The following is a 55,613-nucleotide window of genomic DNA, read 5'->3' on the forward strand; positions in this document are numbered from 1 at the left end:
ATGAAAAAGCTGGGAAAAGAGTACAGTAATATGGTCATGGTGGCATGACCATATTACTGGGGATCCCTCAGCCCTGTGGGAGAGGGCCGGGTGAAGGCATCAGGCATTAGCCGTAATCAAGGCGCGCTCATTCACCCCGCGCCTCATCACTCGCTCCAGCACCTCCGCTTCCAGCTCTGCCAGTCTGGCCGATCCCACACGGCGAGGGCGTGGAATATCCACCGTCAGATCCAGACCAATTTTTCCCTCTTCTATTAACAGCACCCGGTCGGCCATGGCGACGGCTTCGCTCACGTCGTGCGTCACCAGCAGGACCGTAAAACCGTGCTCCTGCCAGAGCGAGGCAATTAAATCCTGCATCTCAATCCGCGTCAGGGCATCAAGTGCCCCGAGCGGCTCATCGAGCAGCAGCAGGCCTGGACGATGTATCAACGCCCGCGCCAGCGCTACGCGCTGTTTTTGCCCGCCTGAGAGGGCAGCAGGCCATTCACCAGCGCGATCCTCTAGCCCGACGGCGGCCAGCGCCTGACGCGCCTCCTCCCGCCAGTGACCTTTCAGCCCCAGCCCGACGTTATCCATCACCGTTTTCCAGGGCAGCAGGCGCGCATCCTGAAACATCATGCGGGTATCATCCTGAATATTGGCCAGCGGCGTTGTCCCTGCCAGAATCTCCCCTCCATTTGGCGCTTCCAGTCCGGCTAACAGGCGCAGCAGCGTACTCTTGCCGCCGCCGCTGCGGCCGACAACGGCCACAAATTGTCCGGCGGGGATATGCAGATCCAGGGCGTTAAGAATGGTTTTGTCGCCGTAGCGTTTCGTGACGCCGTTAAGTAACAGCGGTGTCCCCTGAGTGAGTCGGGCGGTATTCATGCTTTCGCCTCCTGAGAGAAATAGGCCGGGTTCCAGCGCAGCCAGCTGCGTTCCAGCCACTGGGCGCTGACGTCAGCAAGTTTGCCCAGCAGGGCATAAAGGATAATGGCGACTACCACCACGTCCGTTTGCAGGAATTCGCGGGCGTTCATTGCCAGATAGCCAATGCCGGAGTTGGCTGAAATGGTCTCCGCGACGATCAGCGTCAGCCACATCAGGCCGAGCGCAAAGCGAACGCCAACCATAATGGAGGGCAGGGCGCCCGGCAGCAGCACGTTGATAAACAGGGCAAATCCTGATAATCCGTAGCTGCGTGCCATCTCAACCAGCCCGCGATCGATATTGCGGATCCCATGCCAGGTATTGATGTAAATCGGGAACAGCGTGCCCAGCGCCACGAGGAAAATTTTGGCGCTCTCATCGATACCAAACCACAGAATGACCAGGGGGATCAGCGCCAGATGCGGTACGTTGCGCAGCATCTGAATGGAGGTATCCAGCAACCGTTCCCCCCAGCGGGACAGGCCGCTGATCAACCCCAGCGTCAGGCCGATGCTCCCGCCGATGGCAAACCCAATCACCGCGCGCCAGGAGCTAATGGCCAGGTGCTGCCACAGCTCGCCGCTGGCACTCAGCGACCAGAAGGCTTCGATTACGCCCTCCGGAGAGGGCAGGATACGGCTCGACAGCCAGCCGGTGGAGGAGGCCAGTTGCCAGATAAGGACGATGCCGACAGGTAAAAACCACGGGGCGGCGCGCAACAGCCATTTTTGTGAGGTGAGAGACATAGCCACTCCTTAGCTTTGCGCGACTTTACGCGGAATAAACTCGTTGGCCACGGCTTCGCCCTGAAGCTGCAGCTGGCGGGGCTGCGGAATGTCCGGGATAGCGACATCCAGATGCGGGAACAGCAGTTCACCCACTTTGTATGCCTCCTCAAGATGCGGATAGCCCGAGAGGATAAAGCTGTCGATACCCAGCTCAGCATATTCATTGATACGCGCCGCCACGGTCGGGCCGTCACCCACCAGCGCAGTACCCGCACCACCACGTACCAGGCCGACACCCGCCCAGAGATTGGGGCTGATCTCCAGATTCTCGCGTTTGCCGTTATGTAACGAAGCCATCCGGTGCTGTCCTACGGAGTCGGTTTTCGCAAATGCCGCCTGCGCTTTGGCGATGGTCTCATCGTCCAGATGCGAGATCAGCCGGTCAGCGGCCTGCCAGGCCTCTTCGTTGGTTTCACGCACAATCACGTGCAGGCGAATGCCAAAGCGCACCTTTCGGCCGTGGGCGGCGGCTTTGGCCCGCACCTGGGCAATTTTATCTTTCACCAGTTCAGGTGGCTCCCCCCAGGTCAGATAGAGATCGACCTGTTCTGCCGCCAGATCCTGTGCCACATCCGACGATCCGCCGAAGTAGAGCGGTGGACGCGGCTGCTGTACCGGAGGAAAGTAGAGTTTCGCGTCGCGAACATGAATATGCTTGCCATCGAAGGTGACCGTTTCCCCCTCAAGCAGACGTCGCCAGACGCGGGTAAACTCGGCGGAGGCCTCATAGCGTTCCGTATGATCGAGGAACACGCCGTCACCGGCCAGTTCCTGCGGATCGCTGCCGGTGACCAGGTTAAACAGCGCGCGTCCGTTGGAGAGCCTGTCGAGCGTTGCCGCCTGACGTGCGGCAACGGTCGGGGAAACCACGCTCGGACGCAATGCCACCAGGAATTTCAGGCGCTGGGTGACCGGGATCATCGACGCGGCGACCAGCCAGGCGTCTTCGCACGAGCGTCCGGTGGGGATCAGCACGCCGGTGAAACCGATTCGGTCTGCCGCCTGCGCAATCTGCTGCAGATAGCCGTGGTCAACCGGGCGCGACCCCTCTTCGGTACCAAGATAGTGTCCATCACCGTGGGTGGGTAAAAACCAGAAAAGATTCAGACTCATGATTTGGCTCCTTCTTTGGCTGCGGGTTGCCAGATGCGTTCGCGAATGTTCACCTGTTTTGGGACTAAGCGGTTTTGATAAAAGAGGTCGGCAGTCTGTTGTTGCAGGGCTGCAACATGCGCGTCCACCGGGATAATGGTGGTGGGTGGACGGTGGTTGAGGTAGCTCGCGATCACCGCCTCCGGTAAGCCCATGGTTTTCGCCAGCAGGGTGATGCTCTCCGGGCGCTGGCTTTGCGTCAGGGTATCGGCTTCGGTAAAGGTATTCAGGACCTCCTGAACAAAGGCACCGTTTTTCTCTGCATACGGACGGGCTGCAAGGTAGAACGAACCGGTCTGTTTCAGGGTTGTGCCATCTTTCAATACCCGTACGCCGCCCTGAAGTAATGCCGCGGAGTAGTAAGGATCCCAGATAGCCCACGCGTCGACATTGCCTTGCTGGAAGGCGGCGCGGGCATCAGCAGGGGTCAGATAGACGGGCTGAATATCGGTGAACTTTAGCCCGGCCTCCTGCAGAGCGCGGAGTAGCAGGTTGTGCGAGCTGGAACCTTTCTGGAATGCGACTTTGTGACCTTTGAGTTCGGCGACATTTTTAATGGCGCTATTTTCCGGCACCAGAATCACCTCGGCTTTAGGTTTTGGTGGCTCAACGCCAACGTAGACCAGATCGGCTCCGGCCGCCTGCGCAAAGATCGGTGGAATATCGCCAGTACTGCCTAAATCGATGCTTCCAACGTTCAGCGCCTCCAGCATTTGTGGCCCGGCAGGAAACTCCACCCAGGAGAATTTGGTCTGTGGGAAGCGTTTTTCCAAAAGCTGGTGGCTTTTTGCCAGCACCATACTGACGCTGCCTTTCTGGTAACCAATGCGCAAACTGTCAGGTGCCGTCTCTGCTGCATGGGTCAGGGACGAGAGTGTGAGCAGACCAGCCAGGCTGATACGGGTAAGTGTTTTAAACATGTGCGACTCCTTGTGGCTGTCCAAACGCAGGTGCCTGAATATCGCGACGGTGCAGGGCATGCCAGAATGTCTCCAGCGCAGTGTCGAGCCGGGTTTGCAGATTCGGTGTGAAATGCGGCTTGTGCTGGTAATCGATAACCTGCGAGTCATCGGCAAAAACGCCGTGCAGGATCTCCTGCGCCTTCAACGCGTTCAGTACCGGCTTCAGGGCGTAATCCACGGCCAGTAAATGGGCAACCGTGCCGCCCGTAGCCAGCGGCAACACCACTTTTCCATCAAGTGCACGTTCAGGCAGCAGATCGAGCAAGGTTTTCAGTGCGCCGGAAAATGAGGCTTTATAAATCGGGGTCGCGACGATAAGCCCGTCAGCACTTTTTAGCTGTTCAATCAGGGTTTTCAATGCCGGACTGTCAAAGCGCGCGTAGAGCAGATCCTCAGGTTCAAAGTTGTGCAGATTCCAGTGGCACACTTCCACATCCAGCGCATTAAGCCTTTCGCGGGCATATTCCAGCAGGGCGCTGGAACGAGAAGGGAAACGTGGACTTCCGGCCAGGGTGATGACGCGCATGTGTGCTCCTTATAACTAATTGTTTGCTTTTATCTAACATTCATAACAATTTTCAGGAGTGTGACACTGCGTGGTTATTCCACTAAATGATTTATCTGCAATTAAAATGCGAAAAAGCGCATAAGAAGTGTACGGGGAAGTAAACGTTTGCGTTTTACGCTGATTTTTTTGCCGCAGGTCAATTCCCTTTCCGGGCAGGATCGCACATAATCCCCTCCCGGTTTGCACACCGGGAATCCAGGAGAGTTCATGTACTACCCCTTCGTTCGTAAAGCCCTTTTCCAGCTCGACCCTGAGCGCGCTCATGAATTTACATTCCAGCAATTACGCCGTATTACGGGAACGCCGCTGGCCGCGCTGGTGCGTCAGAACGTGCCGGAAAAACCTGTGCAGTGCATGGGTCTGACCTTTAAAAACCCGCTGGGTCTGGCGGCAGGTCTGGATAAAAATGGCGAGTGCATTGATGCCCTGGGCGCGATGGGCTTTGGTTCCATCGAAATCGGTACCGTCACACCGCGTCCACAGCCGGGTAATGATAAGCCGCGTTTGTTCCGCCTGGTCGAAGCCGAGGGGCTGATCAACCGCATGGGCTTTAATAATCTCGGCGTGGATCATCTCGTAGAAAACGTTAAAAAAGCCCATTTTGATGGTGTATTAGGCATCAATATTGGCAAAAATAAAGACACGCCGGTTGAGCAGGGTAAAGATGACTACCTGATTTGTATGGAAAAAGTCTATGCCTATGCCGGTTATATCGCCGTGAATATTTCATCGCCGAATACCCCGGGGCTACGTTCTCTGCAATATGGTGAAGCGCTGGACGATCTTCTCAGCGCCATTAAAAATAAACAAAATGAGCTGCAGGCGATCCATCATAAATATGTTCCGGTGGCGGTTAAGATCGCACCGGATCTTTCTGCTGAAGAATTGATCCAGGTTGCCGACAGCTTAGTTCGCCATAATATTGATGGTGTGATTGCGACCAATACGACGCTCGATCGCTCCCTCGTCCAGGGAATGAAAAACTGTGACGAAGCGGGTGGGTTAAGTGGACGTCCGGTACAATTAAAAAGTACGGAAATTATTCGGGCGCTCTCCGCCGAATTAAAAGGTCGCCTGCCAATAATCGGTGTCGGTGGTATCGATTCGGTGATTGCTGCGCGCGAGAAGATGGCTGCGGGCGCCTCACTGGTGCAAATCTATTCCGGCTTTATTTTTAAAGGCCCGCCGCTCATAAAAGAAATCGTTACTCATATCTAATCTTTTCTCTTAATCAGACAACCAGGGCTTTATTTCCAGCCCTGGTTGTTTTATATTCCGTCACTGTTGCTTATTTAGACATTATAGTCTTTTATTAATGGTGTTATAAACGAAGCGGCGAATGGGACATTTTTAGTACAGGACGTTTGGGTACGGGAGAGACACATGCGAATTAAACCTGACGATAACTGGCGCTGGTATTTTTGTGAAGAGCATGACCGAATGATGCTCGATTTAGCCAATGGCATGTTGTTCCGTTCTCGTTTTGCGCGTCGAATGTTAACCCCGGACGCTTTCTCCCCGTCTGGCTTTTGTGTAGACGATGCTGCGCTTTATTTTTCCTTTGAAGAGAAATGCCGTGACCTGCTGCTCTCAAAAGAACAGCGTGCCGAACTGATATTAAACGCGCTGGTGGCGATTCGTTTTCTGAAACCGCAAATGCCGAAAAGCTGGCATTTTCTGCCGCATGATATGAACTGGACGCCGGCCACGGGCGATGCGGCCAGCGTCAACCTGAGCGATACCGCACAAGAGGTGAGTTTACTGGTGGTGGAACCTGGCGAAAATGCCGCGCTTTGTCTGCTGGCCCAGCCCAGCGTGACCATTGCCGGGCGGACGATGCAGCTCGGGGATGCCATTAAGGTCATGAATGACAGGCTGAAACCGCAGCTGCGCGTGGATTCATTCAGCCTGGAACAGGCGGTTTAAGCTTCCAGCTGTATCGACGTTTTTGGAATACAGCTACAGCACAGGATCGTCCCGTCATCACCGATTGCGGATTTCTTCAGCGCACTGACGTCGCCCCCGACCAGCTTGATTCGACAGCAACCACAGATACCCGCCCGACAGGAATACGGGATACGGATCCCGGCTTGCTCCAACTGCTCAAGTATCACCTGCTGATTGTTACCCCGTATAACGCGGCCCTGCCAGTGAATATCCACTGCCGAACTGGCTTGCGTCTCAACCTCTACCGTTTCTTCTTCCTGACCCGCACCGTACACGCGCGCAGGCCCACGGGTGAGAATTTCCACCTCGTCACCCACGCGGATCACTCCGCTTGAGCGCGGAATAAGATTCTGGCCGAAATCCACGTCGCCATTATCCTGCGCGGTACGGAATGTTTGCAGGGTTTTCAGCGGCTCGCCGGAAGGATGCTTCAGGCCTTTCACCGGACTTACGGTGGTGAAAATGCAGCGGCTGCACGGCTTAACGACATCAAAAATGACGCTGCCGATGCGGATGACTTTCCAGGTATCTTCCTCCCAGGCTTCCGTACCGGTCACCACCAGATTCGGGCGAAATTGCTCCATCTGCACGCTGGCCTTACAGCGACGCTGCAGGTCACGCAACGAGGCTTCGCTGGTTAACAGGAACGGGAAACCATCGGCAAACGAGAGGGGAACCGCGTCGTGGCGCTTGACGCGTCGCGTCAGCGCCGGACCCACCCAGCGCAGCTGTACCTCGCGGGAGAAGAAGCCGCTCAGCCAGCGGTTAATTTCGTCCGGAGCGATGCGAGCGGTAAAATGATTGCCCCACACTTCCGTTGGCGCATCGACAGGCGCAAAATCAGCAAAGCGAATCACCACGCTTGAGCCATCCGGGGCGGTGAGGTGGAGGCCGTCATGCAGCGGCGAAGGCGTAAAACGCACCATCTGCGGGAACTGGCGTGCGGTAATGAACGTACCGTCAGGCTCGGTGACCATAAAAATACGATCGAAGGCAAATCCACTGATGTCAGCCAGGGCGTGAGAAACGCCGATACCGCGCATGGATTTCACCGGATGAATAAAAAGCCTGGATAACGTCGCCACTGTGCACAGTCCCTCGAATGAAAATAAGCCTTCAACTTTATGACATACACGTCATATTAGCTATAATGCGCGACAATTTTCTTAGAGTAAAAGTGACGATATGAATTCTCTGTTTGCCAGTACGGCCCGTGGGCTGGAAGAGCTGTTAAAAACTGAACTGGAAGCCCTGGGCGCGCAAGAGTGCCAGGTGGTTCAGGGTGGTGTCCATTTTGAGGGCGACACACGGCTTATTTACCAGAGCCTGATGTGGAGCCGCCTGGCGTCGCGCATCATGCTGCCGATGAAAGAGTGCAAGGTCTACAGCGATCTTGATCTCTATACCGGCGTACAGATGATCGACTGGACAGAGATCTTCACGCCAGACGCGACCTTCGCGGTGCATTTTAACGGTGTAAACGATGAGATCCGCAACAGCCAGTACGGCGCGCTGCGCGTGAAAGATGCCATCGTGGACTGCTTTACCCGTAAAAACAAAGAACGACCAAACGTCGATCGTGAAAACCCGGATCTGCGCATTAACGTCTGGCTCAATGGCGATACCGCCAGCATCTCTCTGGATCTGAGCGGGGCAGGTCTGCATCTGCGTGGCTACCGCGATCGCACCGGTATGGCGCCCATCAAAGAAACGCTGGCCGCCGCCATCGTGATGCGCTCCGGCTGGCTGCCGGACACGCCGCTGCTCGACCCAATGTGTGGTTCCGGTACGCTGCTGATTGAAGCCGCGATGCTGGCCACCGACCGCGCTCCCGGCCTGCATCGCGGCCACTGGGGCTTTAGCGGCTGGGCGCAGCACGATGAAGCACTCTGGAAAGAGGTCAAAGCCGAAGCGCAGGCCCGTGCGCGTAAAGGCCTGGCGGAGTACACCTCCCATTTCTATGGATCTGACAGCGACCCGCGCGTCATTGAACGCGCGCGCAGCAATGCCCGTCGCGCAGGTATCGGTGAGCTGGTGACCTTTGAAGTGAAAGATGTCGCGAACCTGACCAACCCGCTGCCGAAAGGCCCCTACGGTACCGTTATCAGCAACCCGCCATACGGCGAGCGTCTGGATAGCGAACCGGCGCTGATTGCCCTGCACAGCCTGCTGGGCCGCAATATGAAAGACTACTTTGGCGGCTGGAATCTTTCCCTGTTTAGCGCTTCACCAGAACTGCTGAGCTGTCTGCAGCTGCGCGCCGATCGCCAGTTTAAGGCGAAGAATGGCCCGCTGGACTGTGTGCAGAAAAACTACCATCTGGCAGAGAAAGCGGCGGACAGCAAACCGTCCGGTGTGGCGGAAGATTACGCTAACCGTCTGCGCAAGAACCTGAAGAAATTTGAAAAATGGGCCAAACAGGAAGGCATTGAATGCTATCGCCTGTATGACGCCGATCTGCCGGAGTACAACGTGGCGGTTGACCGCTATGCAGACTGGGTGGTGATTCAGGAATATGCTCCACCAAAAACCATTGATGCGCAAAAAGCGCGCCAGCGCATGCTGGACGTGATCGCAGCGACGATTGCCGTGCTTGGCATCGCGCCAAACAAACTGGTGCTGAAAACCCGCGAGCGTCAGAAAGGGAAAAACCAGTATCAGAAGATGGGTGAGAAGGGCGACTTTATTGAAGTGGGTGAATACAACGCTCGCCTGTGGGTTAACCTGACGGATTACCTCGATACCGGGCTGTTCCTCGACCACCGCATTGCCCGTCGTATGCTGGGCCAGATGAGCAAAGGTAAGGACTTCCTTAACCTGTTTTCCTACACCGGTAGCGCCAGCGTGCATGCGGGCCTGGGCGGCGCGCGCAGCACCACTACGGTGGATATGTCGCGCACCTATCTGGAGTGGGCGGAGCGCAACCTGCGTCTCAATGGCCTGACCGGACGCCAGCATCGTCTGATGCAGGCCGATGTCCTGGGCTGGCTGCGTGACACCGATGAACAGTTCGATCTGATCTTCATCGATCCGCCAACGTTCTCCAACTCCAAGCGTATGGAGGATAGCTTTGATGTACAACGCGATCACCTGCGCCTGATGACCGACCTGAAGCGCCTCCTGCGTAAAGGCGGCACGATTATGTTCTCGAATAACAAACGCGGTTTCCGCATGGATCACGACGGCCTGGCCGCTCTGGGACTGAAAGCACAAGAAATCAGCCAAAAAACGCTGTCTCAGGACTTTGCCCGTAATCGTCAGATCCATAACTGCTGGCTTATCACCGCGGCCTGAAAGGAAAAATAAATGTCTTTAATTAGTATGCACGGTGCGTGGCTCTCCTTCAGCGACTCACCGCTTCTCGACAATGCTGAACTGCACATCGAAGACAACGAACGCGTCTGTCTGGTGGGCCGTAACGGCGCGGGTAAATCCACGCTGATGAAAATCCTCAACCGCGAGCAGGGTCTGGATGACGGGCGTATTGTTTACGAGCAGGATCTGATTGTCTCCCGTCTGCAGCAGGATCCGCCGCGTCATGTCACCGGCAGCGTGTACGATTTCGTAGCGGAAGGGATTTCGGAGCAGGCTGAATACCTGAAGCGCTATCACGAGATTTCTCATCTGGTGATGACCGACCCGAGCGACAAAAATCTTAACGAACTGGCGAAAGTCCAGGAGATGCTCGATCATCACGGCCTGTGGCAGCTGGAGAACCGTATTAACGAGGTGCTGGCTCAGCTGGGCCTGGAGCCGGATATGCAGCTGTCTGCGCTATCTGGCGGCTGGTTGCGTAAGGCGGCACTGGGCCGCGCGCTGGTCAGCGGGCCGAAGGTGCTGCTGCTGGATGAACCAACCAACCACCTGGACATTGAAGCGATCGACTGGCTTGAAGGGTTCCTGAAAACTTTCAGCGGTACCATTATCTTCATCTCCCACGACCGTTCCTTCATTCGCAATATGGCGACGCGCATTGTCGATCTCGATCGTGGCAAGCTGGTCACCTATCCCGGCGATTACGATACTTATCTGCTGGAAAAAGAAGAAAACCTGCGCGTGGAAGAACTGCAAAACGCCGAATTCGACCGCAAACTGGCGCAGGAAGAGGTGTGGATCCGTCAGGGTATCAAAGCCCGCCGTACCCGCAACGAAGGCCGCGTTCGTGCCCTGAAAGCGATGCGTCGTGAACGCAGCGAACGTCGCGAAGTGATGGGCAGCGCCAAAATGCAGGTAGAAGAGGCCTCCCGTTCCGGCAAGATCGTCTTCGAGATGGAAAACGTTAACTACCAGGTTGACGGGAAAGTGTTGGTGAAAGACTTCTCCGCCCAGGTTCAGCGCGGGGATAAAATCGCCCTGATTGGCCCCAATGGTTGCGGTAAAACCACGCTGCTGAAGCTGATGCTGGGCCAGTTGCAGGCGGATAGCGGCCGAATTCACTGCGGTACCAAACTGGAAGTGGCCTATTTTGACCAGCACCGCGCGGAGCTGGATCCGGACAGAACGGTTATGGATAACCTTGCCGAAGGTAAGCAGGAGGTCATGGTAAACGGTAAGCCGCGCCATGTGCTGGGCTATCTCCAGGACTTCCTGTTCCACCCTAAACGGGCGATGACCCCGGTGCGTGCGCTGTCTGGCGGTGAGCGAAACCGTCTTCTGCTGGCGCGGTTATTCCTGAAACCAAGCAACTTGTTGATTCTCGATGAACCAACCAACGACCTGGATGTCGAAACGCTCGAACTGCTGGAAGAGCTGATCGATGGTTATCAGGGCACCGTGATGCTGGTGAGCCACGACCGTCAGTTCGTTGACAACACCGTGACCGAATGCTGGATCTTCGAAGGCGAAGGGCGGATTGGTCAATATGTGGGTGGCTACCACGACGCGAAAGGGCAGCAGGCACAGTCGCTGGCGCAAAAACAGGCGAAGTCTAAAACAACGACTGAACCTGTTGTAACAAAAGCAGAAACTGTCAAGAAAACCTCGGCTAAACTAAGCTATAACCTGCAGCGCGAACTGGAGGGTTTGCCTCAGCGTCTTGAGGAGCTGGAGGCCGCGCTGGAGGCGCTGCAAGCGCAGGTTGCCGATGCATCCTTCTTCACCCAATCGCACGACTATACTCAAAAAGTCCTGGCCGAATTGTCCGCAGCTGAAAAAGCTCTGGAAGAAGCATTTGAGCGCTGGGAGTACCTTGAGTCTCTGAAAAACGGCGCATAAACAGGGATAACATATGTGTGACCAGCACCATGCCGACAGGCATATACTATGCTCGCAATGCGATATGCTCGTGGCGTTGCCAGAGCTTGGTCACGGACATAAGGCCCTGTGCCCGCGTTGCGGCACAACGTTGACAACCGAATGGGACGCGCCAAGACAGCGTCCCACGGCGTATGCGCTGGCCGCGTTGTTCATGTTGCTGCTCTCTAACCTCTTCCCCTTCATCTATATGAAGGTGGGAGGGATGACAAGCCAGGTTGATCTGCTTGAAATTCCGGGGGTGATGTTCTCGGAAGATTACGCCAGCCTCGGCACCTTCTTCCTTCTGTTTGTGCAGATCGTTCCGGCTTTTTGTCTGGTTGTCATCCTTTTGCTGGTCAACCGCGTAAAAATGCCCGCAGCCCTGAAAATCAAACTGGCGCGAGTCCTGTTTCAGCTTAAAAGCTGGGGGATGGCCGAGATTTTTCTGGCGGGTATTCTGGTCAGCTTCGTAAAGCTGATGGCCTACGGTGACGTGGGGATTGGCAGCAGCTTTATCCCGTGGTGTCTCTATTGCGTGCTGCAGCTGCGCGCATTCCAGTGCGTTGACCGACGTTGGGCATGGGATGATATCGCTCCGGCTCCCACACTTGCCCAGACGGTGAAGGTTGGCGTGCCGGGGATCCGCCAGGGGCTGCGCTCTTGCTCCTGCTGTACTGCCGTGCTGCCCGCGGATCTGGACGTCTGCCCACGCTGTGAAACCAAAGGCCATGTGCGACGCAAAAATAGCCTGCAGTGGACCATGGCGCTGCTGGTGACCTCTGTGATGCTGTATCTTCCCGCGAATATTCTGCCGATCATGATCACCGATTTGCTCGGTGACAAAATGCCCTCGACGATCCTCGCCGGGGTGATATTGCTGTGGGGCGAGGGATCTTATCCGGTGGCTGGGGTGATTTTTATCGCCAGTATTATGGTGCCTACCTTAAAAATGATCGCGATTGCCTGGCTCTGCTGGGATGCGAAAGGGCACGGCAAACGCGATAGCGAACGCATGCACCTCATTTATGAAGTTGTCGAGTTTGTTGGACGCTGGTCAATGATTGACGTGTTTGTCATTGCCGTTCTCTCTGCACTGGTGCGGATGGGCGGTTTGATGAGTATTTATCCTGCGATGGGGGCTTTAATGTTTGCGCTGGTCGTGATTATGACCATGTTTGCGGCCATGACCTTCGACCCTCGTTTATCGTGGGATCGTGAGCCTGAATCAAGCCATGAGGAAGAGTAAGAGCATGGAAAATAAGAGTGGAGAGGCGAAAGTGCAGAAGGTCAAAAACTGGTCACCGGTGTGGATTTTTCCCATCGTGACGGCGCTGATCGGTGCATGGATCCTGTTTTATCATTACAGCCATCAGGGGCCGGAAGTGACGCTCATCACCACCAATGCCGAGGGGATTGAGGGCGGTAAAACGACCATCAAAAGCCGCAGCGTGGATGTAGGGGTGGTTGAAAGCGCCACCCTGACGGATGATTTAACGCACGTAGAAATTAAAGCGCGGTTAAATGCCGGGATGGAAAAGCTGCTTCACGGTGACTCCGTTTTTTGGGTGGTTAAACCGCAGGTCGGCCGGGAAGGGATCAGTGGTTTAGGCACGCTGCTCTCGGGCGCGTATATTGAGCTACAGCCGGGGGCAAAAGGGGCGCAGCCAGCCCAGTATCAGCTTTTAGACTCTCCACCGCTAGCCCCGCCTGATGCAAAAGGGATCCGCGTGATTCTCGACAGTAAAAAAGCGGGCCAGCTCTCACCTGGCGACCCCGTGTTGTTCCGCGGCTATCGTGTTGGCTCGGTCGAGACCAGCACCTTTGATCCGCAAAAAAGAACCATCAGCTATCAGCTGTTCATCAATGCGCCAAACGATCGTCTGGTGACCAGCAACGTACGCTTCTGGAAAGACAGCGGGATCGCGGTCGATCTCACCTCAGCAGGTATGCGCGTTGAAATGGGGTCGCTGACCACCCTGTTTGGCGGCGGCGTCAGCTTTGACGTGCCGGAAGGGCTGGATCTGGGGCAGCCGGTGGCCGAGAAAACTGCCTTCAGGCTCTTTGACGATCAAAGAAGCATTCAGGACGCGCTCTATACCGATCATATTGATTACCTGATGTTCTTTAAAGATTCCGTCCGCGGCCTGCAACCGGGTGCGCCCGTTGAGTTCCGCGGTATTCGTCTGGGTACGGTGGGACAGGTGCCGTTCTTTGTGCCGGGACTTCAGCAAGTACTTGATGATGACTATCGTATTCCGGTGCTGATCCGCATTGAGCCAGAGCGTCTGGTTAACCAGATTGGCGAGAATCAGGATATCGGCGCGCATATTACCGATTTAATGAACCGTGGCCTGCGCGGCTCGCTGAAGACTGGCAACCTGGTGACTGGTGCGCTGTATGTGGATATGGATTTCTATCCAAAAGCTCCGCCGATTACCGGTATCCGTGAATTTGGCGGCTACAAGATCATTCCAACGGTGAGCAGCGGTCTGGCTCAAATCCAGCAGCGTCTGATGGAAACACTGGATAAGATCAACAATCTACCACTGAATCCGATGATTGAAGCTGCGACAGGCTCGTTGCATCAGAGCCAGGAGACGATGCAGCGTCTGCAAACCACGCTGGATAACATCAATAAGCTCACGGCAAGCCAGAGCATGCAGCAGTTGCCGCAGGATATGCAGAAAACGCTGCGTGAACTGAACCGTAGCATGCAGGGCTTCCAGCCTGGTTCGGCGGCCTACAACAAGATGGTGGCAGATATGCAGCGTCTTGATCAGGTCTTGCGTGAACTGCAGCCCGTACTGAAAACGCTCAATGAGAAGAGCAACGCGCTGGTGTTTGAAGCAAAAGATAAAAAGGATCCTGAGCCGAAGAGGGCGAAACAATGAAAAAATGGCTAGCGATTGTAGGTGCGATGGTGCTCACGGCCTGTAGCTCAGGGAGTGAAACGAAAAGCTACTATCAGCTGCCGCTGATGGCGCAGGCGGGTACACAGAGCACCGCCTCGCAGGGCAACCGTCTGCTGTGGGTTGAGCAAGTGGCTGTGCCAGATTATCTGGCTGGCAACGGGGTGGTTTACCAGACCAGCGATGTGCAGTATGTGATTGCGAATAATAACCTGTGGGCCAGCCCGCTGGATCAACAGTTGCGCAATACGCTGGTGGCGAATCTCAGCAGCCAGCTTCCGGGCTGGGTTGTCGCCTCCCAGCCTCTTGGAAGCGACCAGGACACGCTGAACGTGACGGTAACGGGCTTCCATGGTCGTTATGACGGTGCCGTTGTCATCAGCGGAGAATGGCTGCTTAACCATCAGGGACAGCTGATTAAGCGTCCGTTCCATCTGGAGCTCAAGCAGCAAAAAGATGGCTATGATGAAATGGTGAAAGTGCTTGCCCAGGGGTGGGCACAGGAATCGGCCAACATCGCGAGAGAAATCTCCCGGCTGCCATAAGTAAAATTCATCATCAAAAACCGCAATCGGTCTGCCACTGATTGCGGTTTTTTTTTTCGTTTTCACGTCAGACCGTTACTTGTCCCGGGTCACAATTTTTGTACAAATGATCTTCTGGCTAGCTCACAAATATGACATCCGTATGAATTTTGAACGTTGACGCTACGACTAATTCGGGGTATTCGTTATCTGTGCCTGCACGCATTGTGCAGTCACTGTTTTCTTTCCACCAGACAAAAGAATGAGGGAAACGAGGCATGAAGAGACAGAAACGAGATCGCCTGGAACGGGCTCATCAACGTGGTTATCAGGCCGGCATCGCTGGACGATCTAAAGAAATGTGTCCTTATCAGACGATTAATCAAAGGTCACAATGGCTGGGAGGCTGGCGAGAAGCCATCGGCGACAGGGCACTCATAGCCTGATAACGTCTCTTTAAAAACAGAAACCTCCGCAATGCGGAGGTTTCGCCTTTCTGAAGCCGCGTAAAGCAGCGTTTAGAAAGCAGAAGTATCCTGGAACAGGCCCACTTTCAGGTCGTTCGCGGTATAGATCAGACGGCCATCTACCAGCACTTCGCCATCCGCCAGGCCCATAATCAGGCGGCGGTTAACAATGCGTTTGAAGTGAATACGATAGGTCACTTTCTTCGCAGTTGGCAGAACCTGACCCGTGAATTTCACTTCACCCACGCCCAGCGCACGGCCTTTACCTTCGCCGCCCAGCCAGCCCAGGTAGAAGCCAACCAGCTGCCACATCGCATCCAGGCCCAGGCAGCCAGGCATTACCGGATCGCCAATAAAGTGGCAACCGAAGAACCACAGGTCCGGATTGATATCGAGTTCTGCTTCTACGTAACCCTTATCGAAGTTGCCGCCGGTTTCGGTCATTTTCACGACACGGTCCATCATCAGCATGTTCGGGGCCGGTAACTGTGGGCCTTTCGCGCCAAACAGTTCACCGCGACCAGAGGCAAGAAGATCTTCTTTTGTATAGGATTCGCGTTTATCTACCATGTTCTCAGTAAGCCTTATTTTAGTGAAGGACGCAGGATAGCTAACACGTGTACGCTGAACAAGTCCGATCAGTTTGAACTAAACCAACCTAACCAGCGTAACGGCCACGGATAACGATGACGAGCATCTTGCTGGGTCGCCTGAGCAATGCGCTCCTGGATGGTCTGCATCAGGGTCGTTTGTCCCTCGCCGTCCCATACCAGGTTTGTCAGTAAGGGTAGTGCATCCTCGACGCCTTCGATGGCCCACAGGGAGAATTGTCCCTGCTCTACCGCATCCAGCAGTGCCTGGCTGAGGCTTAAATGGCGTGCGTTGGGGGCTGGAATAATCACACCCTGTTTGCCGTTTAACCCGCGTTGCTGACAAATAGAGAAGAAGCCCTCAATCTTTTCATTCAGGCCCCCCACTGGCTGGGCACGACCAAATTGATCGACCGAACCGGTAATGGCGATGTTCTGATTGATCGGGACTTCCGCCAGGGCGCTGATTAAGGCACACAGCTCGGCCATAGAGGCGCTATCCCCATCCACTTCGCTGTAGGATTGCTCAAACGTCAGCGAGGCAGAGAAGGGGATTTGTTGCTCAAGCTGCAGCTCTGACATCAGGAACGCCTGCATGATCATCATGCCTTTGGCGTGGATGTTTCCACCCAGCTCGGCTTTCCGTTCGATGTCGGTAAACTCGCCATCGCCAATATGGACGACGCAGCTGATGCGTGAAGGCTCGCCAAACGCACGCGGATGCCCGGGAAATTCAATCACCGACAGGGCATTGATCTGTCCGATGCGCTCGCCTTCGGTCTCGACCAGAATTTGCTCCAGCAGAATTTCATCCTGCATACGATCGGCCAGATAGCCTTCCCGCCACTCTCTTTGGGCCAGCATCTGGGAAAGTTGCTCACCGTTAAATGCGCCATTCCCACTGATCGCACCCACTTCACGCAGCTGTTTGCTGATCCAGAGCGGACACAGCGGCAGCGTCTCCTGGTCACCGGTATAGCGAACCGCTTCGCGGATAAGTCCCGGCCAGGCGTCAGCCGCAGGCGTCGGCAGGGCAAAGCGGGCAGCAACGGCCATCACCCACTGACACCACTGCGCCATGTCATCGGCATCAGCAATCTGAATATTGTCTTCGTACTCGCTGTACACTGCCTGTGCAGCCAGCTCCGGCTCCATTTCCTGGAAATCAGCCAGCGATTCACGGTCACCCGTCAGCACCACGGTCAACGACAGCGGCATGGAGGGGACAGAGACCGGCAGAGGACGAGACTCATCATAGCCCACCCAGTCAAATCGTTGCTGGCTCACAATCGTTTTCAGTCGCATCCATAGCAGCGGCTGGGAGAGCAGGGTACGCAGGGAAATGATCAGTACGCCGCCATTGGCGCGATGCACCAGGCCCGGTTGCAGCGATAACTCACCGTTAAACTGGCGAAGGCAACCAAAGAGTTGTTCGGCCTCGGCCCAGTTAGCGGATACCACTTCGCCCTTTACCGCAAAACGACCATCAGCCTGTTCTGCGGGTTCGAAAGAGACATCATGTCCTGAAATACGATACTGGCCGCCGTAAATAGCATTGGCTTCCGGCTGCAACTGGCGCATGGCATCACCCAGAAGCGTTAAATACTCGGCTTCTTCCGGGGCTTTGAGCAGCATGAAGGGAGATGTCGCCCACGGGCTTAACACCTGCTCCAGTGCGTAATGCAAACGCGGTTGTGTATCGCTAAGTATGAATTCGTGTTCTTGTGCGAGGTCTGGCTGTGCAAACAATTCCTGATAGCTTTCGGTATCCGGAACAAGGTCACGCCATGCAAGTTTCGTAATGGTCAAAGTTGATGTTTTTTAGTCAGATGTAAAACCGTGGAGTATACCGTAAGCGGGGGGCTCTTCCCAAGCAGGATTGGGGTTTTCGGGAAGCGAATCGCCTGCAATGCTTCACAGGATATGATTTCTTTTCAGCAGATTGCTAAAAAACTGATATTCTGAACAGAGTTACGTGGTAACACTGAGATCGCAATGAAATATCAACAACTGGAAAATCTCGAAAGCGGCTGGAAATGGAAGTACCTGGTCAAGAAGCACCGAGAAGGGGAGCTGATTACCTGCTACATCGAAGCCAGCGCCGCACAAGAGGCCGTGGATATTTTGCTGACCCTCGAAAATGAACCGGTACAGGTGAATGGCTGGATTGAGAAACATATCAATCCGGCACTGTTGAACCGGATGAAGCAAACTATCCGTGCACGACGCAAACGGCATTTTAATGCTGAGCATCAGCACACCCGTAAAAAATCCATCGACCTCGAATTCATGGTCTGGCAGCGTCTTGCAGGGCTTGCGCAACGGCGGGGAAAAACGTTGTCAGAAACGGTGGTGCAGTTGATTGAAGATGCCGAGCATAAAGAGAAATACGCCAACCAGATGTCTACGCTGAAGAACGATCTTCAGGCGCTGCTGGGTAAAAAATAACTTTTGAGTTTCTTCAGATAATAAAAAACCCCGCATCGCGGGGTTTTTTTATAAGACGATAACTTAAGCCGCTGGCTGAGTTACAACGTCTTTAACGCCTTTAACTTCGATCTCTACGCGACGATCTGGTGCCAGGCAGTCGATCAGAGCAGCGCGAGCTTTAACGTTGTCACAGGTGTTGCCAGTAACTGGGTTAGATTCGCCCATACCACGTGGGGAGATCTTGTTAGCTGGGATACCTTTAGAGATCAGGTAATCAACAACAGACTGAGCACGTTTCTCAGACAGTTTCTGGTTGTAAGCGTCAGAACCGATACGGTCGGTGAAGCCCAGAACCACTACAGAACCGTCTTTAGGATCCAGGTTGCTCAGCTGGGTGTACAGCTGATCCAGTGCCTGCTGACCTTCTGGTTTCAGGGTCGCTTTGTTGAAGTTGAACAGAACGTCAGACTTCAGAGTGAAGTGCTTGGTCTGTACTTCTGGAGCTGGAGCCGGCGCTGGAGCAACAACTGGTGCTGCATCTTCCTGCTGGCCGAAGCGGTAGGAAACACCTACGCTCAGCATGCCGTTGTCTGGACGAACACCAACGGTAGCACCGTCACCGATGTTGTTAACCCACTGGTATTCCAGACGGGTAGCGATGTCACGGGTCATAGCCCACTCTACGCCACCAGCGAATACTGGGGAAACACCAGTGTCGTGGTCGTCGCCAGCGATGCTGTTGCTGGAGTCAGCGCGCCATACCATGCCGCCCAGACGGGTGTACACGTCCAGATCGTCAGTTACTGGGTAACCCAGTTTAGCGGTCAGCTGAACGCCCTGAGCTTTGAAAGCGCCGTTTACGGTGTCGCCTTTGTATGGCATACGACCTAACCAGTCGTAACCCATTTCAAAGCCAACATACGGGTTAACCTGATAGCCACCGAACGCACCTGCACCAAGCTGGCTCTCGTGAGTCGGGCCATCATTGTTCAGGCTGCTGTTGTCCCAGCCGGTGTCGTGGAACTGAGACCAGCCCAGTTTACCACCTGCATACCAGGTATTATCTTTCGGAGCGGCCTGCGCTACGGTAGCGAAGCCAGCCAGTGCCACTGCAATCGCGATAGCTGTCTTTTTCATTTTTTGCGCCTCGTTATCATCCAAAATTCGCCATGAAAATCTCAATCGAGAATCACGGTTAAATCCTTCACCGGGGGGCGTGGTCAAATATAAATCTACCGATATCTTCGGCTTAGGCCGAGCACCCCTGGCGATGTAAAGTCTACAACGTAGCTGAAAACTTACAAGTGTGAAGTCCGTCAGGCATATGAAAAAAAAAGTTCCGTATACCGATTATTTAACAATTTCTGAACGAAATTTGTGCAATAAAATTAAGAAGAACCGCACCAGACAAGCCTTGCCGCCGTTTTGGACGATGGAACTAAAAGCGCATCTTAAGGTCGAAAAAAATTCCAGGAAAACTCTTAAATTTGCTCAGTGATACAAATTTGAGTGAATTTTTAGCCCAGAAAGTTGTCCTCTGCGGTAAGAATCCTGGCGAACCGGGCGCATGATAAAGCCGATCGCATTGCCTTCTTCTGCCGCTTCGGTGAGGCGAAAATGTTCCTGCTCCGTCAATTCGTCTGATAACCATCCAATCACCACGCTGTAATTCCCTGTACGTAATGCCCGGATCATCGACTCAACCGTATCGCAAGGAGAGAGTTGGTTAATTTGCATGACCTTCGTCAGCGGCAGGCCTGCAGACTGAACCCATTCCCGGCTTAGTTTCTGCTGCGGTGTCAGCCAGAGCTGCCAGCGCGATTGCTGACCAAGCTGCTGCAAGAGCGGCAGTAACAGAAGTTGGGTCAACAGGGGCTGGTCTTCACGATAAACCACTTCACTGATAAGCCCTGTCGAAACACGCCCGACGGCGTTCTGTGCGACATCGCCAGCGGTAGAAGAGAAAGATGTTGAGCGATTTGCATAGCCTGAAGTGTACATAATCATTCCAGCCCTGTAGTTACTGTATGAATATACAGTAACCCCTGTATGCATAAAGATCAACCTCAATTTCGGAAAGCGACTCGCAAAATTCATTCATTCCTGGCGAACCTGAAAAAATCATCTTGCTCATCGGCAATAAGTTGCCTATTTTCCTGTTAACGGATCCGTTAGTAAGAAATGTCGTCGTTAATATCTGATTTTTAATGGAAATATCATGAAAAAGATATCTTATGAACGGATTTATAAATCCCAGGAATACCTCTCTCCATTAGGAGAAATTCATCATCGTGCGCTTTTTGGTGGCTATACCCTGGCCGTCGATGAGGCGGTGTTTGCCATGGTGTCAGACGGTGAGCTTTACCTTCGCGCCTGTGAGGAAAGTGCGAAGTACTGTGTAAAAAACGGATCCTCCTTTTTGACCTTAATGAAACGCGGCCGGCCGATCCTTCTCAACTATTATCGTGTGGATGACGGTCTCTGGCAGGACAGGGAGCGGCTGCTTCAGCTTTCCTCTTACGCGCTTAATGCCGCGCGTAAAGAGCGCATCCAGCGCTACCAGCGAAACCGACTAAAGGATCTGCCCAACCTGACTTTTCAGCTGGAAGTCCTGCTCTGTGAAGCCGGGATTACCAACGAAGATACCCTCCGGTCGCTGGGAGCCAGAACGAGCTGGCTAAAGCTGCGGGCAAAAAATAAAGCGCTCAGTATCAAAGTACTGTTTGCCCTGGAAGGGGCGATTGAGGGCCTGCATGAAGCGGCACTCCCGGCGGAAATTCGCCGGGAGCTGACGGAGTGGTTTAATGCGCTGCCTGAGCCACAGGAGAATCGCTCCTCCAGGTAGCGATTTGCTGTTGCAGTCGGCAAATTTCTGGCAGCAGAGCGATAAGCAGACCAATCTGCTGGAGAACCAGCGGCGCTTTGCTGTCGTTTCCTGGGTCAAGATGCGCAATCCGTTGAGCCAGTTCATCCAGCGCCTGCTGGACACGCGGTTGATCGGCTGGGCGGTGATGTAGCGCATCATCGACATAGCAGACAGCATCATCCAGCAAGGCAAGGATGCCCGGGTTTGTCAGTTTTTCGCGGTGGGCACCGAGCGTAGAGATATAGCTGGTGAAGGTATGGTTCAGACACAGCAGGCGGAAAGCCGTTTCACGAATTTCTGCCGTGGCGCGCGGCTCCGTTGACATATTAGAGACTACGGAAGCCAGTTCAGCATCGCTGTTATGCGCATCACGTCGGGCAATGCGGTAAGCCAGACGGTTATCGCGTCCCTGGTGGTACTGTTCAAGAATGGCATCCAGATAGCGGCAGTTGGCATTCATCGCCCTGTCCAGGACGCGCGGCAAATTACGAAAACGCCAGTCGGGCCAGATAAAACTCACTGCCGCCCAGGCGATAGCACAGCCGAGCAGGGTATCGATCACGCGGGGCAGGGCGACTTCAAACCCTTCGCCCAGCAGATTAAAGCAGAGTAGTACCAGCAGGGTGATGAACATCGTCGCGTGGGCGTACTGCACATTACGAAAGGCGAAGAACAGCACCCCGGTGATTACGATGAGGATCAGCTGGCCTTCCACCGAGGGCACAAAATAGAGCACCGGTAGCCCGATTGCGACCCCCACCAGCGTGCCGATAATTCGCAGCGCCAGGCGGTGTCGGGTAGCGTTATAGTTCGGCTGGCAGACGAACAGGCTGGTCAGCAGGATCCAGTACCCGTGATGTAAACCGGTTATCTGGATAAAGGCGTAGCCCACGCACAGCACCAGCGACATGCGTACCGCATGGCGAAACAGGGCAGATTCCGGCGTAAAATTTCGGCTTAACCGGAGCCACATATCGCTAAAACTGTGCACGCTGTCATCCGCGAGCTGACTGTCCGCCTCATTGCCCGGCAGCGCCATGGCCTGTTCAGACTCAATCGTTGCCAGCTGAGCATCAATCGCCCGCAGGTTATTGAGCAAAAATCCCAACGCTTTGATGTGCTCCGGCGACGTTCCGCTGGCTCGCACGCGGTCAATTGCCGCATCAAGATGGCTGAACACGCGTTCAAAGCGTGGATCGTGTTGATAAGGCGTGCGCAGCAGAATGGAGCGCGCCAGCTGCTGGCACGCCTGGGATTGCATGGAAAGCAGACGCTGGAAGCGGAACATAACGTCGCTGTAGCGAAACTTCTCGCGCAGGGCCGCATACTGAACATGAGACGAACTGGCGCGTTCATGAATATCCTGAGCGGCAAAGTAATAGTGCAGCGTTCTGCGCGTCCCTCGCTGGCCACGGTCGCCGCGAAGCCGGGTAAGCAGCGACGCTTTTGTCTGGTTAAGCGTGGCGACAAGCTGGCCGTTCGCCAGAGCCAGATCGTAGAGCGGAGCCTGGCTCTCCTCTTCAATATCCGGGTCAAACAGCCGGGATTTGAGCTCAAGATAGTGGGCCAACTGCTCGTAACTGCGGGCAAGGTTATCCTGCAGAGGGCGAACCGGGAAGATCAGATGGCCGGTTAACGTCAGCAGGTTATACCAGATGGCCCCCAGCAACAGCAGTACAGGCTGCTGATACCATTGGTCGTAAAGTGACACCCCCAGCATGGTGTAGATGGCAATCAGCAGGGCGCCAAACGCGATGGTGGCATAGCGCTGCCCCAGCCCACCCAGCAAAATGAACCCGCTGGTGGAAAGCGTAAGGCCTAAAGCAAACAGCCATGGCCACGGGAACAGCAACTCCACGGACGCGGAGGCAATAAAAAAGCAGACAAGGGTGATGACCAGGTTGCGCAGACGCCCGGCAAGGCGATCGTCGAGATCCGCCAGCGCTCCCGCAACCACCCCCAGCGTGAGCGGAATGGTGAGCTTGACATCGTTCAGCCACCACGGCAGCGCAACCGTGCCGCAAAGTGCGATAAAAATCCTGACGTTATAGAGCCAGGAGCTGTTCCAGGTGTAACGGCGAAGCAGTGGGCTTAGCATAGACGCGGCCAGTCCTTAATCACTGAAAACGACGACGTGCATTCGCTTCACGCGCCGCCTGGGCCACTTCGACCGGAACTACCCTGCGCCCGACAGGCCACAGAGCGATGGCGGCGATCTTAAAGTTCGCGATCCCCACCGGAATACCAATGATTGTGATGCACTGCGCAATACCGGCAAAAATATGCATTACGCACAGCCACCAGCCGAAGAAAATCAACCACAGAATGTTCAGCACGGTTCCGCCCGTGTTCATCAGCGCGCTTTTATTCTCCGGGTTCAGTTCGTCAACGTGAACCGCTTCATTCCCGTAAGGGATAAAGGATAGTTTGGTGATTTCCCAGCAGGAGCGGGTCAGGGGAAGCGTAAAAATCAGGACGATGCTCACCAGGGTGGCAAAAAGCCAGGAAAGGGTGGTGGCAAAACCGCCCAGCACAAAATTCAACACATTCAGAACGGTACGCATAAACCCTCACTTCCTTTCGATAAAATTAACGCCCAATGATTGTAACGTTTTTTTAGGCTGGAGCACCTTAAAACTGGCAGTTAAACTATCAGGCAATTATCTCTTCGTGGATCCGGCTGGATATGGAACTGAAAGCAACTTCAATGGGCAAACGCCTGGCGCAACACCCTTATGACAAGGTTGTCCTCCTCAACGCGGGAGTAAAGGTCTCCGGTGAACGCCACGAATACCTCATTCCGTTCAATCAACTCCTGGCCATCCACTGCAAACGCGGGCTGGTATGGGGCGAACTGGAGTTTGTGCTCCCTGCGGATAAAGTCGTGCGTCTTCACGGTACGGAGTGGGGCGAAACCCAGCGTTTTCATCATCATCTGAACCAGCTCTGGCAGCAGTGGAGTCACGATATGAGCGTGATAGCCGCACAGGTCCTGCAGCAGGTGCTGAGTGATATCGCGCAGAGTAATGCCCAACAAACATGGCTGACCCGTCAGCAGACCGCCGGTCTGCAGCAAAAAATCAGGCAGGCGCTGTCGGCGCTGCCGTTACCGGTGACGCGTCTCAATGAGTTTGATAATTGCCGTGACGCCTGGCGACAGTGTCAGGCCTGGCTGAGCGACGCAGACAAGAGCCGGCTGGCGCATAACCAGGCGTGGACTGACGAAATGCTCACCCGCTATGCCGATTTCTTCAGTACGGTGGAGTCGTCGCCGCTGAATCCTGCCCAGGCTCGCGCCGTGGTTAACGGCGAACATTCGCTGCTGGTGCTCGCGGGGGCCGGGAGCGGCAAAACGTCCGTACTGGTCGCGCGGGCGGGGTGGTTGCTGACAACGGGCGAGGCCGTCGCCGATCAGATCCTGCTGCTGGCGTTTGGTCGCAAGGCGGCGCAGGAGATGGACGAACGCATTCAGGAGCGTTTGCACACCCGGGATATTACCGCCCGAACCTTCCATGCCCTTGCCCTGCACATCATTCAGCAGGGCAGCAAAAAAGTCCCTTCCATCAGTAAACTGGAAAACGACACCCAGGCGCGTCAGGCCCTGTTTATTAAGGCCTGGCGGCAGCAGTGCAGCGAGAAAAAAGCGCAGGCGAAAGGGTGGCGACAATGGCTGGAAGACGAGCTCAACTGGGACGTGCCGGAAGGCAGTTTCTGGCAGGATGAAAAGCTGGCGCGACGGCTTGGCTCGCGTCTCGACCGCTGGGTGAGCCTGATGCGCATGCACGGTGGAACGCAGGCTGAGATGATTGAGAGTGCGCCGGAGGACATCCGCGCGCTTTTTTCAAAGCGGGTCAAACTGATGGCACCGCTGCTGAAAGCCTGGAAAACGGCGCTGAAGGAGGAAAACGCCGTCGACTTCTCAGGCCTGATCCATCAGGCCATCATCATTCTGGAGAAGGGGCGCTTCGTCAGTCCGTGGAAACATATTCTGGTTGATGAGTTCCAGGATATCTCTCCGCAGCGTGCCGCGCTGCTTTCGGCGTTACGGGCGCAAAATAAACATACCTCTCTGTTTGCCGTAGGGGATGACTGGCAGGCCATCTACCGCTTTAGCGGCGCGCAGCTTTCACTGACCACCGCGTTCCATCACTATTTTGGCGAAGGCGATCGCAGCGATCTGGACACCACCTACCGCTTTAACTCCCGAATTGGCGAAATTGCGAACCGCTTTATTCAGCAGAACCCCCATCAGCTGGCCAAGCCGCTTAATAGCCTGAGGGCGGGAGATAAAAAAGCCGTAACCCTGCTGGCGGACGACCAGCTTGAGCCGCTGCTGGACAAACTCAGCGGCTACGCAAAGCCAGATGAACGTATTCTGGTACTGGCGCGTTATCACCATCTAAAACCTGCGGCGCTGGAGAAGGCGGCGACTCGCTGGCCGAAGCTGCAGCTTGATTTTATGACCATCCACGCAAGCAAAGGCCAGCAGGCCGATTACGTCATTGTGGTCGGGCTGAAAGAGGGGAGCGATGGGTTCCCGGCCCCTGCCCGTGAGTCGGTGATGGAAGAAGCATTACTGCCGGTACCGGAGGATTTCCCGGATGCCGAAGAGCGGCGTTTGCTGTACGTGGCGATCACTCGCGCGCGTCATCGCGTGTGGCTGCTGTTCAACAAAGAGGAGCCGTCAGTATTTGTCGATATTCTGAAGAGTATTGATGTGCCGGTGGCGCGCAAGCCGTAGCGGGATTGCCGGGTGGTGGCTTCGCCTGACCCGGCCGACAAAACTCGTTGGCCCGTGCAAGCGTAGCGCCGCCGGGCATAACGCTACTTCAGTCTCTCGGAAAGATAACGCTGATAATCCGGGATGAGAATTTCAACCGGCGAGTTGAACTGCGGTGATTCAATGATGAAATCCGCCGTCGACAGGTTTGTCGCCACCGGAATATTCCATACGGTGGCAAGACGCAGCAGCGCTTTCACGTCCGGGTCATGCGGAACCGCATTCAGCGGGTCCCAGAAGAAGATCAGAACATCAATTTTCCCCTCAGAAATCTGTGCGCCCACCTGCTGATCGCCACCCATCGGGCCGCTCAGCATGGCGTTCACCTCCAGACCCGTTTCGCGGTGGATAAGGTTACCGGTGGTGCCCGTCGCCGAGAGGGCGTGCTTTTCCAGCAAGGACTGATGGCGGCGAACCCAGTTAAGCAGCATTTGTTTACAGTGATCGTGCGCAACCAGCGCAATGTGCTTGCGTGCCGGTAATGTGCGTGTTGTCAGTTCCATAATCATATCCATCAGGTTAACTGGCTACACGATGACGGGAACCGCCTGATGCTGCAAGAGAAAGGCGAAAAAAATGTGGCTTACGACGAAGGTTGTTGCTTCACCCATTGTAAAAAACGGGCTCGCGTGTCGGGATCGGCCTGCTGGAACCAAAATTTCAGGCGTTGTTCTGTCAGCGTCTGGGATTGAGGGGGGATCACATCCAGCTCTGAGACGCCGGACAGCAGTGTACTGTCGTCAGCCATCATGGTGGCAAACCGGGGCAGCGAGGCGCGCTTACCCGCTTTATTATAGGCCTGGGTTGCGGCCTCATAATCTGTGCCCTTCGGTGACGACGTCAGCGCCAGAATATCCAGCTTCACCGGGATCGGGGTGGCATCGCCATCCACCAGTTCCACACGCGGCGAGGCGTCAAACGTCGCCGACTCTTTTTCCGTTTCCAGACGCGGCAACGTAAAGTTCACCTGGCTTACCTGCTGGGTGTTAAAGCTCATAATCAGCGGGGGAGAGAGATACGTTCGTTGTTCATGATTAGCAAGGCGGATGGTTTTTTCCACCCGGAACACCACCTGATGAGGGCCGTTATCCAGTTCGATGCTGTCTGCACCGCGTAATAACGAACTGGAGACTTTTTTCCCGTCCAGCACCAGCAGGTCAATGTCGGAAGAAAGCCGAAGCGTGGTTGCAAAAACGCAAACCGGCATCACTAACGCAATCACAGCAGTGGCAAGGCCGGCTTTCATAGGGGCTCCTGTTTAACGTACGCTTACCGCGATAATGTATCTAAATTTGTCGATAATCATGTTTACTAACATATAGACATATTCTGGCCTTTTGCTCTCATACATCTGTATGGGATGGATGGTTGAGATGTGCGCTTTGACATACACTTGTTAAAAAGCCAGGAGGAAAAGCATGAAAGAGAATGATATTGCCGAGATTTTGACGTCCACACGCACCATTGCGCTGGTGGGAGCGAGCGATAAACCGGATCGTCCAAGCTATCGGGTAATGAAGTACCTTCTCGATCAGGGCTACCACGTCATCCCTGTGTCACCAAAAGTGGCCGGTAAGACCTTGCTGGGCCAGCCAGGATACGCCACGCTAAACGACGTACCGGAAAAAGTGGATATGGTGGATGTGTTCCGTAATTCCGAGGCTGCATGGGGCGTGGCGCAGGAGGCCATTGCCATCGGTGCGAAAACGCTGTGGATGCAGTTAGGCGTTATTAACGAACAGGCTGCGGTGCTGGCGCGCGAGGCGGGGCTGAAGGTGGTGATGGACCGCTGTCCGGCGATTGAAATCCCCCGGCTGGGGCTGACAAAGTCATAAAAAAAGCCCGTTATCGGGCTTTTTTTACACGCTTAGTTCCGCAGGCGCGGAGCCTGTAACTGTTTGCGGATAGTCTGAGCCAGTTCATCCATCGTGGGTTGCTCCGGATGCTCATCCTGCAATTCACTGCTTAGCTGCGCCTCAGCAAGATAAGTATGGACGGGTTGTCCATCATCACCTTCCATCACCACATGGTACCAGGGTGCGGCGCGAAGCTCTGCGTTCACCGCCAGCTCATCCGCCGACGGTTCATCAAGGGAATACTCCGGGTCGATATCCACGACCACACCCAAATACCCGAGCAAAGTGTGGCGGACCTGCTGGCCGATACCGAATTTGCTGGCAATCATAGTCACCTCCCGGGAAACACTACTTACACTCTATGTGCGGGCAATATTTCTCTTTTCAAGTTACATGACGCGACAGGCAAACCCTTTCAGATACAGCCCTTCCGGGTAGGTAGCGATCACCGGGTGATCGGCTGCCTGACGGAACTGCTCTATAAATTGTACATCACGACCAGCATCTATTGCGGCATCGGCGATGATTTTCTGAAATAAATCTGTGGTCATCAGTCCAGAGCAGGAGAAGGTGAGCAGCACGCCGCCTGGGTTCAACAGCTGAATGGCCAGCATGTTGATATCTTTATAGCCGCGGCAGGCACCCATCAGCTGGCTTTTGTTCTCCACAAACTTAGGCGGATCCATCACGATAACGTCAAACTTCTCACCCTGATCGCGATATTTACGCAGCAGTTTGAAGACGTCGTCGCGAATGAATTCGGCTTTGCTCAGATCCAGCTTGTTCAGCTCGACGTTCTGTTTTGCCACATCCAGCGCTTCCTGAGACGTATCCACGCTCACCACCTGCGCGCAGCCGCCCATTAAAGCCGATACCGCAAAGCCGCCGGTGTAAGAGAAGCAGTTGAGCACGCGTTTGCCGGCAACGTACTGACGCGTGGCCAGACGGCTGTCACGCTGGTCGAGGTAATAGCCCGTTTTATGACCACCCTGAATATCCACCAGCAGCTTCATGCCGTGTTCTTCGATAGGCAGCAGGGCAGGCGGCAGTTCGCCGGTCACCGGACCCTGGGTCAGTTCCATTCCCTCTTTTTTACGCACAGCCACATCGCTGCGGTCATAGATGGCGCACTCCGGGAACAGAGACTGCAGGGCGCTTATCAGCGCGGCGCGCTGGTATTCCGCCCCAGCGCTCAGTAACTGCAGGACCAGGAAGTTACCGAAGCGGTCAATGGTCACGCCCGGCAGACCGTCGGACTCTCCGGCAATCAGGCGGTAGCTGTCCAGACCATCGCGTTTGGCCAGCCAGTCGCGCCACTGCTGCGCCTGCTGCAAACGACGCACGAAGAAGTCGATATCGATGGTTTCATCTTTGTCGAAGGTCCAGACGCGCGCGCGGATCTGGGAGGCTGGCGAGTAGGCGCCTCGTGCTAACCATTTCCCCTGATGGTCAACAATATCAATGGTTTCACCGAGGCTGGCTTTACCTTCCATACGGGCAACCGCGCCGGAAAAGACCCAGGGATGACGGCGCAGTAATGACTTCTCGCGCCCTTTGGCTAACACTAAACGTACACTCATAATTTGCTATTCTGTCGATTCAAGAAAATGGCCGCCATTTTCCCGAGTTCGCCGGGGAAATGCAACGCGCCAGACGGATAAGGAGAAGGAAGATGTCAAAAGTCTGCACTATCGCCTGGGTTCACGGCGTCGTTCAGGGCGTGGGCTTCCGCTACAGCACGCAGCGTGAGGCCGTTCAACTTGGGCTAACGGGATATGCGCGAAACATGGATGATGGCAGCGTTGAGGTGGTCGCCTGTGGCGAGGCAGAGCAGGTTGAAAAACTGCTGGCGTGGCTGAAAGCGGGTGGGCCGCGCAGTGCCCGGGTTGATAAGGTCTTAACCGAACCGCATCAACCCGGCCGGGAATACATGAACTTCGGTATTCGCTACTAAATGCATTTCACCGGTTTAGGCAGGCCGGCAATTTTGGTGGCCTGTTTGGCCGGGCCTTTCGGGAACAGACGATACAGATAGCGGCTGTTGCCTTTCTCTTCACCGAATTTATTGGCCATGGCTTTAACCAGCATCCGGATAGCCGGAGAGGTATTGAATTCGAGATAGAACTCGCGCACAAAGCGCACCACTTCCCAGTGCTCCGGGGAGAGCGCGATCGCCTCTTTTTCTGCAATCACTTCCGCCAGCGCCTCGCTCCACTGGTGGCTGTCTTTCAGATAACCGTCGTTATCGGTTTCGATCTCTTTACCTTCAAAGCTCAACATAGTTATTCACGCATCAGTCAAAAACCGCCGCAGTGTACCAAAAAACAAAGCCCCGCATAAGCGGGGCTCGGTACACAACACTCTGGCTTAATCCCGGCTGGCGAAGCCCAGGATGCTCAGCAGGCTGACGAAGATGTTGTACAGCGACACATACAGGCTCACGGTGGCGCGGATGTAGTTGGTCTCACCGCCGTGAATGATGTTGCTGGTTTCATACAGGATCGCGCCGGATGACAGCAGGATAAACACCGCGCTAATCGCCAGGTGCAGGGCAGGGAGCTGCAGGAAGATGTTAGCCACCATACCAATCAGCACCACTACGATACCTGCCATCAGCATACCGCCGAGGAAGGACATGTCCTTGCGGGTGGTCAGCACGTAGGCGGAGCAGCAGAAGAACACCAGCGCGGTGCCGCCCAGCGCCATACCGATCACATCCCCCATGCCGGCAGACAGGTATGCGTTCAGGATTGGCCCCAGGATATAACCCAGGAAGCCGGTAAAGGCGAACGCGGAAAGAATACCGACCGGTTTGTCAGCGGTTTTGTAGGTCAGGAACATCAGACCGTACATCCCCACCAGCGTCAGGATCAGCCCCGGAGACGGCAGCATCAGCACGGTGCTGGCGGTGGCGGTGATCGCCGAAAACGCCAGCGTCAGGCTGAGCATAAAGTACGTATTGCGCAGCACCTTGTGGGTGCTGAGTAGCGATTTGCGGTCGCGTGAGGAAGTAATTATACGATCCATGAGTCACTCTCTTATGACAGATGTAATTAACGGAAAGAATAGGAAACGGCGCGCCAGTCTCAAAGTGGTTTTACCCATCTTTACTCAGCAGGTTAGCGCCGGAGCTGGTTATTTATTCTGCAGAAAGACGTTTCATCAGTATGAACAGCGGTTTGGCACAATTAATCAGATCAAGCTCTTATAGGTTACTGAAAAATATTGCCTTATTACCATAAGGCCGCTAAGAGTTATTTCCGGATCGTCACAAAACAGACAATAAGGCGAAGGAAATGAAACCACAAACACGCACTCACTTTACACTCTCTTTACTGGCGGCCGGGATCCTGTGCGCCAGCACGGCAACCTGGGCGGCTAACGTGCCGGCAGGAACGCAGCTGGCCGATAAGCAGGAACTGGTCAGGAATAACGGAAGTGAACCCGCTTCGCTCGACCCGCATAAAGTCGAAAGCGATGTCGAATTCAATATTATCAGCGATTTATTCGACGGGCTGGTCAGTGTCTCCCCGGCGGGTGAAATCCAGCCACGGCTGGCGGAAAAATGGGAGAACAAGGACAACACCGTCTGGACGTTCCATCTGCGTCCGGGCATCACCTGGAGCGACGGTACCGCCATCACCGCAGAAGATATCGTCTGGAGCTGGCAGCGACTGGTTGACCCAAAAACCGCCTCACCGTATGCCAGCTATCCCGGAAGCATGCTTATAGTCAACGGTAATGAAATTGCCGAAGGCAAAAAAACGCCCGATACGCTGGGCGTGAAAGCCATCAATGACACCACGCTGGAAGTCACGCTTTCGCAGCCTAATGCTGCTTTCCTGGCGATGCTGGCACACCCGTCTCTGGTGCCGATAGATAAAGTCCTGGTGGGGCGTTTCGGCGATAAGTGGACCAAGCCCGAGCACATCGTCAGCAGCGGTGCCTATAAGCTGTCCTCATGGGTAGTTAACGAACGCATTGTGGCGGAGCGTAACCCGCGCTACTGGGATAATGCCCATACTGTGATCAACAAGGTGACATATCTGCCTATCACCTCCGAGGCGGCTGATGTGAACCGCTATAAAGCGGGAGAAATCGATATTGTCTACACGGTGCCAGTCAACCAGTTCGCCCAGCTTAAGAAAACGCTGGGCAGTCAGTTGGATGTCTCCCCGCAGCTTGCCACCTACTATTACGAATTCAACACCGCCCGCCCGCCGTTCAACGATGCGCGCGTGCGTAAGGCGCTCAATATGGCGCTCGATAAAGACATCATCGCAGATAAAGTGATGGGGCAGGGACAGCGTCCGGCGTGGCTTATCAGCCAGCCGGACATTGGTGGCGTTAAGTTACAGAACCCGGATTACGCAAGCTGGCCGCGGGACAAACGAATTGCCGAGGCGAAAAAACTGCTCGAAGAGGCCGGGTATAACGCCAGCCATCCACTGAGTTTTAATCTGCTGTATAACACCTCTGAAACGCACCAGCGTATCGCGATTGCTGCCAGCTCAATGTGGAAGAAAAATCTGGGCGTCGAGGCGAAGCTGCAGAACCAGGAGTGGAAAACCATGCTCGATACCATGCACACCCATAACTTTGACGCGGTGCGCTACGCCTGGATTGCCGATTACGATGACGCCTCCACATTCCTGAATAACTTCCGTACCGGGGATAGCCAAAACACCACGCAGTACAGCAATCCTGAGTACGATCAAGCGCTGGTGAATGCGGCGAAGTCGAAAACGGCACAAGAGCGCGGTAAGTTTTATCAACAGGCAGAGGATTTGCTGGGGCGTGATGTGCCGGCGATCCCTGTCTATCACTACGTTCGTACGCACCTGGTGAAGCCGTGGGTGGGGGGATTCAAGCCGGATAAGCTCGGGTATTACTATACGAAAGATATGTACATCAAAAAACACTAAGACAATCGCTGGATGTTGTGCTGGCAAAATGGCCAATATGTTGTCTATTCAACCGATTAAACGTAATTTGGCTATTTTTAAAGCGAACGAATGCGCGTGCTCTTTACAGCCTGCGGTGAGGTGTTTATAGTTCGCCTCACTTAGGAAGCGTGGCCGAGCGGTTGAAGGCACCGGTCTTGAAAACCGGCGACCCGAAAGGGTTCTAGAGTTCGAATCTCTACGCTTCCGCCAAATTCGAAAACCCTGCGATAGCAATATCGCAGGGTTTTTTGCTTTGGCTCTACACCTCCGCCATGCCGCCCATGTTGTAGCCGATCGTCATTCCGGCGTCTGCCCTGTAGACGCTCGCTTTAACGCACCAGGTTTGCTCTATATTTTCAGGGGTGAGCACTTCCGCAGGCGCGCCCGTGGCCGCGATACGCCCGGTCTTCAGAAGGATCAGCCGCTGGCAGTAGTTAGCCGCCAGATTGAGATCGTGCAGCGCCACCACCACCGTAAGAGGCAGTTGCGATATAAGTCGCATCAGCTCCAGCTGGTGCTGAATGTCCAGGTGGTTTGTCGGCTCATCAAGCAGCAACACCCGGGGCTGCTGTGCCAGCGCTCGCGCTATCTGGGTTCGCTGACGCTCCCCACCAGACAGTTGCTGCCACCGCCGCTGGCGTAATCCGCATAGCCGCATGAGGCTAATCGCCTCTTCCACCGCCATATCATCATCGCGAGTGCTTCTCTGAAACGCCTTCCGGTAAGGCGTACGTCCCAGCCGCACGATTTCCTCGACGGTCAGTTCTCCCTCAACGTCGGCATGTTGTGGGACGAAAGCTAACTGCCGCGCGCGCGTTTTTAACGGCATCACGCTAAGCGACGTGCCATTAAGCGCGACGCGTTCACTGTGGTGTGGAAACAGCCCGGCAAGACAGCGTAACAGCGTTGATTTGCCCGAGCCGTTTGGCCCTAACAGGCCGACAATCTGCCCGGATGACAGGTCGAGATCGATATCCTCAAGCACCGTCTGTGCTTGTCGGGTCACACTTAACCCCGAGACGGAAATATTCATGGATGCTCCTTCCGGTTTTGATAAAGCAGCGCCACAAAGACAGGTGCGCCCACCAGTGCCGTCACCACGCCAATGGGAAGCACCTGGTGCACAATCAGCGTGCGTGACACGACATCGGCCAGGATCATAAAGTGCGCGCCGATAAGAAACGTCAGTGGGATCGTGCGGCGATGGCCCGGACCGCCGAGCATGCGCGTCACATGGGGAATGACCAGCCCCACAAATCCCACTGCGCCTATGGCACTGACCAGGGTTGCGGTGACGAACGCGCAGGTCAGCAACAGGATAATTCGTACGGCGGTCACCGGTATCCCGAGGGTGGTAGAGACCTCGTCTCCAAAGGTAAAGGTGTCCAGCGCCCGCGAAAAGAGGCATACCATCAGCAGGCCCGTTAACGTAACGGCCAGCGCCAGCAGCGCGTCCGGCCAGCGCACACCGCTCAGGCTGCCCATTAACCAGAACATAACGCTACGCGACTGCTCGGCATTGGCGGAGGTGCTGACGATATACGCGGTCATGGCGTTGAAGAGCTGTGTGCCCGCAATGCCTGCCAGCAAAATGCGCGACGGGCTTGCGCTCATGCCGTTTGTAATCAACATGATGAGCGCAAAAGCGGCGCAGGCGCCAACAAACGCACCGCTGCTCACGCCAATCACGCTCCCCCCGATACCGAGCAGCATCACGCAGACGGCCCCCAGCGAAGCGCCTGCTGAGATGCCCAGCAGATAGGGCTCCGCCAGGGGGTTGCGCAGTATTGACTGGAGCACCAGCCCGCACAGTGCCAGGCCGCCGCCGCTGCAAGCAGCCATGAGTGCGCGGCTCATGCGGTACTGCCAGACGATGCCTTCCTCGGGTTGCGGCAGAACGTATGCAGTCAGCCCAAGACCATTGAGGATCGCTTTTCCGGTAACGGCATACGATACCGGCATATCGCCGATACTCGCGGCAAAGACCAGCATCAGCGGCAATGCCACGGCGCCTGCCGCCATTAACCCCTGCTGGCGGCGGGGAGAAGATACATGACTCATTATTCGTCCTGGAATGAAGCCAGCCGATCGCTGATAAGCTCAACCGCGTCGACGTTACGCAAAGAAGGGTTTAACGACATTGCGGGCACCACAATAATCTGCTTATTCCTGACCGCCGGAATGTTTCTTGTCACCGGATCGCGTCGTAAAAAGGCCTCTTTTACCGCGGCGTCATCGGCAGGGTAGAGCCTGCGTGACATCTGAGCGATGACGATAACGTCTGGCTGCATTTGGGCAATATGTTCCCAGGTGACAGCGGGCCATTCATCATGCGAGTCAATAACGTTCTTTAACCCCAGCGTGCGGCTTATCCAGCCAGGCGCGCCGTAATTCCCTGCCACCCAGGGATCGCCATTCAGGCGGCTGCTTGAAAACCAAAAGACAACCTTCAGGGGTTTTGCTGAGATGCGCGCCTGCGCTTTCTGAATCCGTTCTGTCAGCTCACGATTGAGCTGCTCGCCGCGCGCGGGAACATCAAAGATGGCGGCCAGGTCTGTGACTTCGTGTTTTATTTCTGCCAGTGAAAACGGCGTGCTCCGTGCTCCGTCAGCGTTTGAGGTTGCCGTCACCGTTTTGTCCGTGCAGTCGGCAGGGGAGATCCACGTCTTAATCCCCAGGGATGCAAACTGCTCGCGTGTTCCCACCTCGCCCTGCGGGCCAATATGCCAGTGATACTGAGCGAGGACGAGTTCCGGTTTTTGTCCCACCACGGCTTCAAAAGAGGGGGAGTTATCCGCAAGCCGGGGGAGTTTTTTTCCGGCATCAGCCAGCGAATCCGGGAGTTTGCCGAACCAGACTGAGGTTGCGGCGACAGATTTTTCCAGCCCCAGCGCGAGCATCAATTCCGTTTCATGCTGACCCACGGTAACGACGCGCTGTGGCGCTTGCGTAAAGGTCTGCCTGACGCCGCAATTTTCAATCGTCAGCGGGTAAGTTGTTGCTGCAAACGTGGCTGGTGCCATGGCCAGCAGTACTGTCAGTAATAACCCTTTTTTCAGAAGCATAAGAATCAATCCCAAATTGTTATGTTATAACATAATACATATATTGTGATTGAGCGCAACACGCTGCCTGCCGGACATTTGCCGGTGCCTGTAATGAGAGGGAAACTTCATATTCAGATTAACGTCGCCGAAGTGAGTCATGACGCCAGAGGGCGGGGTGATGGTGAGCAAGTGTAACTTTATGCAATTTCACGCTTTACATCATGCTCAGAGATGTTTATAGTGCGCCTCACTTTGGAAGCGTGGCCGAGCGGTTGAAGGCACCGGTCTTGAAAACCGGCGACCCGAAAGGGTTCTAGAGTTCGAATCTCTACGCTTCCGCCAAATTCGAAAACCCTGCGATAGCACTATCGCAGGGTTTTTTCGTTTTACAGCCCAATCACCAGCTCAGCGGAATGACTTCTTGAGCAACATAGCGCCACAAGCGGGTTCGGGGCGTTTTTCTCTCCCTCTGACTGTACGCTATCCCGGTGATCCACCACGCCGTCAATCACCGGTGTCAGACACGCACCGCAGATCCCCATCTCGCAGGAGAGCGGTACGGCCACACCGTTTTCCTGTAGCACCTGAGCAATGGTTTTATCTGCGGGCACAGGCCAGCGCTCTCCGGTGGAGGCCAGTTTAACCGTGAAGATCTCGCCACTTTCAGCGCCGGTATCAGGCGCAGCGGGTTGAAACGCCTCGCTGTGGATCGTGGCGCCATCCCAGCCTTTCGCCGTCGCCACCTCACGTACTTTTTCCATAAACCCGGCCGGGCCACAGACCCAGGCGTGAAGATCCGCCGCGGCCATCGGGATATGCTCTGCCAGCAACGTGCGCGGGCTGGTGGTATGGATAACGCACTTACCATGCTCAAACTGCGCCAGTTCGCGGGCGAAAGCCGCGCTTTCAGCGTGTCTGACATAATAGTGCAGAGTGAACGGGGTTCCGGCTGCTTCCAGCTGCAGGGCCATGGCATACAGTGGCGTAATCCCGATCCCCGCAGCCAGCAGCAACACCCGTTCGGCCTCCTGCAGGGCAAACAGATTGCGCGGCGCGGAGATCAGCAGCGTCTGACCGGGACGCAGCGTCTCATGAATATAGCGCGACCCGCCGCGCGAGGCGGTTTCCCGGCCCACGCAGATCAGATAGCCTTCACTCCCGCATGGGCCGGTCAGGGAATACTGACGTATAACCCCGCAGGGCAGATGCACGTCGATATGCGCACCGGGCTGCCACTCTGGCAGCGCTTCACCGTTTTCCGCCACCAGCCTGACGGCGAGGCTTTTGTTCCCCTGCCGCCACAGCCCGTCGACGATAACGCTTAAGATATCACTCATGACAGCCCTCCATCAGACCAGGAAAAACGCGCCAAAACCCATCTTTTTCAGCCCCCGGCGATAGGCAATCGAGCTTTTATCCGCGGGAATATGGGCTTCAAGGGTCAGATCCAACGGCAAACTTTCCGGGCGCTGGGTCTCGACCATCAGGCGGTCTTCCTCAAAAATCCGCAGGTTAAAGGCATGCACCTCTTCCACCGGAATATGCAGATCAAAGTTACGCGCAATCGGGGCAAACATGCGGGTGACGCGTGACGAGACCGGCGACGCGGCGTTCATGATCACCAGCCGGGATTCGCCCGGAAAATGGATCGTCAGGGTGGCGGTAAACGGCAAATGCATTTCAAAATGGCGCAGCCACTGGAAGCCTTCCGGCGCCTGCACGTCAGCGCTGGCGGGATAATTGCTCACCGAACTCCAGTAGTCCGCTACAAAACCAAACGGTGTTTCCTGTGGCTGATAGGTCGGGACGAGCTGGTTATCCGGGTCCGCAAAGGTGCTGGTGTGGATCCACGCAAAATGCGCCACATCCAGAAATCCTTCCACCTGGCGGCCAGCGAAGCCATTCACCTCAAACGCCGGACAGTTGATCTGCTGAAAGCCATCGTCATCCCAGTGCGGCATGGTGGGCAGCGGCATCGGGTTATCCGGGTCAAACGCCAGACACGTCCAGATCAATCCAAAGCGCTCCTCCACGGCGTAGTTAATCAGGTTGAGTTTCGCCGGTACTGGCTGGTCGGGGCTGGAGGGAATACGGTTGCAGCGGCCATCTTCTCCGAAGCGCAGGCCATGGTAGGGGCAGATAATCCCGTGCTCATCATGAAAGCCCAGCGTCAGCGGCACGCCGCGATGCGGACAAACGTCGCGGGCGACCACGACCTGGCCTTTCACGCGGTAGATAACCAGCGCTTCGTCAAGCAGGGTCGCCTTAACCGGCGCCGCGCCAATGTCGCAGGCGCGCGCAACCGGATGCCAGCACTTTGCCAGACGCAGCCAGTCCTCTGGCTCAAACGTGCAATGGGCGGGTGGTACAGGTGCTTTATTCATGTGTATTCCTCTTACGTTCAGCCTAATGGTCCGCCCTGAATGGTGTCGCACAAACCGTTGATAATGCGCTCCCCGGTCTCCTCTCTCAGCTCCTGATACCAGGCTCTGGTTAACGCCATATCTTTACCGTGCGTGACGTCACAGCGCTTGCGAGCCTTCAGCACCAGGTCGCGTACCCGGTCACAGCGCAGGGCTTCGTACTGCCGCAGCGCCAGCATAATGTTGTGGTTTTCGCGCAGACAATCACCCAGCACAACCGCATCCTCCAGCGCCGCGCAGCCGCCCTGGCCGATATCCGGCGTGGTGCTGTGCGCCGCATCGCCGAGCAGCGCCACGTGGCCGCGTACCAGGCTATCGAAGGGCTCAATGTCGTGGATTTCTATGCGGTTGGTGGTATCCGGATCCAGCGCGGCGATCAGCTTCTGCACCGGCGGCGCCCAGCCGCGGAAGTAACCCATGAGATCGGCTCTGAGGGTGGTGCGATCTTCCGCCAGACCGAGGGGAAGCGGGACATCAAAAAAGAAATAGAAGCGGCCACCGGAGACGGGCATCAGCGACACACGCTTGCCTTCTCCCACGAACGTGGTCCACTGGTGGGCGGGGGCAATCTCTTCATCAATCTTCACCAGTCCGTTCCAGTTAACGTAACCGGCGTAGCGGCGCTCGGGGGTATACCCCAGCACGTACGGGCGCACCGCCGAATGGCTGCCATCGGCGGCAATCAGAAAATCGCCCGTCGCCGTGCTGCCGTCGGTAAATGTTACGCTGACGCCAGCATCATCTTCCCGGACGTGTTCGACGCGCTTGCCGAACTGCACCCGCTCGCGACCCCAGAAGTCCAGCATCTCGCGCTGCAGTTCAGCGCGCGAGACGGGGCAGGGGCGTCCCCCGGTGCGCTCCACCAGCGGGGCCAGGCTAAAGCGGGTCAACGTGTCGCCGCGCCGGTGATCCTTGTAGGCCATAAAGCGCATCGGCCCGCCGTATGTCTCAATAATGTCGCCCATGTCGAGGTGCTGCATGCATTTCACCCCGTTGGGCCAGATGGAGATGGCCGCGCCAACGGGTTTGATCTCTTTTACTGCTTCAAACACGGTACAGTCGATGCCCGCCTTTTCCAGCGCGACAGCGGCGCTCAGGCCACCAATGCCCGCACCAATGACGATTGCTTTCATGCTTCTCTCCTTTTGCCGGGTGTCATTAACATCAGCAATTTGCGTACCAGGCTGCAGAGTGGCGTAAAGGGCGTTGTGGGAGGGATGTTTGCACTGCTAAGGTGCGTTATCGCGGTGGGAATGCCTTTTTATGAATCAATAATTTCCGGTTTAGGGATCAGGAATCAACTGTTTCAGGTCTCAGGCAAGAGTGGCGTGTTTTGTGCAATGTTCAGGGACGATGATGACACGGGAGGAACCATGATAACGCTGGACGATTTTAATCACCGAAGTCTCGAAGAGGTGCTTACGCTATTACACCCTTGCGTGGCCATTCCCGGCTGGGCCGAGGCGCTGGTCGCCGGGCGGCCTTATCCGAGCCGGGAGGTTTTGTTTAACGCGGCCCAGGCGCTGACGCATAGCTGGGATGAACACGCGCTCACGCAGGCCCTGAGCGCGCATCCGCGCATCGGTGAGAAGCCCATGGGCACGCAGGCGGAGGCGGCGCTGTCGCGTCGGGAGCAGGGAGCGGTGAATCATGATGATGCCCGGCTTGCTGAGGCGTTACGGGCAGGCAATGCCCGCTACGAAAGCCGTTTCGGGCGCGTCTTTCTGATCCGCGCCAAAGGCCGCAGCGGGGAGGAGATCCTCCAGGCCCTGAACGCGCGGCTGGAAAACAGCGATGCGCAGGAGGTGCAGGCCGCACTGGATCAGCTGCGGGAAATTACCTTATTACGACTGGAAGGAGTCATTGGCGCATGAGCACGCTCAGTACACATATTCTGGATATCTCGACGGGCAAACCCGCGCAGGGGGTGACGGTACGTCTTGAACAGGACGCGGAGATCATCGCAACTGGCGTGACCAACGCGCAGGGCCGCATCACCGAATTTGTTCCCGTCCTGCCTGCGGGCCGCTATCGGCTGGTGGCCGAGACTGGCGTCTGGTTTAGCGAAACGGGGCGCGACACGCTCTATCCCTGCGCGCAGATTGATTTTCTTATCGGCGAAACGGCAGATGAGCACTTCCATCTGCCGTTTGTGATTGCCCCTGGCGGCTGGTCAACCTACCGCGGCAGCTGACCACACTGGCTCGCCGTTGACCCAGGTTTGGCTGATATTACGCTCGTCGCCCAGGGTCATCAGCACAAACAGCTGCTCGTAGATATCCTTGCAGCGCCCGCTACGCAGGCGCTGAAGCGGGGTGACCGCCGGGTCGATCACGATAAAATCGGCCTCTTTGCCTGGAGCGAAGTTGCCAATTTTGTCATCCAGACGCAGGGCATGCGCGCCACCCAGCGTGGCATGATAAAAGGCCTCGCTGGCGCGCAGGCGATAGCTCTGCAACTGACCCACCTTGTAAGCTTCCCCCAGCGTGCGCAGCATGCTGAAGGTGGTACCCGCGCCGACGTCGGTGCCGATACCCATCCGCACCTTGTGCTGCCAGCAGGCGGGTAACCGAAACAGCCCGCTGCCAAGAAACAGATTGGAAGTAGGGCAAAACGCCACCGCCGATCCGGTGTCGTGCAGGCACTGCCACTCGCTGTGGTGCAGATGGATCCCGTGAGCAAACACGCTGCGCTCGCCGGTGAGGCCGTAGTGGTGATAGACATCCAGATAACGTTCATGCTCCGGCCACAGGTCATTAACCCAGGCCACTTCGTTCGGGTTTTCGCTCAGATGGGTCTGCAGCCAGGTGTCCGGAAACTCCTCTCTGAGTAAACGCACCGCTGCCAGCAGTTCCGGTGATGAGGTGGGCGCAAAGCGTGGCGTAATGGCATACCCCAGCCGTCCATGGTGGTGCCAGCGCTGGATTAGATCCCGCGTCTGCTGGTAGCTCTGTTGTGCCGTTTCGGTCAGGTAGTCCGGGGTGTGCCGGTCCATCATCACCTTCCCGGCGATAAGGCGCATATTCAGACGCGATGCTTCGGTAAACAGCGCATCCACCGATTGCGGATGCAGTGTGCAAAACACCAGTGCGGTGGTGGTGCCGTGGCTCACCAGCTGATTTATGAAAAATTCCGCGATCTCTTTTGCGTAGCTCTCGTCGGCAAACTGGCTCTCCACCGGAAACGTATAGGTGGTCAGCCACTCCAGCAACTGCTCGCCGAAGGCGCCGATCATCTCGGTCTGCGGGTAATGAACGTGGGTATCGATAAAGCCGGGCAGCAGCAGTTTGCCGCGCAGGTCGGTGTAACCCTTGTGCGGGTCAAGATATTGCTCTCCCTCCTGCCAGGCCATGAGCGCCACGATTTTCCCGTGGTGAATAAACAGCAGGCCGTCCTCCTGGTAGCGCGCATGGTCGGCAATCAGGTCTGCGCTGTCGCAGACCCGGGCGATATCGAAAAATGCACCGCGTATCGCAGTCTGGTAATCCATCACGGCTCCTGTCTGATTGTTTGCGTGGCCTCGCGTGCCGTGAAGTGAGCGGCGGACGCCCCTTCGCGCTCTTCACGCGCCAGCCAGCGGTAGGTTACCCCGCCAAGGAACACGCCAATGAACCAGCTAAAGTTTGCCACCTCATGCAGCGCCGGGATGAAGCTTATCACCAGCCCGACGGCAACCGAGGGGATCAGCGCGCCGATGGCTTTCGGGTTAAAGCCGTTGCGGTACCAGTATTTCCCTTCTGGCGTGTCATCGAACAGGTCGTCCACGGATACCTTGCCACGCTTAATCAGGTAGAAATCGGCAATCAGGATACCGAACAGCGGACCGATAAACGCCCCCAGCACATCCAGGGTGTAATGAATAAGCTCCGGGGAGTTAAACAGATTCCACGGGGTTAACAGGATCGAGCCGACGGCGGCAATCATTCCCCCGGTGCGGAAGCTGATTTTCTGCGGGGAACAGTTAGAGAAATCAAACGCCGGGGAGACGAAGTTGGCCACGATGTTAATCCCGATGGTGGCGGTGATCATGGTCAACAGACCAATCGCCACCGCCAGATCGTTGCCCACGCGGCTGACGGTTTCAATCGGGTCGGTGATCATGCGGCCAAACAGCGACTGGGTACCGGAGACAATCACCACAGTCACGATGGAGAACAGCAGGAAGTTAAACGGCAGGCCCCAGCGGTTACCGCGGCGGATTTCCCCCATGCTTTTGCCGTAGCGGGAGAAATCACCAAAGTTGAGCAACGGGCCTGAGAAGTAGGAGACCACCAGCGCCGTGGCGGTGATCATCTGCCAGGTCTGCTCGCCCGCGCTCAGGGATTTGCTGGCGAGGGTAAAGGAGATCCCGTCGAATCCGGTCTTGTATACAATCCATCCTGCCAGCGCCAGCATCACCACATAGACCGCCGGGCCGGCGATGTCGATAAAGCGCTTGATGGCATTCATGCCGTGCCAGAAGACCATTGCCTGCAATACCCACATAATGGCAAAGCAGACCCAGCCCAGGTGCGACAGCCCGAGAAACGCGCCGGTGGTGAGCGACGAGAGTGACGGCCAGAACTTCAGCGCCACCAGCATCAGGGCGTTAGCGGCCAGATAGGTCTGAATGCCGTACCAGGCAAAGGCGATAAGCCCGCGGATCACCGCCGGAATGTTTGCCCCGAACACGCCAAAGGCCTGACGGCTGACCACCGCATACGGCACGCCCGCCATCTGGCTCGGTTTCGCCACCAGGTTGGCACACAGCTGCACAATGCAAATTCCCACCAGCAGGCAGAGCAACACCTGCCAGCTTGCCAGCCCGAGCGTAAAGAAGCTCGCGGCGACCACGTATCCCCCCATGCTGTGGACATCGGACATCCAGAAAGAAAAGATGTTGTACCAGCTCCAGTTCTGGTCACGCGTCGGTGCCAAATCCTCATTGCAAAGCCGTGGGCTGTATACCGCACCGGAATCAGCGGCCGTACCGTGTTGCGTATTTTGTCTGTTTGGCATGAAACCTGCTCCTGTGAATGAAAACCCGTTGAGTGGGAGTGCAGACGGTGTTGCAGGATCCAGGCCAAAATAATAAATCTTGTATGCAATATTTTATTTTTATGTATACGATTCGATAGCGAAAAGTAAAAAGTGGAGTGGTTAATGAACAACGTGAACAGTCTGCACGCCGCGACAGACCTGCAAGACAAAGACGAATCCATCTTTCAGGCGCTGATGACCGCGATTGTCGAACATCAACTGCTGCCGGGAAGCAAATTGCCGGAAGAGGCGCTGGCGGAGGTCTTTAGCGTGAGTCGTACGGGCATCCGTAAGGTGCTGCAGCGACTCGCCGCTGTGCAAATGGTCACCTTAACGCCCAAACGTGGTGCACACGTTGCCAGCCCGACGGTCGAAGAGGCCCGGCAGATCTTTCGCACCCGCGCGCTACTGGAGGTCGCCAATCTACCGGACGTGCTGGCGCACTGTCAGCCGCCGCATCTGGCCGCGCTGGCGTCAATCATCCGTCAGGAGCAGCAGGCGCATGAGGCTTACGACGGCCCGGCGGCGATCCGCCACTCCGCAAATTTCCATATTCAGCTGCAGGCCATCTCCGGCAATCAGGTCCTGACGGAGATGGTGACCCGCCTGAGCCAGCGCTCCTCGCTGGTGATTGCCACCTGGGGCGCACCGTGGCGTCAGGGGTGTCGCTGCAATGACCACGAACAGCTTGTGGAGCTGCTGCGTCAGAAAGCGCTGCAACCCCTGAGTGATGCCTTAATGCACCATTTTGAACATATCGTCGCCAGCCTCTGTTTCGAACGGGCAGGTGAATGCCTGCCCGATTTTGCCCGGCTGTTCGCCAGCCACAAGGAGTCGTAATGTCGTCTGTCCGTATACAAGTCATTAATCCCAATACCAGCCTCGCAATGACGGAAACCATCGGCGCGGCCGCCCGCGCGGTGGCTGCGCCGGGCACGGAGATCCTCGCGGTCTGCCCCAGTGCGGGTGTGCCCTCAATCGAAGGCCATTTTGATGAAGCCATTGCCGCCGTGGGTGTACTTGAGCAAATCAAAAAAGGCCAAGAGCAGGGGGTGGAAGGGCACGTGATTGCCTGCTTTGGCGATCCGGGGCTGCTGGCCGCGCGCGAGCTGGCGCAAGGGCCGGTTGTCGGCATTGCCGAAGCTGCCATGCACATGGCCACGCTGGTGGCGACGCGCTTTTCTATCGTCACCACGCTGCCGCGCACGCTGATTATCGCCCGTCATTTGCTGCAGCAGTATGGCTTTCAGGATCACTGCGCGGCCCTGCACGCGATTGATCTCCCGGTGCTGGCGCTGGAAGACGGCAGCGGCCTGGCGCAGGAGAAGGTGCGCGCGCGTTGTATACAGGCCCTGAAAGAGGATGGCTGCGGTGCCATCGTACTGGGCTGTGGCGGGATGGCAACGCTCGCCCAGGAGCTGACGCGCGAGCTGCGCGTGCCGGTGATCGACGGCGTCAGTGCGGCGGTGAAGATGGTGGAATCGCTGGTGGCGCTGGGGCTGTCAACCAGCAAGCACGGGGATCTGGCCTTCCCGGAGAACAAACCGTTAAGCGGACATTTTCAGGCATTGAATCCATTTTAATTTTTGGGGGGGTAGCAATGGGGCTTTTTGAAGAGGGTTATCCGCGGGATCTGCGTGGCTACGCAGGCAACCCGCCGCATGCGCAGTGGCCGAATCAGGCACGCATCGCCGTGCAGTTTGTGCTCAATTATGAAGAGGGGGCAGAAAACCACGTCCTGCATGGCGATGCCGGGTCGGAACAGTTTCTCTCGGACATCATCGGAGCGGCCAGCTATCCCGACAAACACATGTCCATGGACTCCCTGTACGAATACGGCAGCCGCGCCGGGTTCTGGCGAATTCATCATGAATTTCAGAAACGTGGCCTGCCGCTGACGGTCTTTGGCGTGGCGATGGCGCTGGCGCGTCACCCGGAGATTGTCGCGGCGATTAAGGCGGCGGATTACGACGTGGTCAGCCACGGCTGGCGCTGGATCCACTATCAGAACATGGATATCAACCAGGAGCGGGAACATCTGCACAAAGCGGTGCACGTGCTGACCGATCTGTTTGGCAAGCCGCCTGCGGGCTGGTACACCGGGCGCGACAGCCCCAACACGCGCCAGCTGGTGGTCGAGCACGGCGGTTTTGACTACGACAGCGACTACTATGGCGACGACTTGCCCTTCTGGACGGAAGTGGCCTGCAGCGATGGCAGCCGTAAACCGCACCTGATCGTGCCCTACACGCTGGACGCGAACGACATGCGCTTCGCCACCGCCCAAGGGTTTAATACCGCCGAGCAGTTTTATACTTATCTGAAAGACAGCTTTGACGTGCTGTATGAAGAGGGTGAAAGCGCGCCGAAGATGATGTCCATCGGCATGCACTGCCGCCTGCTGGGGCGTCCGGGCCGTTTTCGCGCGCTGCAGCGGTTCCTGGATTATGTGCAGCAGCACGAGCGGGTGTGGGTTTGTACCCGCCAGCAAATTGCTGACCACTGGCGGGACGTGCATCCGTTTCAGAAATAGTGGTGTCGTATTGTGCCGGGTGGCGGCTGCGCCTTACCCGGCCTACAGCATCCGCAGCGCCACCGGGCAGGTTTTTCAGCGTCACGACATCAAACTCACCTGCGCCGCCACGATCCGCCACCCGTAAGCAAACCGCACCCACGTCTGCTGCTGGCGGCCAATTCGTTCCGTCCCCTCGCGGGTAAATTCGGTGCTGCACACCGCGTAATCTTCTCCGAAGGTGGTGATCACGGTATTGCGCAACGTCCGCTGCAGCCCGGCGGAGGGGCGCGCCGCCCGAAAGGCGCGGATTTCATCAATGCCGTAAAGGTTTTCCCCCGCGCCCAGTCGCACCGTGTTTTTGTCGTGCCAGAACAGCTCATCCAGCACCGCAATGTTGTTGCTCACCAGCGCATCTTCATAGCGATAAAACGCGGCCGTGACGTCCGCCACCACCCAGGGAAGGTTAATGTCGTCGTGATTCATCATTGTGCCATCTCCGCAGGACGGGCATCGGTTATCCCGCTCGCTTCCAGGACCCGCGCCACGCGCAGGCAGGCTTGTTCATTAAACGGCGCTGCGATGAGTTGCAGACCAATCGGTGTTCCCTGGGCGGTGCGTAGCGGAACGGTGGTGACGGGTAAACCCAGAAATGAAATCGGCTGCGTCAGCATCCCCATGCTGGCGCGCACCGGCAGTGGCTCGCCGTTAATCTCCATGGTCTGCTCGCCAATCGTCGTGGCGCTGCGCGGCGTTGCCGGAGCGATCAGCACGTCGGCCTGCTCAAACAGCGCTTTACAGGCCTGTCGGGCGTGGGCGCGAAAACGCTGGGCCTGAATATACCAGGCGGAAGGGATCATCGCCCCAGCCAGCAGGCGTTCGCGGGAGTGTGGTTCAAAACGCTCCGGTTCACGGCGAAGTGACGGCAGGTACTGGTTCCCCCCTTCGGAGGCGCTGATGATAAACGCGGCAGAGCGGGACAGCGCGGCTTCAGGGAACTGCAACTCCTCCTGGACGTCGAGAGCACGTGCCGCGCGCGCGACGGCTTCCCGGGCGTCGTCGTTACACCACGTGCTGAAATAGCCCCCGAGGACGGCGCAGCGCAAACCATCCAGACCGCGATCGAGCAAAGGCCGCGTCTGCTCGCGGGAGGACTCTGCCTGAAAAGGGTCGCTGGTGTCTCGTCCCTGTAGCGCATCGTACACGGACGCCAGATCGCACACCCGGCGGGCAAACGGCCCGATATGATCGAGACTGGCGACAAACGGGTGGCTGCCGGAGCGTGACAGGCGGCCAAAGGTCGGTTTTAAGCCGTAAATTCCGCACAGGGACGCCGGGACGCGAATCGACCCGTTGGTATCGGTACCCAGTGAAAAATGGACCAGCCCGGCGGCGACGGCAGCGGCAGAGCCACCGGAGGAGCCGCCTGCAATGCGCGTCAGATCGTGCGGATTACGCGTGGCGCCGTAGTGGCTGTTTTCCGTGGTAAAGCCGTAGGCATAGGCATCCATATTGACCATCCCGGACAACAGTCCTCCCGCGCTGCGTAGCTGGCGAACCGCAAAGCTGTCTGCGCTGGCAGCGGAACGCTTGCTGAACAGCTCGGCTCCGGCGAGGGTGGTGTGCCCGGCCACATCAAACAGGTTTTTTACCGCGTAAGGCACGCCCGCCAGCGGCGGCAGGGGGCGCTTTTCCCGGCGCAGGGTGTCGATATTTTCTGCCTCGGCCAGCATCCGCGCTTCGGTAACCGCCGTCCAGGCGTTGATCTGCGGGTTGATGCGCGCAATATCCTCCAGCGTCTGACGGGCGATCTCGTGGGCGCTTAACTCGCCTGCACTCAGCGCCTGCTGGATCGCGCTGATACTCATCTCGTGTAGCCTCATGCTTTGTATACTCCTGCGATCTCCAGACGGTCATCAAGCGGCAGCGCCATCAGCGGAGCGGCCATGGTGGCAATGCGGCTAAACTGCTGCTGAAGCTCCGCGCGGCGGGCGTCATCCAGCTCAACGCCCAGCACGGCCTCCATCTGCGCCAGGTAGGCATGCCAGTCAGGTTGTTGTGTTGTCATGGTTTTCTCCTCAGTATCCGGCGGCGGCGCCGTTGCTGCGCGGGTCGAACGCGCCTTCAAACAGCCCGTTCGGGTGGCGGACAAGCGCGCCCGCGTGGCCCATGGCTTCGCTAAAGTCCGGGAAGATCTCCACCTCGTGACCCAGCGCCTGCAGGCGTGCGATCGTTTCAGGGGAAAACCGACCTTCCACCTTTAAGGTGTCTGAGCTTTGTCCCCAGGTGCGCCCCAGCAGCCAGCGCGGACGGGAGATGCTCTCCTGCAGCGGCAGACCCTGCACCACATAGCGGGTAAAGAGCGTGGCCTGAGTTTGCGGCTGGCCGTCACCGCCCATGGAGCCGTAGACCATCACCCGTCCGTCGTTCAGACGCGCCGCGGCCGGGTTCAGGGTATGGAACGGCTGTTTGCCCGGCGCGAGAGCCAGAAGATGTGCGGGATCGAGGCTGAACGACGCCCCCCGGTTCTGCCAGACGATACCCGTATCCGGGAGCACCACCCCGCTGCCGAACTCGTGATAAATGCTCTGGATAAACGACACGGCCAGGCCGCTGTTATCCATCACCCCCATCCACACCGTATCGCCAGGGCCTTTGCCGGTGCCCCACGGCGCGGCATGGTTATCGTTAACCCGGTCGGCGAGCGCCTGAAGCGCCGCAGGATCCAGCAGGCTCTGGATATCGGTTTTCAGCTCGCGCGGGTCGGTGATGTGTGCATCGCGCAGGCCAAAGGCCAGTTTGGTGGCTTCCACAATGCGGTGCACCGTCCCGGCGTCATCGGCATCGGCCATCGCCAGACGGTCGGTGATGCCGAGGATCGCCAGCGAGACCAGCCCCTGCGTCGGTGGGGCGAGGTTCCAGACCTCGCCCTGCTGATGCGCTAATTTCAACGGCGTGGTGCGCCGGGCGACATGCGCGTTCAAATCCGCCAGCGTAATGGGCAGGCCGAGCGTCTCCATCCCACGGGCCAGACGCGCCGCCAGCGGACCACGATAAAAACTCTCCAGACCCTCTTCGGCAAGTTGCGTCAGCGTGGAGGCCAGCGCCGGTTGATAAAACCGGCTGCCGACCTCCGGTGGTTTGCCGTCTACCAGCCAGGTTTCTGCAAAGCCGGGCAGGTCTTTCAGTTCGTCGAATTTACTGGCGGTGGCAGTGGCCTGCGAGGCCGTGACCGGCGTGCCATTGCGGGCATAGTCAATGGCATCTGCCAGCAGGCGCGTCAGCGGCAGGGCGTTGCCCGTCAGCGCGTGTGAGACCTTAAGCGCCTCCGCCCAGCCACTGACGGTACCCGCCACGGTCAGCGCCGCTCGGGGGCCGCGGTGGGGGATGTGCGCCAGATCGCCATAGGCGGCAAGTGTCGCCAGCGATCCCGCCGCGCCGCTGGCATCAATGGCAATCGGTTCGCCGCCGGGGGGCACGATAAGCCAGAAGCCATCGCCGCCCAGGCCATTCATATGGGGATAGACCACGGCAATGGTGGCCGCTGCCGCGACCATCGCTTCAATCGCGCTACCGCCATCGCGCAGCACAGACAGCGCGCTCTGGCTGGCAAGATGATGGGGGGCAACCGCCATTCCGTGTACGGAGACATTACTTTGCATGAACAGTCCTCATAACCCTGAAAGTCACAAGGCGCTGCAAAAGCTGTTCCAGGTATGAAAGAAAAGTTTCATGTCATCCCGGCTGATAAGCTGGCATGCTTAATGAATAGAGAGCAATAGATGAAACAAACGTTACAGAGGCGTTATGGAACAGCTTGATGAACGACTGAAAGCACAATACGCGTCACTGTCGCCGCAGGAGCAGCGGGTGGCGGATTTTATTTTCGATCACTTCGACGACCTGATCAGCTACAACAGCGCCGAGCTGGCACAGCTGAGCGGAGTGTCGAAAGCCACGGTGAGCCGCCTGTTTAAGCGTCTGGGCTATGAGAAGTATAAAGACATGCGCGATGAGTTGCGTACCCTGCGCCAGAGCGGTATGCCGCTGACGGACAACCGCGACGCGGTGCAGGGCAATACGCTGCTGGCGCGTCACTATAAGCAGGAGATGGCTAACCTGACCCAGTGGGTGAATGCCCTGGATGCCCGGCAGTTTGCCGACGCGATGGCGTGCATGGTTAAGGCGAGGCGCATCGTCATTATCGGGATGCGTAACGCCTATCCGGCGGCGCTGCATCTGCGTCAGCAGCTGTTGCAGGCACGCGGACAGGTGCTGGTACTGCCGCAACCGGGGCAGAGCCTGAGCGAAGAGCTGGTGGATCTCACCCCTGACGATCTGGTGGTGATGATGGCCTTTCGTCGCCGACCGCGCATTATCCGCCCGCTGCTGCAGCAGCTTCAGGGCAGTGGTATTCCGGTGCTGCTGATGTGCGAGCCGCAGGCGCACAGCCTGTTTCCGCTGGCGAGCTGGCAGCTCTGCGCTCCGCTGGACAGCGTCTCAGCCTATGACAGCTACGCCTCGGTCAATAGCCTGATCAACCTGCTGGCAAACGCCTTTCTGCATGAAATCCTCGATAAAGGCCGTCCGCGCATTCATGAGATCGCCACCCTGTATCAGCACCTGGACGAGCTCGAACAACGATAATGGGGCATCGGTGTGGTGCTTTGCATTGAAATGGTGCAGTGAGGCGGGGCGAAAAAGAGACAGCTTTTTCGCCCCGCCTTTGATTTATCAGGATTTACAACAAAATCCCGCGTTTCGCTTTATCTGGCACATTAGTTGCAAAATCCAATTCAAAGAATCTTTTGTTTCATGTTAACGTTACGGGGAAGCACCATGAAAAAATTGTTGATTGCACTGGCCGGGGCCGTTTGTCTGTTCACTAACCTGTCGGCAAAGGCGGACCAGCTTCAGGATATCGAAAAACGCGGCACCATTCGCATTGCCGTGCCGCAGGATTTCCCGCCGTTTGGCTCGGTCGGAACCGATCTGCAGCCGCAGGGCTATGACATCGATATGGCGCGTTATCTGGCCAAACAGATGAAGGTCAAGCTGCAGCTGGTCCCGGTGACCAGCGCCAACCGCGTGCCGTATCTGCAAACCGACAAAGTTGACCTTGTCATTTCAAGCCTCGGTAAGAATGCGGAACGTGAAAAGGTGATCGATTTCAGCCGCGCCTATGCGCCGTTCTTCCTCGGGGTGTTTGGCCCGAAAGGCGCAGAGCTGAAAGATGCCGCCGCCCTGAGCGGTAAAACCATCGGCGTGACGCGTGGCGCGGTCGAGGACATGGTGCTGACCAGCCTGGCGCCGAAAGACGCAGACGTAAAACGCTATGAGGACAACAACACCACGCTGTCGGCGTATCTGTCCGGACAGGTACAGTATGTGGCCACCGGCAACCTCGTGGTGGCGGCCGTCTCGCGCCAGAACGCGGAGAAAGCTCCGGTGCCGAGCTTTATGCTGAAAGATTCTCCGTGCTTTATCGGTCTGAAGAAAAATGAACCAGCGCTGAAGGCGAAAGTGGATGCGCTGATTGAACAGGGTATTAAAGACGGCACCCTGAACGGCTTCTCTGAGCAGTGGCTCAAGGCGCCGCTGCCGGCAAGCCTTGGCGTGTAAGGCAATGACAGAGCAACTCCATTTCTCTGAGCTCTGGCCGCACTGGCCGGCGCTGCTGGCCGGGCTGTGGGTCACCATCCAGTTGACGGTGATGGCGACCCTGGGCGGTCTGGCGATTGGTATTTTCGGGGCGGCTATTCGCAGCGGGCGGGCGACGTGGTTTAGCCGGATCTGGGGCGGTTACGTGGAGATTATCCGTAACACGCCGTTTGTGGTGCAGCTGTTTTTTATCGTCTTTGGCCTGCCCAATATGGGGCTGAAGATGACGGCGGGTGAGGCGGCACTGCTGGCGATGGTGATCAATCTGGGCGCGTACAGCACGGAGATTGTCCGGGCGGGCATTCAGGTGACACCCAAAGGGCAGTGGGAGGCCGGACGCGTGCTGGGGCTGACCCGCACCCAGACCTTCATTCGCGTGGTGTTACCGCCTGCGCTACAGCGTATTTATCCGGCGCTGGTGAGCCAGTGCATTATCGTGATGCTCGGCTCGTCGGTGGTGTCGCAGGTCTCGTATGAAGAGCTGACCTTTGCCGCCAACCTGATCCAGTCCAGAACGTTTCTGAGCTTTGAGGTTTATCTGGTGACAACCGGGATTTACTTAGCGCTGTCGATTACCCTGCGTCAGCTGATGATGGCGGCAGGACGCAAATGGCTGGGGGTACAGGCATGATGACCACCTTTACCGACTGGGACATTATTCGCAACCTGCTGCTGGCCGGGCGCTGGACGATACTGCTGTCGCTGGTGGCGTTTGTCGGCGGCGCGGTGGTGACCCTGCCGCTGCTGCTGCTGCGTCTCACTGGCGGGCGAATGATCATGCGCCTGATCCGCGGCTATATCGAACTGTTTCAGGGTACACCGCTGCTGATGCAGCTATTTCTGGCGTTCTTCGGCGTGGCGCTGTTCGGCATCGATGTCTCGCCATGGACCGCCGCATCGCTGGCCCTCACGTTCTACACCAGCGCGTTTTTGCTTGATATCTGGTTTGGCAGCATTCGCGCGCTGCCCAAAGGGCAGTGGGAAGCGTCGCGCTGTCTGGGGCTGACCTTTGGCCAGACGCTTTATCGGGTGGTCGCGCCGCAGGCGTTGCGGATTGCGATTGCGCCGACGGTCGGTTTTGCCGTCCAGGTGATTAAGGGCACGGCGCTGGCGTCAATCATCGGCTTTATCGAGCTGACCAAAGCCGGGACGATGCTCACCAATGTCACTTATCAACCGTTTAAGGTCTTTGCGCTGGTGGCGCTGGGCTACTTCATTCTGTGTTATCCGCTGTCGCGTTACAGCCGTTATCTGGAGACTAAATTCAATGCCTCTCATCACCATTAATCAGGTGCAGAAGTACTACGGCGATAACCATGTCCTGAAGGGGGTCGATCTCGATATCGACATGGGCCAGGTGATTTCGATTATCGGGCGCAGCGGATCCGGCAAAAGCACCCTGCTGCGCTGCATCAACGGTCTGGAAGGGTATCAGGACGGCAGCATCAAGCTTGGCGGCATGACCATTACCGACCGGGATTCCCAGGCGCGTGAAATCAGCCGCTCGGTCGGGATGGTGTTCCAGAACTTTAACCTGTTCCCGCACATGACGGCTCTGGAAAACGTGATGCTCGCCCCGCGTCGGGTGCTGAAGAAAAGCGCCGCCGAATGCCGGGCGCTGGCGCAGCAGATGCTGGAGAAAGTCGGCCTCGGCGATCGTCTGGATTACTACCCGTCGAGTCTCTCCGGCGGCCAGCAGCAGCGCGTGGCGATTGCCCGTGCGCTGGCGATGTCGCCAAAAGTCTTACTTTGTGACGAGATCACCTCCGCGCTCGACCCGGAACTGGTGGGCGAAGTGCTTAAGGTGCTGGAGCAGCTGGCAGCAGAAGGGATGACCCTGATTCTCGTGACCCATGAAATGAATTTTGCCCGCGAAGTGGGCGACCGCGTGGTGTTTATGCACCAGGGGAAAGTCTGGGAGCAGGGCGACAGCAAAACGCTTTTCGCTAACCCGCAGACCACCGAACTGAAGCAGTTCATCTCCTCCGTGCGCGGCCTCAACTGATAAGGACTTAACAATGGATATCGCTCAATTTCCGCAACTTAATCCGCCGCCGCGTCTGCTGATGGGGCCGGGGCCGATCAATGCCGATCCGCGCGTACTGCGCGCCATGTCGAGCCAGCTGATTGGTCAGTACGACCCGGCGATGACCCACTACATGAACGAAGTAATGGCGCTCTACCGCGGGGTGTTCCGCACCGAAAACCGCTGGACGATGCTGGTGGACGGCACCTCGCGCGCGGGCATTGAGGCGATTCTGGTGTCGGCCATTCGCCCGGGCGATAAAGTGCTGGTGCCGGTGTTTGGCCGCTTCGGCCATCTGCTGTGCGAAATCGCCCGCCGCTGCCGGGCGGAAGTGCATACCATCGAGGTGCCGTGGGGCGAGGTGTTTACCCCGGATCAGGTGGAGGATGCCATCAAACGTATTCGTCCCCGTCTGCTGCTGACCGTGCAGGGGGACACCTCCACCACCATGCTGCAGCCGCTGGCCGAGCTCGGCGCGATTTGCCGCCGTTATGACGTGCTGTTTTACACCGACGCCACCGCGTCGCTGGGGGGGAACGCGCTGGAAACCGATGCCTGGGGGCTGGATGCCGTCTCCGCTGGCATGCAGAAATGTCTCGGCGGCCCGTCCGGCACGTCACCGATCACCCTGAGCCCACGCATGGAAGAGGCGATCCGCCGCCGCAAATGCGTCGAGGAAGGGATCCGCACCGACGCCCATCGCGACGGCGACGAGGAGATGATCTACTCCAACTATTTCGATCTCGGCATGGTGATGGATTACTGGGGGCCGGAGCGGCTGAACCATCACACTGAAGCCACCACCGCGCTGTTTGGCGCCCGCGAATGCGCGCGGCTGATCCTCCAGGAAGGGCTGGACAACGGCATCGCCCGGCACAAGCTGCACGGCGATGCGCTGCTGAAAGGCATTCAGGCGATGGGGCTGGAGACCTTTGGCGATCTTAAGCACAAGATGAACAACGTGCTGGGCGTGGTGATCCCGCAGGGCGTTAACGGCGATCAGGTGCGTAAGCTGATGCTGGAGGATTTCGGTATCGAAATTGGCACCTCGTTTGGCCCGCTGCACGGCAAGGTATGGCGCATTGGCACCATGGGTTATAACGCCCGTAAAGACTGCGTAATGACCACCCTGAGCGCGCTGGAGTCGGTGCTGAAATACCTGAAATTCACCCCCCCCCAGGGGGCGGCGATGCAGGCCGCCTGGGATCATTATCGCCGCGAGACGTCACAATGAGCCCGGCGGCAGAGCGGGTGTTGGCCCGTGCCGATGCGCTGGCCGCCATCAGCGAAACCCCGGACGGCCTGACGCGGGTTTATCTTTCCACGCAGCATCTGCAGGCCAACCAGCTGGTCGGGCAGTGGATGAGCCAGGCGGGCATGACCGTCTGGCAGGACAGCGTCGGGAATATTTGCGGGCGCTATGAGGCGCAGCTGGAGGGCGCACCGGCGATACTGCTTGGCTCGCATCTGGATACCGTGCGCAATGCCGGGCGCTACGACGGCATGCTCGGCGTGCTCACCGCCATTGAAGTGGTGGACAGCCTGCATCAGCAGGGCGTGCGCCTGGCGCAGGCCATCGAGATTGTTGGCTTCTGCGACGAAGAAGGTACCCGCTTCGGCATCACGCTGTTAGGCAGTCGCGGCCTGACGGGCACCTGGCCGGAGAATTGGCTTGATACCTGTGATGCCAGTGGCATAAGCGTGGCGCAGGCGATGGTGCAGGCGGGGCTGGATCCCGCACGGGTAGCGCTTGCTGCGCGGCATCAGGACGATTTCAGCGCCTGTCTGGAGCTGCATATTGAACAGGGGCCGTGTCTGGAGCAGGAGGGGATGGCGCTGGGGGTGGTGGAAGCCATTAACGGTGCGCGGCGTCTGAACTGTCTCTTTACCGGCGAAGCCGGGCATGCCGGAACCGTGCCGATGGCTCACCGTAAAGATGCCCTGGCCGCGGCTGCCGAATGGATGGTGCAGGTTGAAAACACCACCCGACAGC

At 56.9% G+C, this 55,613-nt stretch carries 55 protein-coding genes, 2 tRNA genes and 1 pseudogene (1 of these 58 running past the window's edge); 28 read left to right on the top strand and 30 right to left on the bottom strand.

The window, feature by feature from the left end; all coding sequences use genetic code 11:
* Positions 1–99 precede the first annotated feature (99 nt).
* Genes ssuB through ssuE form a run of 5 tightly spaced genes read right to left on the bottom strand, consistent with a single transcriptional unit; the run spans position 100 to position 4,340 of the window.
* Positions 100–870, bottom strand: coding sequence for an aliphatic sulfonates ABC transporter ATP-binding protein (ssuB, locus tag AK59_RS0115920; protein WP_029883220.1), 771 nt, complete (start codon positions 868–870; stop codon positions 100–102).
* A complete protein-coding gene (ssuC, locus tag AK59_RS0115925) occupies positions 867–1,658 on the bottom strand; it encodes an aliphatic sulfonate ABC transporter permease SsuC (protein ID WP_029883221.1) in 792 nt (263 codons plus the stop codon). The genes ssuB and ssuC overlap by 4 nt, the downstream gene beginning before the upstream one ends.
* 9 nt (positions 1,659–1,667) lie before the next feature.
* Positions 1,668–2,813: an FMNH2-dependent alkanesulfonate monooxygenase gene (gene ssuD / locus AK59_RS0115930; protein ID WP_029883222.1), complete on the bottom strand. Its 1,146-nt coding sequence runs from the start codon at positions 2,811–2,813 to the stop codon at positions 1,668–1,670.
* The gene (locus AK59_RS0115935) at positions 2,810–3,772 is read right to left on the bottom strand and encodes a sulfonate ABC transporter substrate-binding protein (RefSeq protein ID WP_023619891.1); all 963 of its coding nucleotides are present in this window, start codon (positions 3,770–3,772) and stop codon (positions 2,810–2,812) included. The genes ssuD and AK59_RS0115935 overlap by 4 nt, the downstream gene beginning before the upstream one ends.
* Positions 3,765–4,340, bottom strand: a complete 576-nt coding sequence (ssuE, locus tag AK59_RS0115940; RefSeq protein ID WP_023619892.1) for an NADPH-dependent FMN reductase — start codon at positions 4,338–4,340, stop codon at positions 3,765–3,767. The genes AK59_RS0115935 and ssuE overlap by 8 nt, the downstream gene beginning before the upstream one ends.
* Positions 4,341–4,589: 249 nt before the next feature.
* Between ssuE and pyrD the strand changes: the two genes are divergently transcribed.
* Entirely contained in the window at positions 4,590–5,600 is a 1,011-nt protein-coding gene (pyrD, locus tag AK59_RS0115945; protein ID WP_013097269.1) for a quinone-dependent dihydroorotate dehydrogenase, read from the top strand.
* A gap of 165 nt (positions 5,601–5,765) precedes the next feature.
* The gene (gene zapC / locus AK59_RS0115950) at positions 5,766–6,308 is read left to right on the top strand and encodes a cell division protein ZapC (RefSeq protein WP_029883223.1); all 543 of its coding nucleotides are present in this window, start codon (positions 5,766–5,768) and stop codon (positions 6,306–6,308) included.
* On the opposite strand, the gene AK59_RS0115955 is transcribed toward zapC, so the two are convergent.
* Positions 6,305–7,414: a YcbX family protein gene (locus AK59_RS0115955; RefSeq protein WP_029883224.1), complete on the bottom strand. Its 1,110-nt coding sequence runs from the start codon at positions 7,412–7,414 to the stop codon at positions 6,305–6,307. The genes zapC and AK59_RS0115955 overlap by 4 nt on opposite strands.
* A gap of 100 nt (positions 7,415–7,514) precedes the next feature.
* On the opposite strand from AK59_RS0115955, the gene rlmKL reads away from it, so the two are divergent.
* From rlmKL to rmf, 6 genes are all read left to right on the top strand, one after another.
* On the top strand, positions 7,515–9,623 hold the full coding sequence (gene rlmKL / locus AK59_RS0115960; RefSeq protein ID WP_029883225.1) for a bifunctional 23S rRNA (guanine(2069)-N(7))-methyltransferase RlmK/23S rRNA (guanine(2445)-N(2))-methyltransferase RlmL: 2,109 nt from the start codon (positions 7,515–7,517) through the stop codon (positions 9,621–9,623).
* Between the two features lie 12 nt (positions 9,624–9,635).
* Complete coding sequence (locus AK59_RS0115965; protein ID WP_029883226.1) at positions 9,636–11,543, top strand: ABC transporter ATP-binding protein; 1,908 nt, start codon at positions 9,636–9,638, stop codon at positions 11,541–11,543.
* Positions 11,544–11,556: 13 nt separating this feature from the next.
* Positions 11,557–12,810 (top strand): membrane integrity-associated transporter subunit PqiA, encoded by a 1,254-nt coding sequence (gene pqiA / locus AK59_RS0115970; protein ID WP_028027912.1) that lies wholly within the window; start codon positions 11,557–11,559, stop codon positions 12,808–12,810.
* A 4-nt stretch (positions 12,811–12,814) separates the two neighbouring features.
* A complete protein-coding gene (gene pqiB / locus AK59_RS0115975; RefSeq protein ID WP_013097263.1) occupies positions 12,815–14,455 on the top strand; it encodes an intermembrane transport protein PqiB in 1,641 nt (546 codons plus the stop codon).
* Positions 14,452–15,018 carry a membrane integrity-associated transporter subunit PqiC gene (gene pqiC / locus AK59_RS0115980; RefSeq protein ID WP_020689691.1) on the top strand — a complete coding sequence of 189 codons (567 nt, stop codon included), beginning with the start codon at positions 14,452–14,454 and terminating at the stop codon, positions 15,016–15,018. The genes pqiB and pqiC overlap by 4 nt, the downstream gene beginning before the upstream one ends.
* A 257-nt stretch (positions 15,019–15,275) precedes the next feature.
* On the top strand, positions 15,276–15,443 hold the full coding sequence (rmf, locus tag AK59_RS01000000123805) for a ribosome modulation factor (protein WP_013097261.1): 168 nt from the start codon (positions 15,276–15,278) through the stop codon (positions 15,441–15,443).
* 72 nt (positions 15,444–15,515) lie between these two features.
* On the opposite strand, the gene fabA is transcribed toward rmf, so the two are convergent.
* Positions 15,516–16,034 (bottom strand): bifunctional 3-hydroxydecanoyl-ACP dehydratase/trans-2-decenoyl-ACP isomerase, encoded by a 519-nt coding sequence (fabA, locus tag AK59_RS0115985; protein ID WP_000227926.1) that lies wholly within the window; start codon positions 16,032–16,034, stop codon positions 15,516–15,518.
* A gap of 68 nt (positions 16,035–16,102) precedes the next feature.
* Positions 16,103–17,863: an AAA family ATPase gene (locus AK59_RS0115990; RefSeq protein WP_029883227.1), complete on the bottom strand. Its 1,761-nt coding sequence runs from the start codon at positions 17,861–17,863 to the stop codon at positions 16,103–16,105.
* Positions 17,864–18,049: 186 nt separating this feature from the next.
* On the opposite strand from AK59_RS0115990, the gene matP reads away from it, so the two are divergent.
* Positions 18,050–18,502 (top strand): macrodomain Ter protein MatP, encoded by a 453-nt coding sequence (gene matP / locus AK59_RS0115995; RefSeq protein ID WP_013097258.1) that lies wholly within the window; start codon positions 18,050–18,052, stop codon positions 18,500–18,502.
* 63 nt (positions 18,503–18,565) lie between these two features.
* On the opposite strand, the gene ompA is transcribed toward matP, so the two are convergent.
* Both ompA and sulA read right to left on the bottom strand, forming a co-directional pair.
* The gene (gene ompA / locus AK59_RS0116000; protein ID WP_029883228.1) at positions 18,566–19,621 is read right to left on the bottom strand and encodes a porin OmpA; all 1,056 of its coding nucleotides are present in this window, start codon (positions 19,619–19,621) and stop codon (positions 18,566–18,568) included.
* Between the two features lie 354 nt (positions 19,622–19,975).
* Complete coding sequence (sulA, locus tag AK59_RS0116005) at positions 19,976–20,485, bottom strand: SOS-induced cell division inhibitor SulA (RefSeq protein WP_013097256.1); 510 nt, start codon at positions 20,483–20,485, stop codon at positions 19,976–19,978.
* A 217-nt stretch (positions 20,486–20,702) separates the two neighbouring features.
* On the opposite strand from sulA, the gene AK59_RS0116010 reads away from it, so the two are divergent.
* Positions 20,703–21,329, top strand: coding sequence for a TfoX/Sxy family DNA transformation protein (locus AK59_RS0116010; protein WP_013097255.1), 627 nt, complete (start codon positions 20,703–20,705; stop codon positions 21,327–21,329).
* On the opposite strand, the gene yccS is transcribed toward AK59_RS0116010, so the two are convergent.
* Positions 21,286–23,448 carry a YccS family putative transporter gene (yccS, locus tag AK59_RS0116015; protein WP_014831317.1) on the bottom strand — a complete coding sequence of 721 codons (2,163 nt, stop codon included), beginning with the start codon at positions 23,446–23,448 and terminating at the stop codon, positions 21,286–21,288. The genes AK59_RS0116010 and yccS overlap by 44 nt on opposite strands.
* Positions 23,449–23,467: 19 nt before the next feature.
* Positions 23,468–23,914, bottom strand: coding sequence for a YccF domain-containing protein (locus AK59_RS0116020; RefSeq protein ID WP_013097253.1), 447 nt, complete (start codon positions 23,912–23,914; stop codon positions 23,468–23,470).
* Between the two features lie 122 nt (positions 23,915–24,036).
* On the opposite strand from AK59_RS0116020, the gene helD reads away from it, so the two are divergent.
* Complete coding sequence (helD, locus tag AK59_RS0116025) at positions 24,037–26,091, top strand: DNA helicase IV (RefSeq protein WP_029883229.1); 2,055 nt, start codon at positions 24,037–24,039, stop codon at positions 26,089–26,091.
* An 83-nt stretch (positions 26,092–26,174) separates the two neighbouring features.
* On the opposite strand, the gene mgsA is transcribed toward helD, so the two are convergent.
* On the bottom strand, positions 26,175–26,633 hold the full coding sequence (gene mgsA / locus AK59_RS0116030; RefSeq protein WP_013097251.1) for a methylglyoxal synthase: 459 nt from the start codon (positions 26,631–26,633) through the stop codon (positions 26,175–26,177).
* A gap of 80 nt (positions 26,634–26,713) precedes the next feature.
* On the bottom strand, positions 26,714–27,376 hold the full coding sequence (gene csgI, locus AK59_RS0116035; protein WP_020689685.1) for a curli synthesis inhibitor: 663 nt from the start codon (positions 27,374–27,376) through the stop codon (positions 26,714–26,716).
* Between the two features lie 172 nt (positions 27,377–27,548).
* On the opposite strand from csgI, the gene AK59_RS0116040 reads away from it, so the two are divergent.
* Positions 27,549–27,965 carry a CoA-binding protein gene (locus AK59_RS0116040; protein ID WP_020689684.1) on the top strand — a complete coding sequence of 139 codons (417 nt, stop codon included), beginning with the start codon at positions 27,549–27,551 and terminating at the stop codon, positions 27,963–27,965.
* Positions 27,966–27,997: 32 nt separating this feature from the next.
* Here the strand turns inward: AK59_RS0116040 and hspQ are convergent, their stop codons facing one another.
* Entirely contained in the window at positions 27,998–28,315 is a 318-nt protein-coding gene (gene hspQ, locus AK59_RS0116045) for a heat shock protein HspQ (protein ID WP_013097248.1), read from the bottom strand.
* Between the two features lie 60 nt (positions 28,316–28,375).
* Positions 28,376–29,566: a 23S rRNA (cytosine(1962)-C(5))-methyltransferase RlmI gene (gene rlmI, locus AK59_RS0116050; RefSeq protein WP_029883230.1), complete on the bottom strand. Its 1,191-nt coding sequence runs from the start codon at positions 29,564–29,566 to the stop codon at positions 28,376–28,378.
* Positions 29,567–29,658: 92 nt separating this feature from the next.
* On the opposite strand from rlmI, the gene yccX reads away from it, so the two are divergent.
* Positions 29,659–29,940: an acylphosphatase gene (yccX, locus tag AK59_RS0116055; RefSeq protein ID WP_013097246.1), complete on the top strand. Its 282-nt coding sequence runs from the start codon at positions 29,659–29,661 to the stop codon at positions 29,938–29,940.
* On the opposite strand, the gene tusE is transcribed toward yccX, so the two are convergent.
* The gene (gene tusE, locus AK59_RS0116060) at positions 29,937–30,266 is read right to left on the bottom strand and encodes a sulfurtransferase TusE (protein WP_013097245.1); all 330 of its coding nucleotides are present in this window, start codon (positions 30,264–30,266) and stop codon (positions 29,937–29,939) included. The two genes, yccX and tusE, sit on opposite strands and share 4 nt — an antisense overlap.
* Positions 30,267–30,353: 87 nt before the next feature.
* Positions 30,354–31,013 (bottom strand): FtsH protease modulator YccA, encoded by a 660-nt coding sequence (yccA, locus tag AK59_RS0116065; RefSeq protein ID WP_029883231.1) that lies wholly within the window; start codon positions 31,011–31,013, stop codon positions 30,354–30,356.
* Positions 31,014–31,282: 269 nt separating this feature from the next.
* Here yccA and AK59_RS0116075 point away from each other — a divergent pair, with 269 nt between their 5' ends.
* Together AK59_RS0116075 and AK59_RS0116080 are read left to right on the top strand one after the other, a co-directional pair.
* The gene (locus AK59_RS0116075; RefSeq protein WP_029883232.1) at positions 31,283–32,911 is read left to right on the top strand and encodes an ABC transporter substrate-binding protein; all 1,629 of its coding nucleotides are present in this window, start codon (positions 31,283–31,285) and stop codon (positions 32,909–32,911) included.
* A gap of 143 nt (positions 32,912–33,054) precedes the next feature.
* Positions 33,055–33,142, top strand: a tRNA-Ser gene (locus AK59_RS0116080).
* Between the two features lie 49 nt (positions 33,143–33,191).
* On the opposite strand, the gene AK59_RS0116085 is transcribed toward AK59_RS0116080, so the two are convergent.
* Genes AK59_RS0116085 through AK59_RS0116095 form a run of 3 tightly spaced genes read right to left on the bottom strand, consistent with a single transcriptional unit; the run spans position 33,192 to position 35,997 of the window.
* Positions 33,192–33,965: an ABC transporter ATP-binding protein gene (locus AK59_RS0116085; protein ID WP_029883233.1), complete on the bottom strand. Its 774-nt coding sequence runs from the start codon at positions 33,963–33,965 to the stop codon at positions 33,192–33,194.
* Positions 33,962–34,993 carry a FecCD family ABC transporter permease gene (locus AK59_RS0116090; RefSeq protein ID WP_029883234.1) on the bottom strand — a complete coding sequence of 344 codons (1,032 nt, stop codon included), beginning with the start codon at positions 34,991–34,993 and terminating at the stop codon, positions 33,962–33,964. Before AK59_RS0116090 ends, AK59_RS0116085 begins: the two co-directional genes overlap by 4 nt.
* Complete coding sequence (locus tag AK59_RS0116095; protein ID WP_029883235.1) at positions 34,993–35,997, bottom strand: ABC transporter substrate-binding protein; 1,005 nt, start codon at positions 35,995–35,997, stop codon at positions 34,993–34,995. The genes AK59_RS0116090 and AK59_RS0116095 overlap by 1 nt, the downstream gene beginning before the upstream one ends.
* A 236-nt stretch (positions 35,998–36,233) precedes the next feature.
* Between AK59_RS0116095 and AK59_RS0116100 the strand changes: the two genes are divergently transcribed.
* Positions 36,234–36,321: transfer RNA gene (locus AK59_RS0116100), tRNA-Ser, on the top strand.
* A 44-nt stretch (positions 36,322–36,365) separates the two neighbouring features.
* Here AK59_RS0116100 and AK59_RS0116105 read toward each other — a convergent pair.
* Genes AK59_RS0116105 through hpxO form a run of 3 tightly spaced genes read right to left on the bottom strand, consistent with a single transcriptional unit; the run spans position 36,366 to position 39,535 of the window.
* A complete protein-coding gene (locus tag AK59_RS0116105) occupies positions 36,366–37,316 on the bottom strand; it encodes a PDR/VanB family oxidoreductase (RefSeq protein WP_029883236.1) in 951 nt (316 codons plus the stop codon).
* Positions 37,317–37,328: 12 nt separating this feature from the next.
* On the bottom strand, positions 37,329–38,363 hold the full coding sequence (gene hpxD / locus AK59_RS0116110; protein ID WP_013097237.1) for a molybdenum cofactor-independent xanthine hydroxylase subunit HpxD: 1,035 nt from the start codon (positions 38,361–38,363) through the stop codon (positions 37,329–37,331).
* 17 nt (positions 38,364–38,380) lie between these two features.
* Positions 38,381–39,535, bottom strand: coding sequence for an FAD-dependent urate hydroxylase HpxO (hpxO, locus tag AK59_RS0116115; protein ID WP_029883237.1), 1,155 nt, complete (start codon positions 39,533–39,535; stop codon positions 38,381–38,383).
* Between the two features lie 240 nt (positions 39,536–39,775).
* Between hpxO and uraD the strand changes: the two genes are divergently transcribed.
* Positions 39,776–40,276, top strand: a complete 501-nt coding sequence (uraD, locus tag AK59_RS0116120) for a 2-oxo-4-hydroxy-4-carboxy-5-ureidoimidazoline decarboxylase (protein ID WP_029883238.1) — start codon at positions 39,776–39,778, stop codon at positions 40,274–40,276.
* On the top strand, positions 40,273–40,596 hold the full coding sequence (gene uraH, locus AK59_RS0116125) for a hydroxyisourate hydrolase (protein ID WP_029883239.1): 324 nt from the start codon (positions 40,273–40,275) through the stop codon (positions 40,594–40,596). Before uraD ends, uraH begins: the two co-directional genes overlap by 4 nt.
* Here the strand turns inward: uraH and guaD are convergent.
* Positions 40,576–41,892, bottom strand: coding sequence for a guanine deaminase (gene guaD / locus AK59_RS0116130; RefSeq protein WP_029883240.1), 1,317 nt, complete (start codon positions 41,890–41,892; stop codon positions 40,576–40,578). The genes uraH and guaD overlap by 21 nt on opposite strands.
* Positions 41,892–43,400: an NCS1 family nucleobase:cation symporter-1 gene (locus tag AK59_RS0116135; RefSeq protein ID WP_029883241.1), complete on the bottom strand. Its 1,509-nt coding sequence runs from the start codon at positions 43,398–43,400 to the stop codon at positions 41,892–41,894. Before AK59_RS0116135 ends, guaD begins: the two co-directional genes overlap by 1 nt.
* Positions 43,401–43,544: 144 nt before the next feature.
* On the opposite strand from AK59_RS0116135, the gene AK59_RS0116140 reads away from it, so the two are divergent.
* The 3 genes and pseudogenes from AK59_RS0116140 (at position 43,545) to puuE (ending at position 45,954) form a co-directional block, all read left to right on the top strand.
* Entirely contained in the window at positions 43,545–44,261 is a 717-nt protein-coding gene (locus AK59_RS0116140) for a GntR family transcriptional regulator (RefSeq protein WP_029883242.1), read from the top strand.
* Positions 44,261–45,137 (top strand): annotated as a pseudogene (gene hpxA / locus AK59_RS0116145) (allantoin racemase). Before AK59_RS0116140 ends, hpxA begins: the two are co-directional and overlap by 1 nt.
* Entirely contained in the window at positions 45,055–45,954 is a 900-nt protein-coding gene (puuE, locus tag AK59_RS0116150) for an allantoinase PuuE (RefSeq protein ID WP_226836439.1), read from the top strand. Before hpxA ends, puuE begins: the two are co-directional and overlap by 83 nt.
* Positions 45,955–46,035: 81 nt before the next feature.
* Here puuE and hpxZ read toward each other — a convergent pair whose 3' ends face one another.
* Genes hpxZ through hpxW form a run of 4 tightly spaced genes read right to left on the bottom strand, consistent with a single transcriptional unit; the run spans position 46,036 to position 49,595 of the window.
* Positions 46,036–46,422 carry an oxalurate catabolism protein HpxZ gene (hpxZ, locus tag AK59_RS0116155; protein ID WP_020689671.1) on the bottom strand — a complete coding sequence of 129 codons (387 nt, stop codon included), beginning with the start codon at positions 46,420–46,422 and terminating at the stop codon, positions 46,036–46,038.
* Positions 46,419–47,816, bottom strand: a complete 1,398-nt coding sequence (locus AK59_RS0116160) for an AtzE family amidohydrolase (protein ID WP_029883243.1) — start codon at positions 47,814–47,816, stop codon at positions 46,419–46,421. The genes hpxZ and AK59_RS0116160 overlap by 4 nt, the downstream gene beginning before the upstream one ends.
* Entirely contained in the window at positions 47,813–48,001 is a 189-nt protein-coding gene (gene hpxX, locus AK59_RS0116165) for an oxalurate catabolism protein HpxX (protein ID WP_029883244.1), read from the bottom strand. Before hpxX ends, AK59_RS0116160 begins: the two co-directional genes overlap by 4 nt.
* A 10-nt stretch (positions 48,002–48,011) precedes the next feature.
* The gene (gene hpxW / locus AK59_RS0116170) at positions 48,012–49,595 is read right to left on the bottom strand and encodes an oxamate amidohydrolase (RefSeq protein WP_029883245.1); all 1,584 of its coding nucleotides are present in this window, start codon (positions 49,593–49,595) and stop codon (positions 48,012–48,014) included.
* A 145-nt stretch (positions 49,596–49,740) separates the two neighbouring features.
* Here hpxW and hpxU point away from each other — a divergent pair, with 145 nt between their 5' ends.
* The 7 genes from hpxU to hpxK all read left to right on the top strand — a co-directional run.
* Positions 49,741–50,580, top strand: coding sequence for a MurR/RpiR family transcriptional regulator HpxU (hpxU, locus tag AK59_RS0116175; RefSeq protein WP_014831361.1), 840 nt, complete (start codon positions 49,741–49,743; stop codon positions 50,578–50,580).
* A gap of 192 nt (positions 50,581–50,772) precedes the next feature.
* Entirely contained in the window at positions 50,773–51,555 is a 783-nt protein-coding gene (locus AK59_RS0116180) for a transporter substrate-binding domain-containing protein (RefSeq protein WP_029883246.1), read from the top strand.
* A 4-nt stretch (positions 51,556–51,559) separates the two neighbouring features.
* Positions 51,560–52,225: an amino acid ABC transporter permease gene (locus AK59_RS0116185; RefSeq protein WP_020689665.1), complete on the top strand. Its 666-nt coding sequence runs from the start codon at positions 51,560–51,562 to the stop codon at positions 52,223–52,225.
* Entirely contained in the window at positions 52,225–52,881 is a 657-nt protein-coding gene (locus AK59_RS0116190; RefSeq protein ID WP_020689664.1) for an amino acid ABC transporter permease, read from the top strand. Before AK59_RS0116185 ends, AK59_RS0116190 begins: the two co-directional genes overlap by 1 nt.
* Positions 52,862–53,599: an amino acid ABC transporter ATP-binding protein gene (locus tag AK59_RS0116195; RefSeq protein ID WP_013097221.1), complete on the top strand. Its 738-nt coding sequence runs from the start codon at positions 52,862–52,864 to the stop codon at positions 53,597–53,599. The genes AK59_RS0116190 and AK59_RS0116195 overlap by 20 nt, the downstream gene beginning before the upstream one ends.
* A 13-nt stretch (positions 53,600–53,612) precedes the next feature.
* Complete coding sequence (locus AK59_RS0116200) at positions 53,613–54,854, top strand: pyridoxal-phosphate-dependent aminotransferase family protein (protein ID WP_029883247.1); 1,242 nt, start codon at positions 53,613–53,615, stop codon at positions 54,852–54,854.
* A protein-coding gene (gene hpxK, locus AK59_RS0116205; RefSeq protein ID WP_029883248.1) for an allantoate amidohydrolase crosses the window boundary here: on the top strand, positions 54,851–55,613 show its 5' portion. Its footprint extends 476 nt past the window's final position; the window shows 763 of its 1,239 coding nt (coding positions 1–763); the start codon lies at positions 54,851–54,853; its stop codon lies beyond the right edge, outside the window. The genes AK59_RS0116200 and hpxK overlap by 4 nt, the downstream gene beginning before the upstream one ends.

The sequence above is a fragment of the Enterobacter sp. T1-1 genome (genome assembly GCF_000710795.1).
GTDB lineage: Bacteria > Pseudomonadota > Gammaproteobacteria > Enterobacterales > Enterobacteriaceae > Enterobacter > Enterobacter cloacae.

What these genes read in the sequence shown, in the direction of transcription:
- hspQ (WP_013097248.1), bottom strand. Translation starts at nt 28,315, where the DNA reads ATGATTGCCAGCAAATTCGGTATCGGCCAGCAGGTCCGCCACACTTTG.
- hpxD (WP_013097237.1), bottom strand. Translation starts at nt 38,363, where the DNA reads ATGAATAAAGCACCTGTACCACCCGCCCATTGCACGTTTGAGCCAGAG.
- AK59_RS0115965 (WP_029883226.1), top strand. Translation starts at nt 9,636, where the DNA reads ATGTCTTTAATTAGTATGCACGGTGCGTGGCTCTCCTTCAGCGACTCA.
- hpxO (WP_029883237.1), bottom strand. Translation starts at nt 39,535, where the DNA reads ATGAAAGCAATCGTCATTGGTGCGGGCATTGGTGGCCTGAGCGCCGCT.
- csgI (WP_020689685.1), bottom strand. Translation starts at nt 27,376, where the DNA reads ATGAAAGCCGGCCTTGCCACTGCTGTGATTGCGTTAGTGATGCCGGTT.
- hpxZ (WP_020689671.1), bottom strand. Translation starts at nt 46,422, where the DNA reads ATGATGAATCACGACGACATTAACCTTCCCTGGGTGGTGGCGGACGTC.
- ssuC (WP_029883221.1), bottom strand. Translation starts at nt 1,658, where the DNA reads ATGTCTCTCACCTCACAAAAATGGCTGTTGCGCGCCGCCCCGTGGTTT.
- AK59_RS0116095 (WP_029883235.1), bottom strand. Translation starts at nt 35,997, where the DNA reads ATGCTTCTGAAAAAAGGGTTATTACTGACAGTACTGCTGGCCATGGCA.
- AK59_RS0116090 (WP_029883234.1), bottom strand. Translation starts at nt 34,993, where the DNA reads ATGAGTCATGTATCTTCTCCCCGCCGCCAGCAGGGGTTAATGGCGGCA.
- AK59_RS0116010 (WP_013097255.1), top strand. Translation starts at nt 20,703, where the DNA reads ATGAAAAAGATATCTTATGAACGGATTTATAAATCCCAGGAATACCTC.
- ssuB (WP_029883220.1), bottom strand. Translation starts at nt 870, where the DNA reads ATGAATACCGCCCGACTCACTCAGGGGACACCGCTGTTACTTAACGGC.
- hpxU (WP_014831361.1), top strand. Translation starts at nt 49,741, where the DNA reads ATGGAACAGCTTGATGAACGACTGAAAGCACAATACGCGTCACTGTCG.
- AK59_RS0116140 (WP_029883242.1), top strand. Translation starts at nt 43,545, where the DNA reads ATGAACAACGTGAACAGTCTGCACGCCGCGACAGACCTGCAAGACAAA.
- zapC (WP_029883223.1), top strand. Translation starts at nt 5,766, where the DNA reads ATGCGAATTAAACCTGACGATAACTGGCGCTGGTATTTTTGTGAAGAG.
- uraH (WP_029883239.1), top strand. Translation starts at nt 40,273, where the DNA reads ATGAGCACGCTCAGTACACATATTCTGGATATCTCGACGGGCAAACCC.
- guaD (WP_029883240.1), bottom strand. Translation starts at nt 41,892, where the DNA reads ATGGATTACCAGACTGCGATACGCGGTGCATTTTTCGATATCGCCCGG.
- fabA (WP_000227926.1), bottom strand. Translation starts at nt 16,034, where the DNA reads ATGGTAGATAAACGCGAATCCTATACAAAAGAAGATCTTCTTGCCTCT.
- tusE (WP_013097245.1), bottom strand. Translation starts at nt 30,266, where the DNA reads ATGTTGAGCTTTGAAGGTAAAGAGATCGAAACCGATAACGACGGTTAT.
- AK59_RS0116200 (WP_029883247.1), top strand. Translation starts at nt 53,613, where the DNA reads ATGGATATCGCTCAATTTCCGCAACTTAATCCGCCGCCGCGTCTGCTG.
- AK59_RS0115935 (WP_023619891.1), bottom strand. Translation starts at nt 3,772, where the DNA reads ATGTTTAAAACACTTACCCGTATCAGCCTGGCTGGTCTGCTCACACTC.
- ssuE (WP_023619892.1), bottom strand. Translation starts at nt 4,340, where the DNA reads ATGCGCGTCATCACCCTGGCCGGAAGTCCACGTTTCCCTTCTCGTTCC.
- pqiC (WP_020689691.1), top strand. Translation starts at nt 14,452, where the DNA reads ATGAAAAAATGGCTAGCGATTGTAGGTGCGATGGTGCTCACGGCCTGT.
- yccA (WP_029883231.1), bottom strand. Translation starts at nt 31,013, where the DNA reads ATGGATCGTATAATTACTTCCTCACGCGACCGCAAATCGCTACTCAGC.
- AK59_RS0116180 (WP_029883246.1), top strand. Translation starts at nt 50,773, where the DNA reads ATGAAAAAATTGTTGATTGCACTGGCCGGGGCCGTTTGTCTGTTCACT.
- AK59_RS0116085 (WP_029883233.1), bottom strand. Translation starts at nt 33,965, where the DNA reads ATGAATATTTCCGTCTCGGGGTTAAGTGTGACCCGACAAGCACAGACG.
- helD (WP_029883229.1), top strand. Translation starts at nt 24,037, where the DNA reads ATGGAACTGAAAGCAACTTCAATGGGCAAACGCCTGGCGCAACACCCT.
- AK59_RS0116075 (WP_029883232.1), top strand. Translation starts at nt 31,283, where the DNA reads ATGAAACCACAAACACGCACTCACTTTACACTCTCTTTACTGGCGGCC.
- pqiB (WP_013097263.1), top strand. Translation starts at nt 12,815, where the DNA reads ATGGAAAATAAGAGTGGAGAGGCGAAAGTGCAGAAGGTCAAAAACTGG.
- rmf (WP_013097261.1), top strand. Translation starts at nt 15,276, where the DNA reads ATGAAGAGACAGAAACGAGATCGCCTGGAACGGGCTCATCAACGTGGT.
- yccX (WP_013097246.1), top strand. Translation starts at nt 29,659, where the DNA reads ATGTCAAAAGTCTGCACTATCGCCTGGGTTCACGGCGTCGTTCAGGGC.
- pyrD (WP_013097269.1), top strand. Translation starts at nt 4,590, where the DNA reads ATGTACTACCCCTTCGTTCGTAAAGCCCTTTTCCAGCTCGACCCTGAG.
- AK59_RS0116190 (WP_020689664.1), top strand. Translation starts at nt 52,225, where the DNA reads ATGACCACCTTTACCGACTGGGACATTATTCGCAACCTGCTGCTGGCC.
- AK59_RS0116135 (WP_029883241.1), bottom strand. Translation starts at nt 43,400, where the DNA reads ATGCCAAACAGACAAAATACGCAACACGGTACGGCCGCTGATTCCGGT.
- yccS (WP_014831317.1), bottom strand. Translation starts at nt 23,448, where the DNA reads ATGCTAAGCCCACTGCTTCGCCGTTACACCTGGAACAGCTCCTGGCTC.
- AK59_RS0116185 (WP_020689665.1), top strand. Translation starts at nt 51,560, where the DNA reads ATGACAGAGCAACTCCATTTCTCTGAGCTCTGGCCGCACTGGCCGGCG.
- AK59_RS0116105 (WP_029883236.1), bottom strand. Translation starts at nt 37,316, where the DNA reads ATGAGTGATATCTTAAGCGTTATCGTCGACGGGCTGTGGCGGCAGGGG.
- matP (WP_013097258.1), top strand. Translation starts at nt 18,050, where the DNA reads ATGAAATATCAACAACTGGAAAATCTCGAAAGCGGCTGGAAATGGAAG.
- rlmI (WP_029883230.1), bottom strand. Translation starts at nt 29,566, where the DNA reads ATGAGTGTACGTTTAGTGTTAGCCAAAGGGCGCGAGAAGTCATTACTG.
- AK59_RS0116040 (WP_020689684.1), top strand. Translation starts at nt 27,549, where the DNA reads ATGAAAGAGAATGATATTGCCGAGATTTTGACGTCCACACGCACCATT.
- AK59_RS0116195 (WP_013097221.1), top strand. Translation starts at nt 52,862, where the DNA reads ATGCCTCTCATCACCATTAATCAGGTGCAGAAGTACTACGGCGATAAC.
- hpxX (WP_029883244.1), bottom strand. Translation starts at nt 48,001, where the DNA reads ATGACAACACAACAACCTGACTGGCATGCCTACCTGGCGCAGATGGAG.
- AK59_RS0116020 (WP_013097253.1), bottom strand. Translation starts at nt 23,914, where the DNA reads ATGCGTACCGTTCTGAATGTGTTGAATTTTGTGCTGGGCGGTTTTGCC.
- pqiA (WP_028027912.1), top strand. Translation starts at nt 11,557, where the DNA reads ATGTGTGACCAGCACCATGCCGACAGGCATATACTATGCTCGCAATGC.
- rlmKL (WP_029883225.1), top strand. Translation starts at nt 7,515, where the DNA reads ATGAATTCTCTGTTTGCCAGTACGGCCCGTGGGCTGGAAGAGCTGTTA.
- ssuD (WP_029883222.1), bottom strand. Translation starts at nt 2,813, where the DNA reads ATGAGTCTGAATCTTTTCTGGTTTTTACCCACCCACGGTGATGGACAC.
- hpxW (WP_029883245.1), bottom strand. Translation starts at nt 49,595, where the DNA reads ATGCAAAGTAATGTCTCCGTACACGGAATGGCGGTTGCCCCCCATCAT.
- AK59_RS0116160 (WP_029883243.1), bottom strand. Translation starts at nt 47,816, where the DNA reads ATGAGGCTACACGAGATGAGTATCAGCGCGATCCAGCAGGCGCTGAGT.
- sulA (WP_013097256.1), bottom strand. Translation starts at nt 20,485, where the DNA reads ATGTACACTTCAGGCTATGCAAATCGCTCAACATCTTTCTCTTCTACC.
- mgsA (WP_013097251.1), bottom strand. Translation starts at nt 26,633, where the DNA reads ATGGAACTGACAACACGCACATTACCGGCACGCAAGCACATTGCGCTG.
- uraD (WP_029883238.1), top strand. Translation starts at nt 39,776, where the DNA reads ATGATAACGCTGGACGATTTTAATCACCGAAGTCTCGAAGAGGTGCTT.
- ompA (WP_029883228.1), bottom strand. Translation starts at nt 19,621, where the DNA reads ATGAAAAAGACAGCTATCGCGATTGCAGTGGCACTGGCTGGCTTCGCT.